Annotated in this window: 47 protein-coding genes (1 of these 47 cut by a window edge); 23 read left to right on the top strand and 24 right to left on the bottom strand. The window is 74.0% G+C overall.

The annotated features are described in order from the left end of the window. A protein-coding gene (glgB, locus tag ACF053_RS13590) for a 1,4-alpha-glucan branching enzyme (RefSeq protein WP_449336535.1) crosses the window boundary here: on the top strand, window positions 1-1,520 show its 3' portion. It extends 763 nt beyond the left edge of the window; only the last 1,520 of its 2,283 coding nucleotides appear in the window; its start codon lies off the left edge, out of view; its stop codon occupies window positions 1,518-1,520. Window positions 1,521-1,668: 148 nt separating this feature from the next. Here the strand turns inward: glgB and ACF053_RS13585 are convergent, their stop codons facing one another. The 3 genes from ACF053_RS13585 to ACF053_RS13575 form a co-directional block, all read right to left on the bottom strand. Continuing rightward, complete coding sequence (locus ACF053_RS13585; RefSeq protein WP_391954016.1) at window positions 1,669-3,972, bottom strand: HelD family protein; 2,304 nt, start codon at window positions 3,970-3,972, stop codon at window positions 1,669-1,671. Window positions 3,973-4,179: 207 nt separating this feature from the next. Further along, entirely contained in the window at window positions 4,180-5,421 is a 1,242-nt protein-coding gene (locus ACF053_RS13580; protein ID WP_391954015.1) for a YncE family protein, read from the bottom strand. 367 nt (window positions 5,422-5,788) lie between these two features. Continuing rightward, window positions 5,789-7,261, bottom strand: a complete 1,473-nt coding sequence (locus ACF053_RS13575) for a cation:dicarboxylate symporter family transporter (protein WP_391954014.1) — start codon at window positions 7,259-7,261, stop codon at window positions 5,789-5,791. 125 nt (window positions 7,262-7,386) lie between these two features. On the opposite strand from ACF053_RS13575, the gene ACF053_RS13570 reads away from it, so the two are divergent. From ACF053_RS13570 to ACF053_RS13560, 3 genes are all read left to right on the top strand, one after another. After that, window positions 7,387-9,075, top strand: coding sequence for a sensor histidine kinase (locus ACF053_RS13570; protein ID WP_391954013.1), 1,689 nt, complete (start codon window positions 7,387-7,389; stop codon window positions 9,073-9,075). Continuing rightward, window positions 9,072-9,770: a response regulator gene (locus ACF053_RS13565; protein WP_391954012.1), complete on the top strand. Its 699-nt coding sequence runs from the start codon at window positions 9,072-9,074 to the stop codon at window positions 9,768-9,770. Before ACF053_RS13570 ends, ACF053_RS13565 begins: the two co-directional genes overlap by 4 nt. 141 nt (window positions 9,771-9,911) lie before the next feature. Continuing rightward, entirely contained in the window at window positions 9,912-10,604 is a 693-nt protein-coding gene (locus ACF053_RS13560) for a helix-turn-helix domain-containing protein (protein WP_391954011.1), read from the top strand. Between the two features lie 147 nt (window positions 10,605-10,751). Here ACF053_RS13560 and ACF053_RS13555 read toward each other — a convergent pair whose 3' ends face one another. Together ACF053_RS13555 and ACF053_RS13550 are read right to left on the bottom strand one after the other, a co-directional pair. Further along, window positions 10,752-12,119 carry a helix-turn-helix domain-containing protein gene (locus tag ACF053_RS13555; protein WP_391954010.1) on the bottom strand — a complete coding sequence of 456 codons (1,368 nt, stop codon included), beginning with the start codon at window positions 12,117-12,119 and terminating at the stop codon, window positions 10,752-10,754. Window positions 12,120-12,332: 213 nt separating this feature from the next. Next, entirely contained in the window at window positions 12,333-13,358 is a 1,026-nt protein-coding gene (locus ACF053_RS13550) for an ATP-dependent 6-phosphofructokinase (RefSeq protein ID WP_391954009.1), read from the bottom strand. Between the two features lie 279 nt (window positions 13,359-13,637). Between ACF053_RS13550 and pta the strand changes: the two genes are divergently transcribed. The 3 genes from pta (at window position 13,638) to pyk (ending at window position 18,593) form a co-directional block, all read left to right on the top strand. Beyond that, on the top strand, window positions 13,638-15,716 hold the full coding sequence (pta, locus tag ACF053_RS13545) for a phosphate acetyltransferase (protein ID WP_391954008.1): 2,079 nt from the start codon (window positions 13,638-13,640) through the stop codon (window positions 15,714-15,716). A 125-nt stretch (window positions 15,717-15,841) separates the two neighbouring features. Continuing rightward, window positions 15,842-17,050: an acetate kinase gene (locus tag ACF053_RS13540; RefSeq protein WP_391954007.1), complete on the top strand. Its 1,209-nt coding sequence runs from the start codon at window positions 15,842-15,844 to the stop codon at window positions 17,048-17,050. 112 nt (window positions 17,051-17,162) lie between these two features. Beyond that, complete coding sequence (gene pyk, locus ACF053_RS13535) at window positions 17,163-18,593, top strand: pyruvate kinase (protein WP_391954006.1); 1,431 nt, start codon at window positions 17,163-17,165, stop codon at window positions 18,591-18,593. 238 nt (window positions 18,594-18,831) lie between these two features. On the opposite strand, the gene ACF053_RS13530 is transcribed toward pyk, so the two are convergent. The 4 genes from ACF053_RS13530 to ACF053_RS13515 all read right to left on the bottom strand — a co-directional run bounded on the left by ACF053_RS13530 (window position 18,832) and on the right by ACF053_RS13515 (window position 23,049). Next, window positions 18,832-20,211: a hypothetical protein gene (locus tag ACF053_RS13530; RefSeq protein WP_391954005.1), complete on the bottom strand. Its 1,380-nt coding sequence runs from the start codon at window positions 20,209-20,211 to the stop codon at window positions 18,832-18,834. Continuing rightward, window positions 20,201-20,722, bottom strand: a complete 522-nt coding sequence (locus ACF053_RS13525; protein WP_058943650.1) for a DUF6114 domain-containing protein — start codon at window positions 20,720-20,722, stop codon at window positions 20,201-20,203. Before ACF053_RS13525 ends, ACF053_RS13530 begins: the two co-directional genes overlap by 11 nt. A gap of 92 nt (window positions 20,723-20,814) precedes the next feature. After that, the gene (locus ACF053_RS13520; protein ID WP_391954004.1) at window positions 20,815-21,480 is read right to left on the bottom strand and encodes a DUF6230 family protein; all 666 of its coding nucleotides are present in this window, start codon (window positions 21,478-21,480) and stop codon (window positions 20,815-20,817) included. Window positions 21,481-22,077: 597 nt separating this feature from the next. Then, entirely contained in the window at window positions 22,078-23,049 is a 972-nt protein-coding gene (locus tag ACF053_RS13515) for a tetratricopeptide repeat protein (protein WP_391954003.1), read from the bottom strand. Between the two features lie 218 nt (window positions 23,050-23,267). Between ACF053_RS13515 and ACF053_RS13510 the strand changes: the two genes are divergently transcribed. After that, a complete protein-coding gene (locus ACF053_RS13510; RefSeq protein ID WP_391954002.1) occupies window positions 23,268-23,933 on the top strand; it encodes a TetR/AcrR family transcriptional regulator in 666 nt (221 codons plus the stop codon). Window positions 23,934-24,014: 81 nt separating this feature from the next. Here ACF053_RS13510 and ACF053_RS13505 read toward each other — a convergent pair whose 3' ends face one another. The 4 genes from ACF053_RS13505 to ACF053_RS13490 all read right to left on the bottom strand — a co-directional run bounded on the left by ACF053_RS13505 (window position 24,015) and on the right by ACF053_RS13490 (window position 27,450). Further along, on the bottom strand, window positions 24,015-24,509 hold the full coding sequence (locus ACF053_RS13505) for a GNAT family N-acetyltransferase (protein ID WP_391954001.1): 495 nt from the start codon (window positions 24,507-24,509) through the stop codon (window positions 24,015-24,017). A 157-nt stretch (window positions 24,510-24,666) separates the two neighbouring features. Continuing rightward, complete coding sequence (locus ACF053_RS13500; protein WP_391954000.1) at window positions 24,667-26,367, bottom strand: acyl-CoA mutase large subunit family protein; 1,701 nt, start codon at window positions 26,365-26,367, stop codon at window positions 24,667-24,669. Between the two features lie 84 nt (window positions 26,368-26,451). Then, entirely contained in the window at window positions 26,452-26,784 is a 333-nt protein-coding gene (locus ACF053_RS13495; RefSeq protein WP_391953999.1) for a DUF3817 domain-containing protein, read from the bottom strand. A 156-nt stretch (window positions 26,785-26,940) separates the two neighbouring features. Then, window positions 26,941-27,450 (bottom strand): MarR family winged helix-turn-helix transcriptional regulator, encoded by a 510-nt coding sequence (locus ACF053_RS13490; protein WP_391953998.1) that lies wholly within the window; start codon window positions 27,448-27,450, stop codon window positions 26,941-26,943. Window positions 27,451-27,604: 154 nt separating this feature from the next. Between ACF053_RS13490 and ACF053_RS13485 the strand changes: the two genes are divergently transcribed. Next, the gene (locus ACF053_RS13485) at window positions 27,605-28,696 is read left to right on the top strand and encodes a glycoside hydrolase family 6 protein (protein ID WP_391953997.1); all 1,092 of its coding nucleotides are present in this window, start codon (window positions 27,605-27,607) and stop codon (window positions 28,694-28,696) included. Window positions 28,697-28,915: 219 nt separating this feature from the next. Here ACF053_RS13485 and ACF053_RS13480 read toward each other — a convergent pair whose 3' ends face one another. The 4 genes from ACF053_RS13480 to ACF053_RS13465 form a co-directional block, all read right to left on the bottom strand. After that, window positions 28,916-30,883: a galactose oxidase-like domain-containing protein gene (locus tag ACF053_RS13480; RefSeq protein WP_391953996.1), complete on the bottom strand. Its 1,968-nt coding sequence runs from the start codon at window positions 30,881-30,883 to the stop codon at window positions 28,916-28,918. Between the two features lie 3 nt (window positions 30,884-30,886). Then, window positions 30,887-32,710 carry a glycosyltransferase family 2 protein gene (locus ACF053_RS13475; RefSeq protein ID WP_391953995.1) on the bottom strand — a complete coding sequence of 608 codons (1,824 nt, stop codon included), beginning with the start codon at window positions 32,708-32,710 and terminating at the stop codon, window positions 30,887-30,889. A 314-nt stretch (window positions 32,711-33,024) separates the two neighbouring features. Continuing rightward, complete coding sequence (locus ACF053_RS13470; RefSeq protein ID WP_058944557.1) at window positions 33,025-33,315, bottom strand: MTH1187 family thiamine-binding protein; 291 nt, start codon at window positions 33,313-33,315, stop codon at window positions 33,025-33,027. Then, window positions 33,312-33,656, bottom strand: a complete 345-nt coding sequence (locus tag ACF053_RS13465; RefSeq protein ID WP_391953994.1) for a DUF3817 domain-containing protein — start codon at window positions 33,654-33,656, stop codon at window positions 33,312-33,314. Before ACF053_RS13465 ends, ACF053_RS13470 begins: the two co-directional genes overlap by 4 nt. 151 nt (window positions 33,657-33,807) lie before the next feature. Here ACF053_RS13465 and ACF053_RS13460 point away from each other — a divergent pair, with 151 nt between their 5' ends. From ACF053_RS13460 to ACF053_RS13445, 4 genes are all read left to right on the top strand, one after another. Then, window positions 33,808-34,446: an AIM24 family protein gene (locus ACF053_RS13460; RefSeq protein ID WP_391953993.1), complete on the top strand. Its 639-nt coding sequence runs from the start codon at window positions 33,808-33,810 to the stop codon at window positions 34,444-34,446. Then, window positions 34,446-35,096 carry an AIM24 family protein gene (locus tag ACF053_RS13455; RefSeq protein ID WP_391953992.1) on the top strand — a complete coding sequence of 217 codons (651 nt, stop codon included), beginning with the start codon at window positions 34,446-34,448 and terminating at the stop codon, window positions 35,094-35,096. The genes ACF053_RS13460 and ACF053_RS13455 overlap by 1 nt, the downstream gene beginning before the upstream one ends. Next, window positions 35,093-35,887 (top strand): AIM24 family protein, encoded by a 795-nt coding sequence (locus tag ACF053_RS13450; protein WP_391953991.1) that lies wholly within the window; start codon window positions 35,093-35,095, stop codon window positions 35,885-35,887. The genes ACF053_RS13455 and ACF053_RS13450 overlap by 4 nt, the downstream gene beginning before the upstream one ends. Window positions 35,888-36,016: 129 nt before the next feature. Further along, window positions 36,017-36,493, top strand: coding sequence for a MarR family winged helix-turn-helix transcriptional regulator (locus ACF053_RS13445; RefSeq protein WP_391953990.1), 477 nt, complete (start codon window positions 36,017-36,019; stop codon window positions 36,491-36,493). Window positions 36,494-36,642: 149 nt separating this feature from the next. Here the strand turns inward: ACF053_RS13445 and meaB are convergent, their stop codons facing one another. Next, complete coding sequence (meaB, locus tag ACF053_RS13440; RefSeq protein ID WP_391953989.1) at window positions 36,643-37,599, bottom strand: methylmalonyl Co-A mutase-associated GTPase MeaB; 957 nt, start codon at window positions 37,597-37,599, stop codon at window positions 36,643-36,645. A 14-nt stretch (window positions 37,600-37,613) separates the two neighbouring features. Beyond that, window positions 37,614-38,825, bottom strand: a complete 1,212-nt coding sequence (locus ACF053_RS13435; RefSeq protein WP_391953988.1) for an acetyl-CoA C-acetyltransferase — start codon at window positions 38,823-38,825, stop codon at window positions 37,614-37,616. A gap of 149 nt (window positions 38,826-38,974) precedes the next feature. On the opposite strand from ACF053_RS13435, the gene mce reads away from it, so the two are divergent. The 7 genes from mce to ACF053_RS13400 all read left to right on the top strand — a co-directional run bounded on the left by mce (window position 38,975) and on the right by ACF053_RS13400 (window position 48,666). Next, the gene (gene mce, locus ACF053_RS13430) at window positions 38,975-39,415 is read left to right on the top strand and encodes a methylmalonyl-CoA epimerase (RefSeq protein ID WP_391953987.1); all 441 of its coding nucleotides are present in this window, start codon (window positions 38,975-38,977) and stop codon (window positions 39,413-39,415) included. A 177-nt stretch (window positions 39,416-39,592) separates the two neighbouring features. After that, window positions 39,593-43,648: a polarized growth protein Scy gene (gene scy / locus ACF053_RS13425; RefSeq protein WP_391953986.1), complete on the top strand. Its 4,056-nt coding sequence runs from the start codon at window positions 39,593-39,595 to the stop codon at window positions 43,646-43,648. Between the two features lie 115 nt (window positions 43,649-43,763). Then, on the top strand, window positions 43,764-44,702 hold the full coding sequence (locus ACF053_RS13420; protein ID WP_391953985.1) for a cellulose-binding protein: 939 nt from the start codon (window positions 43,764-43,766) through the stop codon (window positions 44,700-44,702). A gap of 147 nt (window positions 44,703-44,849) precedes the next feature. Next, window positions 44,850-45,794: an ABC transporter ATP-binding protein gene (locus ACF053_RS13415; protein ID WP_391953984.1), complete on the top strand. Its 945-nt coding sequence runs from the start codon at window positions 44,850-44,852 to the stop codon at window positions 45,792-45,794. Between the two features lie 3 nt (window positions 45,795-45,797). Further along, window positions 45,798-46,577, top strand: coding sequence for an ABC transporter permease (locus ACF053_RS13410; protein WP_391953983.1), 780 nt, complete (start codon window positions 45,798-45,800; stop codon window positions 46,575-46,577). Window positions 46,578-46,714: 137 nt separating this feature from the next. Beyond that, window positions 46,715-47,857, top strand: coding sequence for an ABC transporter ATP-binding protein (locus ACF053_RS13405; protein ID WP_391953982.1), 1,143 nt, complete (start codon window positions 46,715-46,717; stop codon window positions 47,855-47,857). Beyond that, window positions 47,854-48,666, top strand: a complete 813-nt coding sequence (locus ACF053_RS13400) for an ABC transporter permease subunit (protein WP_391953981.1) — start codon at window positions 47,854-47,856, stop codon at window positions 48,664-48,666. Before ACF053_RS13405 ends, ACF053_RS13400 begins: the two co-directional genes overlap by 4 nt. 16 nt (window positions 48,667-48,682) lie before the next feature. Here ACF053_RS13400 and ACF053_RS13395 read toward each other — a convergent pair whose 3' ends face one another. After that, window positions 48,683-49,021: an ATP/GTP-binding protein gene (locus ACF053_RS13395; protein WP_391954105.1), complete on the bottom strand. Its 339-nt coding sequence runs from the start codon at window positions 49,019-49,021 to the stop codon at window positions 48,683-48,685. Window positions 49,022-49,333: 312 nt separating this feature from the next. Between ACF053_RS13395 and ACF053_RS13390 the strand changes: the two genes are divergently transcribed. Beyond that, the gene (locus tag ACF053_RS13390) at window positions 49,334-50,368 is read left to right on the top strand and encodes an LLM class flavin-dependent oxidoreductase (protein WP_391953980.1); all 1,035 of its coding nucleotides are present in this window, start codon (window positions 49,334-49,336) and stop codon (window positions 50,366-50,368) included. A 106-nt stretch (window positions 50,369-50,474) separates the two neighbouring features. On the opposite strand, the gene ACF053_RS13385 is transcribed toward ACF053_RS13390, so the two are convergent. Continuing rightward, a complete protein-coding gene (locus ACF053_RS13385; protein WP_058944540.1) occupies window positions 50,475-50,867 on the bottom strand; it encodes an SCO5389 family protein in 393 nt (130 codons plus the stop codon). A 218-nt stretch (window positions 50,868-51,085) separates the two neighbouring features. Between ACF053_RS13385 and nucS the strand changes: the two genes are divergently transcribed. Next, a complete protein-coding gene (gene nucS, locus ACF053_RS13380; protein WP_391953979.1) occupies window positions 51,086-51,757 on the top strand; it encodes an endonuclease NucS in 672 nt (223 codons plus the stop codon). 175 nt (window positions 51,758-51,932) lie between these two features. Here nucS and ACF053_RS13375 read toward each other — a convergent pair whose 3' ends face one another. The 3 genes from ACF053_RS13375 to ACF053_RS13365 form a co-directional block, all read right to left on the bottom strand. Further along, on the bottom strand, window positions 51,933-54,899 hold the full coding sequence (locus tag ACF053_RS13375) for an ATP-binding protein (RefSeq protein WP_391953978.1): 2,967 nt from the start codon (window positions 54,897-54,899) through the stop codon (window positions 51,933-51,935). A 321-nt stretch (window positions 54,900-55,220) separates the two neighbouring features. Continuing rightward, a complete protein-coding gene (locus ACF053_RS13370) occupies window positions 55,221-55,544 on the bottom strand; it encodes an STAS domain-containing protein (RefSeq protein WP_028963801.1) in 324 nt (107 codons plus the stop codon). 143 nt (window positions 55,545-55,687) lie between these two features. Beyond that, on the bottom strand, window positions 55,688-56,536 hold the full coding sequence (locus ACF053_RS13365; RefSeq protein ID WP_058943733.1) for a 3-hydroxyacyl-CoA dehydrogenase family protein: 849 nt from the start codon (window positions 56,534-56,536) through the stop codon (window positions 55,688-55,690). A 260-nt stretch (window positions 56,537-56,796) separates the two neighbouring features. Here ACF053_RS13365 and ACF053_RS13360 point away from each other — a divergent pair, with 260 nt between their 5' ends. Continuing rightward, window positions 56,797-57,369, top strand: coding sequence for a cob(I)yrinic acid a,c-diamide adenosyltransferase (locus tag ACF053_RS13360; protein ID WP_391953977.1), 573 nt, complete (start codon window positions 56,797-56,799; stop codon window positions 57,367-57,369). Window positions 57,370-57,473: the final 104 nt, after the last annotated feature.

The following is a 57,473-nucleotide window of genomic DNA, read 5'->3' as shown; positions in this document are numbered from 1 at the left end:
AGACGGCGTCCGTCGTCACCGCCTCGCACCACGAGTGGGGCGACGCCGCGTGGATGGCCCGCCGCGGCGAGCGGCCCGTGCACGAGGCGCCGTTCTCCGTGTACGAGGTGCACCTGCCGTCCTGGCGTCCCGGCCTGACGTACCGTCAGCTGGCGGACGAGCTGACCGCGTACGTCACGGAGCTCGGCTTCACGCACGTGGAGCTGATGCCCGTCGCGGAGCACCCGTACAGCCCGTCGTGGGGGTACCAGGTCACCTCCTACTACGCGCCGACCGCCCGGCTCGGCTCGCCCGACGACTTCAAGTACCTGGTGGACCGGCTGCACCAGGCCGGGGTGGGCGTCCTCGTCGACTGGGTGCCGGCGCACTTCCCGAAGGACGACTGGGCGCTGGCCCGCTTCGACGGCACGCCGCTGTACGAGCACCCCGACCCGCGCCGGGCCGAGCACCCGGACTGGGGGACGCTGGAGTTCGACTACGGCCGGACGGAGGTGCGCAACTTCCTCGTCGCCAACGCCGTCTACTGGTGCCAGGAGTTCCACATCGACGGCCTGCGCGTCGACGCCGTCGCGTCCATGCTGTACCTCGACTACTCGCGCGAGTACGGCGAGTGGGCGCCCAACGAGCACGGCGGCCGGGAGAACTTCGACGCGGTCCGCTTCCTCCAGGAGATGAACGCGACCGTCTACCGCCGCTGCCCCGGCGTGGTCACCATCGCCGAGGAGTCCACCGCCTGGGAGGGCGTGACCCGCCCGACCGAGCACGGCGGCCTGGGCTTCGGGCTGAAGTGGAACATGGGCTGGATGCACGACTCGCTGGTGTACGTCTCCAAGGAGCCGGTGCACCGCAGGTACCACCACAACGAGATGACGTTCTCGATGGTGTACGCGTACAGCGAGAACTACGTCCTGCCGATCTCGCACGACGAGGTGGTCCACGGCAAGCAGTCCCTCGTCACGAAGATGCCCGGCGACTGGTGGCAGCGGCGGGCCAACCACCGCGCGTACCTGGGCTTCATGTGGGCCCACCCCGGCAAGCAACTACTGTTCATGGGACAGGAGTTCGCGCAGGGCGCCGAGTGGTCCGAGCAGCACGGCCCGGAGTGGTGGCTGCTGGCCGACGACTACCACTCGGCCGGCGACCACCGGGGCGTGCGCGACCTCGTCCGCGACCTGAACGCCGTGTACGCGGTGACACCCGCCCTGTGGGAGCGGGACACCTCCCCGGAGGGCTTCCGCTGGGCGCTGGGCGACGCCGCGGACGACAACGTCTTCGCCTTCGTCCGGTACGACGCGCAGGGCGACCCGCTGCTGGCGGTGAGCAACTTCTCGCCGGTCGTGCGCAACGACTACCGGCTGTGGGCGCCGGAGTCCGTCCCCGCCTGGGTCGAGGTCCTCAACACCGACGCGGTGGAGTACGGCGGCGGCGGCGTCCGCAACGCCGACCCGGCCAAGCGGGAGCCGGAGGGCGTGCGGATGACGCTGCCGCCGCTGGCGACCGTGTGGTTCCGGCCGGCCTGACGCGCGGCGCGGACCGGCCGGACCCGGGGTGCGGGCGGCCGGTCCGCCGTACGGCGCGGACCGGCCACTGCCTGGTGCGGGCCGGCCCGGCCACGGACGGGCCTGACCCGTGGTGCGGGCCGGCCGGACCCTGGGCCCGGCCCGTGGTTCAGACGGCCGGCCCGGCCGCCGCTCCGGCCGCCGGCCGCACCACCCCGAGCCGCTGGGTCGCGCGGGTCAGCGCCACGTACAGGTCGTTGGTCCCGTGCGGCCCGGCGGTGCGGATGGCCTCCGGATCCACCACGACGACCGTGTCGAACTCCAGGCCCTTCGCCTGCCGCGGGTCGAGCAGGACCACCGGCCGGGTCAGGTCCGGTTCGGCCCCCCAGGACGCCCCGGGCAGCGCTGCGGCGAGCGCGGGCAGCCGCGCGGCGGGCGCCACCACGGCGAGCCGCCCCTCGTCGCGGACCTCGCGGGCGACCGCGTCGGCGACGGCGGCGGGCACGTCGTCGGCGGTCGTCTCCCACGGCGGCACGCCCGTGGAGCGCACCGAGCGCGGCGGCCGGAAGTCCGGCTCGACGGCGCGGCGCACCTCGGCGGCGAGCTCCATGATCTCGGCGGGCGTGCGGTAGTTGACGCCGAGCGTGACCTGCTCGTAGCGGTCCCCGACGTACGGGGCGAGGATCTCCCGCCAGGAGCCGCAGCCCGCCGCGTCGCCGGTCTGGGCGGGGTCGCCGACGAGGGTCATCGAGCGGGTGGGCACGCGCCGCATCAGCAGGCGCCAGGCCATCGCGGACAACTCCTGCGCCTCGTCCACGATGACGTGCCCGAACGCCCAGGTGCGGTCGGCGGCGGCGCGCTCGGCGGCGCTGCGGTGGTCCGCCTCCTCGTGGCGCTCGGCGAACCGCTCCGCGTCGATCACGTCCTGGACGCCGAGGACCTCCGACTCCTCGTCCTCGAACTCGTAGGTCCGCGAGGCGTACGCCACGTCGAGGACGCCCTGCGCGTAGGCGATCCGCTCGGCGCGCTCCCGGGCGGCGGCGGCGCGGGCGGCGGAGTCGTCCTCGCCGAGCAGTTCGGCCGCCTCGTCGAGGAGCGGCACGTCGGCGGGGGTCCAGGCGTCGGGGCCGTCGGCGGGGGCCGGGACGTCGGCGCCGGTCCACGCGTCGACGGGGTCGCGCCGGACGAACTCGGCCTCACCGTCGGGGAGGTAGCCGAAGGGATCGGCGAGGAAGCTCGCGACCAGTTCCCGCGGGGTCAGCACGGGCCACAGCCCGTCGATCGCGGCGTGCACCGCGTCGCTCGCGGCGACCTCCTTGCCGAGCTGGGCCACGTCCGACGGGTCGAGGAGGTTGGGTCCGCCGTAGGGGTCGGCGCCGATGCGCTCCACGAGCTGCGCGGTGAGCGCGTCCACGATCCGGGTCGCGAAGCGGGGCCGGGCGAGGTTGTGGGGAAGCCCGGTGCCCCGGGCGTCCCAGCGGGCGTCCTCCGCCATGTCGCGCGTGAGGAACAGCGTGCCGTGGTCCTCGTGGTCGATCTCGACGGGCTCCTCGGTGGGCGGTACGGTCTGCCGGTCGCGCACGTACCGCGCGAGCACCTCGGCCATGGCGGCGCGGCCCTTGATCTCCGCGGCCTCGGGGGTGTCGGTGCCGGTGGCGCGGACCCCGGGGAAGAGCTCGCCCGGGGAGGCGAGGAGGACGCCCGTCTCGCCGAGGCTCGGCAGGACCTCCCCGATGTACCCGAGGAAGGCCGGGTTGGGGCCGACGACGAGGACCGCCCGGCGGGCGAGCAGCTCGCGGTGCGCGTACAGCAGGTAGGCGGCCCGGTGCAGGGCGACCGCGGTCTTGCCGGTGCCGGGGCCGCCCTCGACGACGAGGACGCCCTGGTGGGGCGCGCGGATGACCCGGTCCTGCTCGGCCTGGACGGTCTGCACGATGTCGCTCATCCGGCCGGTGCGGGCGGAGTCGAGCGCGGCGAGGAGGACGGCGTCCGCGTCGCGCCCCTCGTGGCCGCTGCGGGTGGCGTCGCGCAGGTCGAGGATCTCGTCGTGGAGGCCGGTGACCCGGCGGCCCTCCATGGTGATGTGGCGGCGCCGGGACAGGCCCATGGGGGTGTGGCCGGTGGCCAGGTAGAAGGGACGGGCGACGTCGGCCCGCCAGTCGACGACGAGCGGGGTGCGCTCGTCGTCGTCGTCGCGGATGCCGATCCGGCCGATGTGGTGGTCCCGGCCGTCGCGGAAGACGAGCCGGCCGAAGCACAGCCCGTGGTCGCCCGCGTCGTACGCGGCGAGGAGCCCGGACTGCTCGGCGATGAACACGTCGCGCTCCAGCCGCGCCTGGGCACTGGTGCCACCGGCCCGCAGGGCGTCCCGCACGGCCGCTTCGGCGCGCTCGCGCAGGACGTCCAGCCGGGCGTGGAGCCCACTCACGAAGCGCTGCTCCGTCCGCACTGCCTCGGACTCGTCGATTGACATTCCACTCCCGACGCGATACTGTGACTTCGTCAATTCACGTGCACGCTTTGTCGTGCCCGCACGCGAATCCACGAGTATACGCGTCACCCGCCCCCGACCGCCTCAGCGGTGCGGGGCTTTTTTCATGCCCGCCCTCCTCCGCGGCCTTCCGCCCCGACCCGCCGCCGGCCGGCGGTGGGCGACGGCGGGCGGCGGGCGACGGCCCGTTCAGCCTTGCGGGGTCAGGCCGGACAGGGCCTCGGGGGCGACCCGGCCGGTCCGCTCGCGCTGTGGGAAGTCGCCGACCTTGACGCGCGCGACCTCCTTCGCGGTCGCGTAGTCGACGACCGACACCTCGTCGCGCTCGGAGAGCGTCACCCAGCAGTGCCGCCCGTCCTGGCTCGTCACCGACCAGTACGGCAGGGAGCCCTGCGGGTAGTGGACGAAGCCGTCGGTGGTGAGGCCGGGGCGGGAGACGACGGCCGTGTAGTCGTCGATGGTGCCCGCGACGCACAGCTTGTCCTGCGCCCCGTTCATCGCCATGCCGTGGTGCGCGGAGTTCTGCGGGTAGTCGTCGGGCTTCAGCGCGGCGCCCGCCGCGCTGAACGGCATCTCGACGGTGCGCACGGTGCGGCCGGCCCGCAGGTCGTACTCGACGAAGCCGTTCAGGTACGACAGCTGGGCGTACATCGTCGAGCCGTCCGGCGTGACGACGGCCGGGCGGATGCCCTTGTCGAAGGTGTAGGTGCGCAGGACCTTCCACGTGCGGGCGTCGGCGACCGTCACCTGCTTGGCGCCCTTGAGGAAGTCGAGGGCCTTCGGCAGGGAGGTCACGCCGATGGACATGTTGTAGACGAGGGAGCCGTCGGCCGAGTAGATGTTCTCGTGCGGGTACGTCCCGGTGGCGAACTCGGCGGTGACGCGGCCGGTGGCGGTGTCGAGGGCCTGCGCCTTGGCGGCGGTGATCGCCGAGACGACGAACGTGCGGCCGTCGGGGGAGAGCGCCGCGTGGTCGGCCTTCAGCCCCGCGAGGTGCGTGCGCCACAGCTGCCTGCCGGTGGCCACGTCGAACGCGGCGGCGTCACCGAGGTTGCCGCGCGAGACGTACAGGGTGCGGCCGTCGGGCGAGAGGTGGGCGTCGTCCACGAACTTGTCACCGCCCGCCTGCTGGCGCACCACCTCGTAGGCGGCCCGCCGGATGACGTCCATGCCGGCGAGCACCTCCTCCAGGTCCGGCGCGACGTCGAGCGTGCCGAGGTTCCGGTAGGTGCGGGAGTCGAGGAAGCTCACCGTGCCGTCCGCGCTGTTGCCCACGAGGACGACGTCCCGCAGCGGTTCGGCGGGCGCCGGGGCGGCGCGGAGCGCGGCGGGGGCGGGCCCGGCGGCGGGGGCGGCCGAGGCGGCGGGGAGGGCGAGGGCGAGCGGGAGGAGGAGGGCGAGCGCGGCGGTCGAGCGGGCCAGACGTGACATGGGGGGACCATCCCTTCGCACCGGGTACCGGGTGGCGGTCGTCGTCAGCTCAAGGTCATGGGCATGTCATCCACTGCAGCTCGCCATGTTACCGGCGGTAGCGGCATCCGGACCCCGGACGGATCGGGGGAACCGCCCGTGCGGCACACCGTGACGCGCCGGGCGCGGGACCGGGCTCCTCTCCCGGTCCCGCGCCCGGCGCGGTGTGCCGCACGGCGGCGGGGCGTGCCCTGTGGGGCGAGGGGCTCGCCCCACAGGGGGCGGGGTCGCCCCCACGCGGCGGGGTTCGCGGCGGCGGGTTCGCCCCGCAGGGCGGGAGCGCCCTGGGCCGGGCTCCCTCCGTACGCCCCTGCGGGGCGCGCGGTCGTCAGACCTTGGCGGGCGGCGCCGCTCCGGCGGGCTGCTGCCGGTCGTCGGCCGGGGCGCCGCCGGAGCCGGTGCCGGCGGGCGGGGTGGCGCCGCCGGGCGCGCCGCCCCGCGCGCGGTCGGCGGCGTCGGCATCGGCATCGGCATCGGCATCGGCATCGGCATGGTCGTCGCCCGGGGCGCCGTGGCCGTCGTCCAGCAGCGTCGTCTCGTCGAACGGCAGCCGACCGGCGAGCACCTCGGACACCCGCTCCTTGTCGATCTCCTTGGTCCAGGTGCCGATCAGCACCGTCGCCACGGCGTTGCCCGCGAAGTTGGTCAGTGCCCGCGCCTCGCTCATGAACCGGTCGATGCCGACGATCAGGCCGACGCCGTCGACCAGGCCCGGCTTGTGGGACTGCAGACCGCCGGCGAGCGTGGCCAGGCCAGCGCCGGTGACGCCGGCGGCACCCTTGGAGGCGATGACCATGAAGACCAGCAGCGAGATCTGCTCGCCCACCGCCAACGGCTGGCCCATCGCCTCGGCGACGAAGAGGGAGGCCATCGTCAGGTAGATCGCGGTGCCGTCGAGGTTGAAGGAGTAGCCGGTCGGGACGGTGATCCCGACGACGGGCTTGCTGACGCCCAGGTGCTCCATCTTGGCGATCAGGCGCGGCAGCGCCGACTCGGAGGACGACGTGGACAGGATCAGCAGGAACTCGCGCCCCAGGTACTTGAGGAGGGGCACGATGTGCACGCCCGCGACCAGCCGCAGCAGGGTGCCGAGGACGAGGAAGACGAAGACGACGCAGGTCGCGTAGAAGCCCAGCATGATCACGGCCAGGGACTTCAGCGCGTCCACGCCGGTCGAGCCGACCACCGCGGCGATGGCGCCGAACGCGCCGACGGGCGCCACCCACATGATCATCGCCAGGATGCGGAAGACCAGCCGCTGGACGTGGCCGATGCCGCGCAGGACCGGCTCGCCCGCCCGGCCCATGGCCTGCAGCGCGAAGCCCGCGAGCAGCGCGACCAGCAGGGTCTGGAGGACCTCGCCCTCGGTGAACGCCGACACCAGCGTCTTGGGGATGATCCCGAGCAGGAAGTCGGCCGTGCCCTCGCTCGCGCCCGCGGCCTGCTTCTCGCCGGCGGCGCGGGTCTCGTCGGTGATGTGCAGGCCGGAGCCGGGCTCCAGCAGGTTGCCGACGACCAGGCCGATGGCGAGGGCGACGGTCGACATGACCATGAAGTACCCGAGGGCCAGACCGCCGACGGCGCCCACCTTCGCCGCCTTGCGCACCGAGCCGACCCCCAGCACGATCGTGCAGAAGATCACCGGCGAGATCATCATCTTGATGAGGTTGACGAAGCCGGTGCCCAGCGGCTTGAGCTCCTGCGCGACGCCCGGGGCGGCGAAGCCCACGACGATGCCGAGCACCACCGCCGCGATGACGGCCAGATACAGATAGTGGGTACGTTCCCGCCGTGCGGCCACGGGTCCTCCTCGTTGAGTGCGCTCCACGTCCCGGTGGATCCCCGCGACTATCCATCACGCCTGTGACCCCGGTCACCGTTGCGTACGTTTCGTTCACGCGTTTTCGGCCAGGCAGACTGGTCCGCATGCGCCTACCCCGCCCCCGCAGCCTCGCCGGGCAGCTCTTCGCGATGCAGGCCGTGCTGGTGGCGGTCATCGTGTCCGGGTGCGCCGTCTTCGCGTACCTCACCGACCACGCCCAGGCGGAGGAGACCGCCCGGCGGCAGGTGACCGCCACCGCCACGGCCGTGGCCCGCTCCCCCGCCGTCCTCACCGCGGTCCGCTCGGACCACCCGACCACGGCCCTCCAGCCCTACGCCGACGCGCTCACCGGCGAGGGCGGCGTGACCTTCGTGGTGATCATGGCGCCGGACGGCCGGCGGTGGACGCATCCGGAGCCGGACCGCATAGGCGGCAGGTACCTCGGCCACATCGACGGCGCGCAGCGGGGCGGCACGGTGACGGAGACGTACGAGGGCACGCTCGGCCCCTCCGTGCGCACGGTGACGCCCGTGTGGGACCGCGACCGGGTCGTCGCCCTGGTCAGCGCCGGCATCACCATCGACCGGATCAGCGAGCAGGTCCGGCGGCAGGTGACCGCGCTGCTCGGCTTCGCCGCCGGGGCGCTGGCGCTCGGCGCCGTCGGCACCTACGTCGTCAACGCCCGGCTGCGGCGGCACACCCACGGCATGAACGCCGCCGAGCTGAGCCGCATGCACGACTACCACCAGGCCGCCCTGCACGCGGTGCGTGAGGGGCTGCTGATGCTGGACGGCCACCGGCGGATCGCGCTCGTCAACGACGGCGCCCGGGAGCTGCTGGGACTGCCGCCGGACGTCGTCGGCACCCCCGTCGCCGAGCTGGGGCTGCCCCCGTCGCTGACGGACGCGCTGCTGGCCACGGAGCCGCGCGAGGACGAGCTGCACCTGACCGCCGACCGCGTGCTGGTGGTCTCCACCCGGCCGGTGGTCGGCGGCGAGCGGCGCGGCGCCGTCGTGACGCTGCGGGACCACACCGAGCTCCAGGCGCTCTCCGGCGAGCTGGACTCCGAACGCGGCTTCACACAGGCGCTGCGCGCCCAGGCGCACGAGGCGGCCAACCGGCTGCACACCGTCGTGTCGCTGATCGAGCTGGGCCGGGTGGAGGAGGCCGTCGAGTTCGCGACGGCCGAGCTGGAGCTCGCCCAGGCGCTGACGGACCGGGTGGTCGACGCGGTCGGCGAGCCGGTGCTCGCGGCGCTGCTGCTGGGCAAGTCGGCGCAGGCGAGCGAGCGCGGTGTCGAACTCGTCCTCACCGGGGACAGCCGCGTCGACGACGGCGTCCTGCCGCCCGGCCTGCCCGCGCGCGACCTGGTCACCGTCCTCGGCAACCTCGTCGACAACGCCGTCGACGCGGCGCAGGGCTCGGCCGGGTCCCGCGTCACCGTGGCGCTCGGCACGGCCGGCGGCGAACTGCTGCTGCGCGTGGCGGACTCGGGGCCCGGGGTGCCGCCCGGCGACGCGGAGTCGGTGTTCGAGCGCGGCTGGTCGACGCATGGCCCCGGGCGCGGCATCGGCCTGGCCCTGGTCCGCCAGGCCGTGCACCGCGCGGGCGGGCGCATCGACCTGGGCCCGGGCCCGGACGGCGGCGCGCAGTTCACGGTACGGCTGCCCCTGGGTCCGGCGGCGGCCCCGCCGCCGGCACCGGCGGGAGCGGCGCGCGGGGCGGGAGCGGCGGGCACGGCGGGCACGGCGGGAGCGGCGCTTCCGACGGTCGGCGGGGAGGCGGCCTCGTGACCGGGGACGCCATCAGAGTGCTGGTCGTCGAGGACGATCCCGTGGCCGCGGACGCGCACGCCCTGTACGCCGGGCGCGTGCCCGGCTTCACCGTCGTCGGCGTCGCCCACTCCCGCACCGCCGCCGTCCGGCTGCTGGAGCGCACGCCCGTCGACCTGATCCTCCTGGACCTGTACCTGCCCGACGGCCACGGGCTCCAGCTGCTGCGGTCGCTGCGCGCCGCGGGGCACGCGGCCGACGTGATCGCGGTGACCTCCGCGCGCGACCTCGCGGTCGTCCGCGAGGGCGTGTCGCTCGGCGTCGTGCAGTACGTGCTGAAGCCGTTCACCTTCGCGACCCTGCGGGACCGGCTCGCCCGGTACGCCGAGTTCCGCGCGGCCGTCGGCGAGGCGTCGGGCCAGGACGAGGTCGACCGCGCCCTCGCGGCGCTCCGCACGCCGCAGCCCGCCGCCCTGCCCAAGGGGCTCAGCGGCCCCACGCTCTCCGCCGTCACCCGCACCCTGCGCGAGGCCCCCGCCGGGCTCACCGCCGCCGAGGCGGGCACCGCCGTGGGCATCTCCCGGATCACCGCCCGCCGCTACCTGGAGCACCTCGTGACCACCGGACGGGCCGAACGCACCCCGCAGTACGGGCAGGTCGGGCGCCCGGAGTTCCAGTACCGGTGGCTCTCCGGGCCGGCGCCGGGCGGTCGCTGACGGCGCCGTGGACGGCACCGTTGACCGGGTCCCTTCACAGGGTCTTTAATTACCTAGGAGTAGGTACGTTCTGGACGTTCCTCCAACATTCGGTCTTGGTCGAACACACCGTAGCCAGGCGTGACGCCGCGCACCTAGCTTGTGCGCGTGCACCCGTCTCCCCCCTCCTCCCCTCCCCCGTTCAACGCCCTGGCCGCGCGCCGGCTGCGCGAGGGCCTCGGCATGGCGCCCGGCCACGTCGCCTACGGCCTGCGCGCGCAGTACGGGCTGGACGTCCCGCCCGAGACCGTCGTCGCCTGGGAACGCGGCGCGGCCCGGCCCGGCAACCGCGAGCTCACCGCCCTGGCGGGCGTGCTGTGGTGCTCCCCCGGTGACCTGCTGGCCGCCGCCACCACCCTGCGCGAGCACCGGCTGGCGCGCGCCATGGCGCCGGAGGACCTGGCCCGCCGGGTCGGCGTCGACACCCGGTCGTACCTGAGGATGGAGGAGTCCGGCCGCTGGCGCGGCAACGAGCGCCAGACCGCCGCGCTCGCCGAGGCCCTGGGCCTCGGCCCCCGGGAACTGCTCAACGCCACCGGCAGGGACGAGGAGCTGGCGGCGGTCCTGCGCGACGCGGCGACCACGCGCTGGCAGGCGTACGTCCGGCCCGCCGCGAAGCTGCTGCCCCTGCGCCGCGACCACTTGGAGGAGGTGCTCCAGCGGCTGCACGCCGACTACCAGTCGCGGATGGTCGCCACGTACAGCTGGGGCGACTCCGGGGGGAGCGGCGGGGAGGCCGGGCGGGAGTACCTGGACCGCATCGTGGACCACTTCTGGGCGCTGGCCCGGCTGTAGCGGCCCCCGTCCGCGCGGGCGCGGGAGTCCCGCGCGCCGGGGCGGCGGGGTGTCACGGCCTCGGCGGCGTGACCGTCCCGTGCGGCGTCGCGGTCTCGCGCGGCGTCACCGTTTCGCGGGCGTCACGGTCTCGCGGGGCGGGCGGGGTCACCGCTCGTGGGGGCGCGGGTCGAAGCTGAAGAGCTGGCCCGCCGCGTCCGGGGCGCAGGGCCGGTGGACCACCGCCGTCCACGCCCGGCGTTCCCCGTCCGGCACGGTCACGCACAGGCCGGTGGCGGCGTTGCGGACGCGGTGGCCCCGGTGGGCCCCGCCCTCGGCGGGCTCGATGCCGTACGCCTCCCTGGCGCCCCGCTTGCCGCACTCCTGGTCGGCGAGGGGCGCCTCGACGTCGGCGGGGGCGTCGGCCGGGGCGCCGGAGCAGCCGCGCCCGAAGTCCGGGTGGTCGGTGACGAGGCGCCACAGCCCGCCGTCGAGGCGGTCGAGGGAGTACCGCGGCACGTCCGCGCCCGCGCACTCCACCTGGTACACCTGACCGCTGTCCTGGCCGGGCCGCTCGTTGAGGCAGAGCCCGGAGTGCACGGCCCGGACGTGGACGGGGCCGGGCGCGGGCGCCGTGACCCGGGGCCGGTCGTCGTCGTGGCCCCGCTCGTCGGTGCCGCGCAGCAGGGTGGTGACGGTGGTGAGCGCCACGACCAGGGTGAGACCGCCGAGGACGGGCACCACGAGCCGCGCCGTCCACCACCGCCGCACGCCGGCACCGGCCGTCCCCCGTCCGGGCCCGCGCGCGGCCGGTCCTCCGGCCGCGGAGCCGTTGCCGCAGTTGCCGCCGTTGCCGCCGTTGCCATCGCTGCCGCCGACGCCTCCGGGGCCTGTGGGGCGGCCCGTTCCCCCGGTACCGCCCCGGCCGCCGGGCGCGGAGCCGTTCCCGTCGCCCGCCGCGTGGCCGGGCCCCGTGGCACCGCCGCCCCCGCGGCCCGGCCACGCGGCGAACCCGCCGGGCGTCCGGCGCGTCCCGTCCGGCGTGCCTCCGTAGCCGTTGCGGCCCGCGCCCCCGACCCCGTCCGGCCCGGTCCCGTCCGCCCGGATCCCACCCGCCCGGGTCCCGTCCGCCCCGGAGCCGCCCCAGGGGCCCGCCGCCCCGTCACCCGCGGCGCCCCGGGCCGGCGGAGTCCCCTCACCCGACGCCCCTCCGGCCGCCGCGGCCCCGTGGCCCGTCGCGGCGCGGGCCTCGCGGGTGGCGATCTCCTCGCGGACCGCGATCCACCGCTCCGTCTCCGCCGGGCCCGCCCCGCAGGCGCGGACGAAGACGGCGAGCAGCTCCTCGCGCGGCAGCGTCGCCCGCGCCAGCATGTTCGCCACCGTGGAGCGCGGCAGGCTGTCGCCGACCGCCTCGGCACGGGCGGACAACTCGCGGTAGGTGAGGCCGGACCAGTCCTTGAGCGCCTGCAACCGGGCGACGAACGCCACGGGGTCCCGTGCCTCCGCCGGGCCGGGCGCCCTCTCCCGGTCGGACATGCGCCATCCCCTCCCTGGCCCGCCCCGGACAGGGGGTGGGACATGTCCGGGACAAGGCTCCAGCCTTGTTGATCCGGCGGAGAGGCTCAAGAGTGGGTTTCGGCCGCACCACGCACGAGCGGCCTTGATCCTCCACGGGGGGACGATCAAGGCCGCTCGGACGCCCGCGCGGGTCACGGGTCGCGCGGGTCACGGGCCGCGGATCGGCGCCGGTCAGAAGACCGACTCGGCCTCCAGCACGCGGTCCTCGGGCACGGTCTTCAGCCGGGTCGTCGCGTCCGCGAGCGGCGCCATCGCGATGGCGGTGCCGCGCAGCGCCGTCATCCGGCCGAAGTCGCCGCGGTGGGCGGCCTCCACCGCGTGCCAGCCGAAGCGGGTCGCGAGGACGCGGTCGTACGCGGTCGGCGTGCCGCCCCGCTGGACGTGGCCGAGGATCACCGGGCGGGCCTCCTTGCCGAGCCGCTTCTCCAGCTCCTTGGCGAGCCGGGTGCCGATGCCCTGGAAGCGCTCGTGGCCGAACTGGTCGATCTCGCCCTTGCGGTACTCCATCGTGCCGTCGGCCGGGTGCGCGCCCTCCGCGACGCAGACCACCGCGAACTTCTTGCCCCGCGCGAACCGCTCCTCGACCATCTTGACCAGGTCGTCGATCTGGAAGGGCCGCTCCGGCAGGCAGATGCCGTGGGCGCCGCCCGCCATCCCGGACTCCAGGGCGATCCACCCGGCGTGACGCCCCATCACCTCGACGACCATCACGCGCTGGTGGGACTCGGCGGTGGTCTTCAGCCGGTCTATGGCCTCGGTGGCGACCATCACGGCCGTGTCGAAGCCGAAGGTCCGGTCGGTCGAGGAGATGTCGTTGTCGATGGTCTTCGGGACGCCGACGACCGGCATGCCCGCGTCCGACAGCATGCGCGCCGCCGTCAGGGTGCCCTCGCCGCCGATGGGGATGAGGACGTCGATCCCGTACCGGCGCTGCAACTCGCCGCAGTTCTCGGCGGCCTCCTGCAGTCGGGCGCGCTCCAGGCGGGCCGAGCCGAGGATCGTGCCGCCGCGGGCGAGGATGCCACTCACCGCGTTGAGGTCGAGGGGCCGGTAGTGGCCGTCGAGGAGGCCCTTGAACCCGTCCTCGAAGCCGATCACCTCGTCCCCGTAGCCGGTGAGCGCGCGGTGCACGACCGACCGGATCACGGCGTTCAGGCCGGGGCAGTCGCCGCCTGCGGTGAGAACTCCGATGCGCATCGTGCTGTGTCTCCTGCTCGGTAGTCGTGTCGTCGGGCCGGTGTCGCGGACGCCGGAGGGTCGGTACACGTCGGGGCGCGCCTTTCCGAATTGTCCCACGGCCGGGTGCACCGAGCGCCCTGCCGGCCGCCCGGGAGGGGGTTCCGGGCCCCGACACCCGGCAAGCGCTCTACCCACTCACGGAGGTATTGTCAAGAGGGTATGGCCATCTCCCGTGGGATGTTTTGGGCCAGTACGGGTACTAGACGCACACTCGCTTGACGGACAGGAGACCACGGCGTGGCGCGCAGCGTGTACGTGACCGGGATCGAGCGCGGGGACGGCCGCCAGGTCGTGGAGCTGGGAGTCATGGAACTCCTGACCCGCCAGGTGGACCGGGTGGGGGTGTTCCGCCCGCTGGTGCACGACGGGCCGGACCGCCTCTTCGAGCTGCTGCGCGCCCGCTACCGCCTCCCGCAGGACCCCGCGACCGTGTACGGCATGGACTACCAGGAGGCGTCCGCGCTCCAGGCCGAACAGGGCACCGACGAGCTGGTGTCCCAGCTGGTCGAGCGGTTCCACGCGGTCGCGCGCGAGTACGAGGTGGTGCTCGTGCTCGGTACGGACTTCGCCGCCACCCAGCTGCCCGACGAGCTCGCCCTCAACGCGCGCCTCGCCAACGAGTTCGGCGCCTCCGTCATCCCGGTCGTCGGGGGCAAGGGCCGGCCGGCCGACGCGGTGCGGGCCGAGGCGCGCAACGCGTTCCGGGCGTACGAGGGGCTGGGCTGCGACGTCCTCGCGATGGTGGTGAACCGGGTCGCCGCCGACGACCGGGAGGCCATAGCCGACCGGCTCTCCGCCCGCCTCCCCGTCCCCTGCTACGTCCTGCCCGACCAGCCGTCGCTGTCCGCGCCGACGGTCGCGCAGATCACCCACGCGCTGGGCGCCCGGGTGGTCCTCGGTGACGACGCGGGCCTGGCGCGCGACGCCCTCGACTTCGTCTTCGGCGGCGCGATGCTGCCGAACTTCCTCAACGCGCTGACCCCGGGCTGCCTGGTGGTGACCCCCGGCGACCGCGCCGACCTGGTGGTGGGCGCGCTGGCCGCGCACTCGGCCGGCACGCCGCCGATCGCGGGCGTGCTGCTGACGCTCAACGAGCAGCCCAGCGAGGAGATCCTCACCCTGGCCGCCCGCCTCGCCCCCGGCACCCCGGTCATCGCCGTCAGCGGCAACAGCTTCCCCACCGCCACGGAGCTCTTCGCCCTGGAGGGCAAGATGAACGCGGCGACCCCGCGCAAGGCGGAGACCGCGCTCGGCCTCTTCGAGCGGCACGTGGACACCGCCGACCTGCTGAAGCGGATCTCGGTGGCCCGCAGCGGCCGCGTCACGCCGATGATGTTCGAGCACGAGCTGCTGGAGCAGGCCCGGACGGACCGCCGCCGGGTGGTCCTGCCGGAGGGTACGGAGGAGCGGGTCCTGCGCGCCGCCGACGTGCTGGTCCGCCGCGACGTGTGCGACCTGACGCTGCTCGGCGACCCGGAGGCGATCCGCCGCAAGGCGGCCGACCTGAGCATCGACCTGTCGGGCGCCCAGCTGATCGACCCGGTCACCTCGGAGCTGCGGCAGCGGTTCGCGGAGCGGTACGCAGAGCTGCGCGCCCACAAGGGCGTCTCGGTGGAGCTCGCCTACGACGTCGTGTCGGACGTGAACTACTTCGGCACGCTGATGGTGCAGGAGGGGCTCGCCGACGGCATGGTCTCCGGGTCGGTGCACTCGACGGCGGCGACGATCCGGCCCGCCTTCGAGATCATCAAGACGAAGCCGGACGCGTCGATCGTGTCGTCGGTCTTCTTCATGTGCCTGGCGGACAAGGTGCTCGTCTACGGCGACTGCGCGGTCAACCCCGACCCGGACGCCGACCAGCTCGCCGACATCGCCGTGCAGTCGGCGGCCACGGCGGCCCGGTTCGGCGTCGAGCCGCGGATCGCGATGCTGTCGTACTCGACGGGCACCTCCGGCACCGGCGCGGACGTGGACAAGGTCCGCGAGGCGACGAAGCTGGTGCGCGCGGCGCACCCGGAGCTGAGGATCGAGGGTCCCATCCAGTACGACGCGGCCGTGGAGCCGACCGTCGCCGCGACCAAGCTGCCCGAGTCGGAGGTCGCGGGCCGGGCGACCGTGCTGGTCTTCCCCGACCTGAACACGGGCAACAACACCTACAAGGCCGTGCAGCGCTCGGCGGGCGCGGTGGCCGTGGGCCCCGTCCTCCAGGGCCTGCGCAAGCCGGTGAACGACCTGTCGCGCGGTGCCCTCGTCAGCGACATCGTCAACACCGTGGCCATCACCGCCATCCAGGCGCAGGCCACCCGGCCCGCGTGACCCCGCCGCGCGGGCGGGACCGGCCGCCCCTCCCGCCTCCGGGGCCCGCCGCCCCGGCCCCGCCGGCCCGCCCCGCCCCCGCCCCCGCCCCCGCCCCTCCCGTGACGACAGAAAGCACCGCCACCGTGACCAGCCCGACCCGCGTCCTCGTCCTCAACTCCGGCTCCTCCTCGGTGAAGTACCAGCTCCTCGACATGCGTGACGGCTCCCGTCTCGCGGCCGGCCTCGTGGAGCGGATCGGCGAGTCCGGTTCGCGGCTGGTGCACACGCCGCTCGCGCGGGGCGGGGAGCGGCGCGAGCGGACCGCGCCGATGGCCGACCACGCGGCCGCGCTGGGGGCGGTCGCCGAGGAGCTGGCCGCCGACGGCCTGGGCCTGGACTCCCCCGACCTGGCGGCCGTCGGCCACCGGGTCGTCCACGGCGGGCTGCGGTTCTCCGCGCCGACCGTCGTCACGGACGAGGTGCTGGCGGAGGTCGAGCGGCTGGTCCCCGTCGCCCCGCTGCACAACCCGGCGAACATCACCGGCATCCGCACGGCGATGGCGCTGCGGCCCGACCTGCCGCAGGTGGCGGTCTTCGACACGGCGTTCCACACGACGATGCCGGAGTACGCGGCCCGGTACGCGATCGACGTGGAGACCGCCGACGCCCACCGCATCCGGCGCTACGGCTTCCACGGCACCTCGCACGCGTACGTCTCGCGGGAGACGGCCCGGCTGCTGGGCAAGGACCCGTCCGAGGTCAATGTGATCGTGCTGCACCTCGGCAACGGCGCGTCCGCATCGGCGGTGGCGGGCGGGCGGTGCGTGGACACGTCCATGGGCCTGACGCCGCTGGAGGGCCTGGTGATGGGGACGCGTTCCGGTGACGTCGACCCGGCCGTGACCTTCCACCTCCGGCGGGTGGCGGGGATGTCGGTGGACGAGGTCGACACGCTGCTGAACAAGAAGAGTGGCCTGGTCGGCCTGTGCGGCGACAACGACATGCGGGAGATCCGCCGCCGGATCGACGAGGGCGACGAACGGGCGGAGCTCGCCTTCGACATTTACGTCCACCGGCTGAAGAAGTACATCGGGGCGTACTGCGCGGTGCTCGGCCGGGTGGACGCGGTGGCGTTCACGGCCGGTGTCGGCGAGAACGCGGCGCCGGTGCGGGAAGCTGCGATGGCGGGCCTGGAGCAGCTGGGCCTCGCGGTGGACCCCGAGCGCAACGCCGTACGGTCCGGCGAGCCGCGGCTGATCTCGCCGGAGGGCGCACGGGTGGCCGTGGCGGTCGTCCCGACGGACGAGGAACTGGAGATCGCACGAGAGACGTACTCGCTGGTAAGCAACTGAAAACGGGAAACTCCACGCACTTCGCAGAACTCGGCTGAGCGGTCACCCGCCCATTTGTACATTCCGCCAGACGGAATATTCCGCACAGAAACAAACCGATAGGATCCGCCTTATGCGCCGTTCCAAAATCGTCTGCACACTGGGCCCCGCCGTCGACTCCTACGAGCAGCTGAAAGCGCTCATCGAGGCCGGCATGAACGTGGCCCGTTTCAACATGAGCCACGGAACCCACGCTGAGCACGAGGAGCGGTACCACCGCCTCCGCGAAGCGGTCGAGGACACGGGCCGCGCCGTCGGCGTGCTGGCCGACCTCCAGGGCCCGAAGATCCGGCTGGAGACCTTCGCCGAGGGCCCGGTCGAGCTGGTGCGGGGTGACGAGTTCACCATCACCACCGAGGACGTCCCCGGCGACAAGTCCATCTGCGGCACCACGTACAAGGGACTGCCCGGCGACGTCGCCAAGGGCGACCAGATCCTGATCAACGACGGCAACGTCGAGCTGAAGGTCCTGGAGGTGGACGGCGCCCGCGTCCGGACCATCGTCATCGAGGGCGGTGTCGTCTCCGACCACAAGGGCATCAACCTGCCGGGCGCGGCGGTGAACGTCCCGGCGCTCTCCGAGAAGGACGTCGAGGACCTGCGGTTCGCGCTGCGCATGGGCTGCGACATGGTCGCGCTCTCCTTCGTGCGCAACGCCGCCGACGTCAAGGACGTCCACCGGGTGATGGACGAGGTGGGCCGCCGCGTCCCGGTCATCGCCAAGGTCGAGAAGCCGCAGGCCGTCGCCAACATGCAGGACGTGGTCATGGCGTTCGACGGCGTGATGGTGGCGCGCGGCGACCTGGCCGTCGAGTACCCCCTCGAAAAGGTCCCGCTGGTGCAGAAGCGGCTCATCGAGCTGTGCCGCCGCAACGCCAAGCCGGTGATCGTGGCGACCCAGATGATGGAGTCGATGATCACCAACTCGCGCCCGACCCGCGCCGAGGCGTCCGACGTCGCGAACGCGATCCTGGACGGCGCCGACGCCGTGATGCTGTCGGCCGAGTCGTCCGTGGGCGCCTACCCCATCGAGACGGTCCGGACGATGTCGAAGATCGTCGTGGCGGCGGAGGAGGAGCTGCTCTCCAAGGGCCTCCAGCCGCTGGTGCCCGGCAAGAAGCCCCGTACGCAGGGTGGTTCGGTGGCCCGCGCGGCCGCCGAGATCGCCGACTTCCTGCACGGCAAGGCCCTGATCGCCTTCACCCAGTCCGGTGACACCGCCCGCCGGCTGTCCCGCTACCGCGCGACGCAGCCCATCCTGGCCTTCACCACGGACGCCGCCACCCGCAACCAGCTCACCCTGAGCTGGGGCGTCGAGTCCTTCGTCGTCCCGCACGTCGACAACACCGACGCGATGGTCGACCTGGTCGACGCGGAGCTGCTGAAGCTCCAGCGGTACAACCCCGGCGACGCCATGGTCATCACCGCCGGCTCGCCCCCCGGCGTCCCCGGCACCACGAACATGGTCCGCGTCCACCACCTGGGCGGTCCGGAGACCGACTGACCCGCGGACGCCGGTCCACCCGGCGGGGGGGCCGGGGGGGGGGGCCCCCGGGGGGGGGGGGGGCCGGCCGGGGGGGGGGGGGGGGGCCCGGGGGCCCCGGGGGGGCCCCCCCGCCCGGGGGGGGGGGCCCCCCCCCGGGGGGCCCGGGCCCCCCCCCCGGGGGCCCCCCCCCCCGCGGGGGGCCGGCGGGGGGGCCCCCCCCGGGGGGGGGGCCCCCCGCCGTCGTGCCGGGGCGGTGTCAGCCCTCGATGAAGTTCTTCAGGCCGGGCACCTTGAGGGTGCCGCCGAACTGGGCCGCCTGGACGACCTCGACGTCGGTGAAGAAGGCGTAGGGGACGTCCAGCGGGGGCGGGGTCTCCGGGCTGAAGGTGATCGGTATGAGGCCGAAGAGGTTGCCCTTCAGCTTCTCGGTGTACATGGTCACCGTGCCGCCGGTGATCGTCGAGGTGGAGCCCGGACGGGACGTGACGTGCCCGGTGCGGCCCTCGCCGTGCACGGTGAGCTGGTGCAGGTCCTTGATGTCCACCTCGGACGCGGTGAACTTCAGGGCCTTCTTCAGCGTGCCGCTGCCCGTGCGGACCTCGACGATGCCGTGGTACTTCAGCCCGCGCAGCGTGAGCCGCGTGCTCTCCAGCCGCCACGGGTGGTCCGCCACGTGCGGCACGCCGGGCTCGGGCTCCGCGTCGGCGAGGGCCCGCGGGTCCGGGGTGGGGCAGGGGAACGGGGGCTTGGCGCCGTCGGGGACGTCCTCGTCCTTCTTCGGCTCGCGTCCCTTGACGTCCTCGGGCAGCTCCTCGACCTCGGCGCCGACCTCGTCGGCGGCGTCCTTGATCGCGTCCTTGGTCGCGTCCCCGGTCCCGGTCCCGTCGACGGTCCCGGTCCCCGGCTTCGTCCCCGGGGCGGTGTCGCCGTCCGTGTCGGGGCGCTCCGGCCGGTCCGGCCCGTCGAGCACCGGCGGTTTCGCCGTGGCCGTGGCCGAGGGGAGGGGCGCCGGTGCGGCCGTGGGCGCGGAGGGCGTGGGCGCCGGGACCTCCTGCTCGCCGGCCAGTCCGCCGAGCAGGTCCTTGACGGCCCCACCGACCCCCAGCGGGTCCAGCGGGTGACGGGACGCGGACGGCGTGGGCGCGGGCGTGGCGGCCGGGGACGGGGTGGCGGCCGGGGCCGTGGTACCGGCCTGCGGCTCCTTCCCGGGCGTCGGCTCCGCCGGCTTCGTCGCCGCGTCCGCGGACGGGGTCCTCGTCGGTACGGGCGGCTTCGGGCCCGTACCCGTACCGCCGCCGTCCGGAGAGGCGGTCGCGGAGGGCGACGGGGACGGGGAGGGGGAGGCCGTCGTGGACGCGCTCGGCTTCGGCTCCTGCGACTCGGCCGGCTCGTCCGACTGCGTGACGCACGGACCGGGGGCGAAGGGGATGTCCTTCTCGTCGGCGAGCGCCGGCCTCGGCGTCAGGCTGATGCCGACCAGGACGGCCGTGGGCATCGCGGCCAGGGCCAGCGCCTTGCCCGCCGGGGCCTGCAACTTCGTCAGCAGCGACTTGCGCGGGGCCGCGTGGCGCGGCCCCCTCCTGGTGCGTGCGGCCTCGCCGTCGGCCACCGCCGGCTGCCTTTCGTCACCCCGCACTGTTCCTCCCGCCGTTGGCGTCGACAGTCGTCTCGGTGTCGTACGTGCGTGCGTGGAACGGCTCCAGCGGGTCGTCCGCGCGGGGCCGCAGGTCGTGCTCCGGCTCGTCCTCCGGCCTGCCGGGCGCCCAGGCGATGGAGAGCGCTCCACCGACGAGGGCCATGAGGAAACCGATGACGAAACCGCCCAGGTTCGCCACCGGGATGGAGACCAGGGCGAGGAGGATGGCGGCGACGCCGGCGAAGATGCGGACGGCCTGCTGGTACCACATGGTCAGGCCGAGGGTGACCAGCAGCCCTCCGATGATCAGTGCTCCGGCGCCCGTGGTCGTCGCCATCGAGAGGGTCATCTGCCCGAGTTGGAGACTCGCGTACGGAAAGTAGGCGATGGGGATTCCACCCAGCAGGGTGAAGAGGCCCGCCCAGAACGGCCGGCTGCCCCGCCAGTCACGGAACCGCCTCCTGAGGACGCGGACGTAGTGCTCGTTCTGCTCCGGCGACTCGGCGCTCATGGAAGCTCCCTGGTACTGGTGTTGCTTGTCGAGGTGGGAGTCGGGCGGGTGGGGACGCTGCGAGCGCCCCACCCGCCCTCACGGTTCACCGGTCAGTAGCACTCGACGCCCGGGCCGTCGCCCTTGAGCAGCTTCATGCTGAGACCGCTCAGCTTGAACGACGCGGCCGTGGTCGCCCACGCCCTCTGCTCGACGTTGCGCAGCTGGGCACGGGTCGCCTGCTGGGCGAAGCCGTTCTGGTTGATGTTGTGGTCCTTGACGACCGGACCCTTGGCGAACTTGCCCTCGCCGGTGTCCTTGGCCGCCATGCCGATGTCGATGTTGTCGAACTCGGCGTCGGCCTTCAGATCCGTGACGTCGAGGTACAGGTTCTCCGCGACGACCGGGTTCTTCGGGTCCTCGCCGGCCTTCAGCTTCAGCGTGATCTTGCCGAAGACCGGGACGTCCGGCGTGACCACCGACTGGCACATGTTGGTGATCCTGGCGTTCTTGAACGTCGAGATCGCGACCGGCCGCGGGACGACCTGGTCACCTTCCTTGACGTTCGCGTACCCCATGTCGACGCCGCCGTACTGGGCGAACCCGCGGCCGTCGAGGTACTCCGCCGTGACCTTGAACTCCTGGCCGGAGACGGCGAACGACGCGGCGAGCGCGCCCTGGGCGAGCCCGACGCCTATCGCGGCCGTCGCGGCCACACCGGGGACCATGACGACGGCGAACCGCTTCCATCTGGTCCCACCGCGCATCTGGGACTGCATAGATTCCTCCTTCTCGGACGTACATCTCCGGGCCGGACCCGGAAGGTCCGTCCTGGGATGGGAGAAGTGCTACGTCCTCGGGAAGGGGAACGCCCGCGGTTCGGGCGCGAACAGCGTCCGGATCACCGGCGATCACCCCCGAGCGACAACCACCGTGCCGCTCGGCGCAGGCGTCCGCGCGGCCCGTTCGGACAGGCCCCGCCGGTCGGCGGGAACCCCCCTGTCCACGGCCGGCGCAGCAGGTGCCCCGGCCCACTCGGTGGGGACCCAACCACGCGCGGCGCGGCTGATGGCCGGGCTGGTACGGGGTTGGACCGAGCGTGGCCGATCGTGGTCCATTCGGGCCCGGGGCACAAGGGGGTTCGTTACCCGCTAGTAACGACTCGATAAACCGGGTGCGACGGCGTGCCGTCGCCCAGGCACTCACGGTGCTACCCGCCGGTTCGACGAAAGGTGATTTCGGAGGCGATGGCCGGACATAAGGGCGGCGTCGACTTACTGGAAGTAACAGCGGCCGCGATTGCCAAGATTTGGCAAAGCGCGGCCGCCGTCCTTCGTTCTCCGCCGGTCCGACGGACCGTCAGGCCGGTGCGCGGCTCAGAACAGCACGCGCGCCAGGTCGCCGCGGGCCTTGATCACGCGCGGGTCGTCGGACCCGATGACCTCGAACAGCTCCAGCAGCCGCACCCGCGCCGCGTCGCGGTCGTCGCCGGCCGTGCGCCGCACGGTGTCGACGAGCCGCCCGAAGGCGTCCTCGACGTGTCCGCCCACCAGGTCCAGGTCGGCGGCGGCGAGCTGCGCCGGCACGTCGGCGGGGTCGTCGGCGGCGTTCTTGCGGACCTGCTGCGGGTCCGCGCCCTGCACGCGGCCGAGGAGTTCGGCCTGGGCGAGGCCCAGCTTGGCCTCGGTGTTGCCGGGGTCGTCGACCAGGACGTTCTTGTACGCCTGGACGGCGCCCGGGATGTCGTTCGCGTCCAGCGCGCGGACCGCCGCCTCCAGCAGGGCGTCGTACGGCCCGGCCGGCACGGCGGCGGCGCCGGCCCCGGGGCCCTCGCCCTCCGCGTCGACGACCAGACCGGTGAGGCCGAAGCGCTGCTCGGCGACCTGGACCAGCTGGTCGAGGGTCTGACGGATCTGGGCCTCGGGCGCCGCCCCCTGGAAGAGCGGCAGCGCCTGACCGGCGACGACCGCGAAGACCGCCGGGATCCCCTGGATCCCGAACTGCTGCATGAGCATCTGGTTGGCGTCGACGTCGACCTTCGCCAGGAGGACGCGGCCGCCGTACTCGACGGTCAGGCGCTCCAGCAGCGGCCCGAGCTGCTTGCAGGGCTCGCACCACTCGGCCCAGAAGTCGATGACGACCGGCACCTCGGCCGACCGCTGGATGACGTCGCGCTCGAAGCCGGCCTCGTCGACGTCGATCACCAGGGCGGACGGGGGCACGGCGCCGGAGCCGCCCTCCCGGGCCGCCTGCGCGCGGGACTGCTCCGCCTTCGCCTTGGCCTCTGTGGCCGCCTTCACCGCGGCGAGGTCGACGACGCCGCTCATGGACATGTTCCTAGGCTGCATGGGTACATCCTCCCCCTTCCGCGCGCGTAACCGGTACGTCATGGCTCGAGCCGTGGTGGCACCGGGTCCCCACCGGGTGCCGTGGTCGTCGCTGCGGGCTGGTCCCAGCCTTTCGCTACGCGTCGTAGCGTAACTGGGCCGCGGGGGGCGCGGGCCGGGCGGGCGGAGTGAAGTGGCTCACACGCGCGGCACCGGGGGCAGCCGAGCTACCCGCCGGTATGGTCGCCGTCATGTGCAGCCGCCCCGCCGCCACTCCCCCCGCCGGCCCCGGCCGCCCCGGGCGTCCGCGCAGCGCCGCCGCGGACACCGCGATCCTGGAGGCGACCCGCGCGGCCCTGGTCGAGCTGGGCTGGTCCAAGCTGTCGATGAGCGACGTCGCCACCCGCGCGGGCGTCGCCAAGACCACCCTGTACCGGCGCTGGGCGGGCAAGAACGAGCTCGTCGTGGACGCCGTCGCCGTCCTCTTCGACGAGCTGGAACTCCCCGACCGGGGCAGTCTCGCGGCGGACGTCGAGGGCGTGGTGCGCCAGTTCGCCGCGCTGCTGGAGCGGCCGGAGGCGAAGACGGCGCTGATGGCCGTCGTCGCCGAGTCGACCCGCGACGAGCCGCTGCGCGAGCGGATCCGCACCTCGATCGTCGAACGGCAGAAGCGCCTCGTCCTCCAGGGCCGGGCCCGCGCACAGGCCCGGGGGGAGCTGCCCCCGCCCGCCGGGGGCGAGGAGGTCGGCGGCGCGGCGGACGGCACGGACGACCTGATCTTCGACGTCATCGCGGGCGCGGTGGTCCACCGGGCGCTGGTGAGCGGGGAGCCCGTCGACCGGGAGTGGGCCCGGCGGTTCACGGCGCTGCTCCTCGGCGGGCTCGCCGCCGTCGCCCCCGACTGAGCAGCCGCGGGGCGTCCCGGCGGCATCACCGCCCGGGGGCCGCCGCCCGCGGGTGGCGGCCCCCGGGTGGCGGCCCGCGGGTCACAGCTCCCGGTACATCACGTGCAGGCCGGTGTAGCCGCGCACCGGGTGGCGGAAGGCCCCCGGGACGGTGCCGACGACCCGGAACCCCAGGTCCTCGTAGAGCCGTACCGCGTGCTCGTTGGTCTCCACGACGGCGTTGAACTGCATGCCCCGGTACCCCGCGGCCCGGGCCCAGTCGAGGCTGTACCGGACGAGGGCCCGTCCGATGCCGCGCCCGCCGTGGGCCGGGTCGACCATGTAGCTGGCGCTGGCGACGTGCGCGCCGTTGCCGGCCTGGTTGCGGTTCATCTTCGCCGTCCCCACGACCGTGCCGGCCGGGTCGACCGCGACGACCGTGCGGTGCGGCGGCTCCAGGAGCCACCAGCCGCCCGCCTCGTCCTCGGTGAGGTCCACCGGGTAGGTGAAGGTCTCGCCGGCGGCGACGATCTGCCGGAAGAAGGGCCAGATGGCGGCCCAGTCGCGGGCGGTGGCCTCACGGATCTCGACGTGCATGGGCCCAGCATGCCCGCCGGGCTCCGCCGGGGGCGAACGGTTTCCGCCCGAGCCGCGTCGCCCCGCCGGATCCAGCGCCCAGCCGGGACCGAGCGCCCCGCCGGAGCCGCGCCCCCGCCGGGACCGAGCGGCCCGGGGCGGCGGGGGCGCGGGGCGGTCAGAAGCCCGCCGGTTCGGTGTACGTCCCCCACTCGTCGCGCAGGACGTCGCAGATCTCGCCGAGGGTCGCCTCGGCGCGTACCGCGTCGAGCATGGGCCCGATCATGTTGGAGCCGTCCCGGGCGGCGGCGAGCATCGCGTCGAGCGCGGAGCGCACGCGGGCGTCGTCGCGCCGGGCCTTGCGGTCGGCGAGGACGCGGACCTGCTCGCGCTCCACCTCGTGGCTGACGCGCAGGATCTCCAGGTCGCCGGTGACGGAGCCGGTGTGGCAGTTGACGCCGACGACCTTCTTGTCGCCCTTCTCCAGGGACTGCTGGTAGCGGAAGGCGGCCTCGGCGATCTCGCCGGTGAACCAGCCGTCCTCGATGCCGCGCAGGATGCCGGAGGTGATGGGCCCGATGGGGTGCCGGCCGTCGGGGTGCGCCCGCAGGCCGCGCTCCTTGATCTGGTCGAAGATCTTCTCGGCGTCCGCCTCGATGCGGTCCGTGAGCTGCTCGACGTACCAGGAGCCGCCCAGCGGGTCGGCGACGTTGGCGACGCCGGTCTCCTCCATGAGGACCTGCTGGGTGCGCAGGGCGATCTCGGCGGCCTGCTCGGACGGGAGGGCGAGCGTCTCGTCGAGGGCGTTGGTGTGCAGGGAGTTGGTGCCGCCGAGTACCGCGGCGAGGGCCTCGACCGCCGTGCGCACGACGTTGTTGTAGGGCTGCTGGGCGGTGAGGGAGACACCCGCGGTCTGCGTGTGGAAGCGCATCCACTGCGCCTTGTCCGTCTTGGCGCCGTAGACCTCCTTCATCCAGCGCGCCCAGATGCGGCGGGCCGCGCGGAACTTGGCGATCTCCTCGAAGAAGTCGAGGTGCGCGTCGAAGAAGAAGGACAGACCGGGGCCGAAGACGTCGACGTCCAGGCCGCGCGAGAGGCCGAGCTCCACGTAGCCGAAGCCGTCGGCGAGGGTGTACGCGAGCTCCTGCGCGGCCGTCGAGCCGGCCTCGCGGATGTGGTAGCCGGAGACCGACAGGGGCTTGTACGCGGGGATGTGCGCCGCGCAGTGCTCCATCAGGTCGCCGATGAGCCGCAGGTGGGGCTCCGGCTGGAAGAGCCACTCCTTCTGGGCGATGTACTCCTTGAAGATGTCCGTCTGGAGCGTGCCGTTGAGGACGGACGGGTCGACGCCCTGTCGTTCGGCGGCGACGAGGTACATGCAGAAGACGGGCACGGCGGGGCCGCTGATCGTCATCGACGTGGTGACGTCCCCGAGCGGGATGCCCTGGAAGAGGACCTCCATGTCGGCCGCGGTGTCGATGGCGACGCCGCAGTGGCCGACCTCGCCGAGGGAGCGGGGGTCGTCGGAGTCGCGGCCCATGAGCGTCGGCATGTCGAAGGCGACGGAGAGGCCGCCGCCGCCCGCCGCGAGGATCATCTTGTACCGCTCGTTGGTCTGCTCGGCGTTGCCGAAGCCGGCGAACTGGCGGATGGTCCAGGTGCGGCCCCGGTAGCCGGTCGCGTACAGGCCGCGGGTGAAGGGGTACTCACCGGGCCAGCCGATCCGCTCGAAGCCGTCGTAGGTGTCGCCGGGCCGGGGCCCGTACGCGGGCTCCACGGGGTCGCCGGAGAGCGTGGTGAAGTCGGCGTCGCGCTTGCGGGCGGCGTCGTAGCGGGCCTGCCAGCGTCGGCGGCCTTCCTCGATGGCGTCAGCGTCCATACCTCGAATTTACTAGGACGTCCTAGTAAATGTCGATGGCCGACCGCCGGGCGCGCCCCGCGCCCGGCGGTCGGGAGGGTGCGGTTACGCCTTGGCCGTGACCGGCGAGGCGTCGACGACCAGCGGCCGGACCTCGCGCGCGACCTTGCGCTCGACGAAGAAGGCCGCGGTGGGGATCGTGCCGCTCAGCAGGATCCACAGCAGCTTGCCGAACGGCCAGCGGGCCTTGGAGCCCAGGTCGAAGGCGAAGACGAGGTAGATGATGTACAGCACGCCATGGGTCTGCGAGACCACGAAGGTGACGTCCTCACCCACGCCGAAGCCGTACTTGGCGACCATGCACGTACAGAGCACGAGGAGCATGACGGCCGTGACGTAGGCCATCACCCGGTAACGGGTCAGCACGCTGGATTTCATGGCATCGAGCGTAACCACCCGATCCGGGCGATCTTCGCGCGCCCCCTCGCCTCCGCCACCCCCGCCGGCAGGGCCCCGCCCCGGTCGCCGCCCCCGACGGCCGCCCCGACGGCCGCCCCGGCCGCCCGCCGCCCGGCGGCGCCGCCGGGACCCCGCTCAGCCCTCGTCGAAGTCGCCCGCCGCCACCCGCAGGGGCCGCAGCATCGCGAAGATCTCGGCGCACTCCTCCGCGTCGTACGCGCGCAGGCCGAAGTCCATGGCCATCAGGTCGGCCGTGGCGGCCTCGACCACCTCGCGGCCCTTCTCCGTGATGGCGGCGAGGGTGCCGCGGCCGTCGTTCGGATTGGGGCGCTTGCCGACGAGACCGGAGCGGACCAGCCGGTCGACGGTGTTGGTCACGGAGGTGGGGTGGACCATGAGCCGCTCGCCGATCTTCGACATGGGCAGCTCGCCCGCCTTGGAGAAGGTGAGCAGCACCAGCGCCTCGTACCGCGCGAAGGTCAGCCCGTACGGCTTGACCACGGCGTCGACCTCGGCCAGCAGGATCTGGTGGGCGCGCATGATCGAGGTGATCGCACCCATCGAGGGCACCGGGCCCCAGCGCTGCCGCCAGAGTTCGTCGGCGCGGGCGATGGGGTCGAAGGGGAGACTGAGCGGCTTCGGCACGCGGTCGACCTTACCGAGTGGCCACATGGCGGTCAGCCCGGTCTCACGCTTCGGTCGACCCCGGCGCACCCGGGGCCACGGTGTCGCACCGCGCCACCCTCTGTCCGTTATGCCACGATTGCCCGAACTGCCCGCAGCCAGCGAAGGGATCGTGATGTCCGGTCACCGTTCGTCGTCCCGCGCGCCGCTCCGCCTGACGCTCACCGCCGCACTGGCCGCCGCGCTCCCCGTCGCCGGCTGCTCGCCCGGCGGCGCGGGGGCCGGCGACAGGGCCGGGGAGCGGCCGTCCGTCGCCTCCGCCGGGCGGGGCGAGGCCGCGGCGCCCCACGCCGACTCCCCCTTCTGGGTCGACCCGCGGAGCGACGCCGCCCGCCAGGCCGCGGTGTACGAGGCGGCGGGCCGGACCGGGGACGCGCGCCTCATGCGGCGCATCGCCGACCGCCCGGCCGCCGTCTGGCCGGCCGGCGACGACCCCGTGCCGGACATCACCGGGGCGGTGCGCGGCGCCGCCCGCGACGGGCGCACGGTCGTCCTCGTCGCGTACGACATCCCGCAGCGCGACTGCGGCCGGTACTCCGCCGGCGGAGCGCCGGACGCGGACGCCTACCGGGCGTGGATCGACGCCTTCGCCGGGGCCGTCGGCGACGCGCCCGCCGTCGTCGTGCTGGAGCCGGACGCCGTGCCGCACCTGGTGGACGGCTGCGCGGGCGGTTCCGCCGAGGAGCGGTACCGGCTGCTGTCGGAGGCGGTGGACCGGCTGAAGCGGCAACCGCGCACGAAGGTGTACCTGGACGCCGGCAACCCCGCGTGGATCAAGGACCCGGGCAAGCTCGTCGAACCGCTGCGGCGGGCCGGTGTCGAGCGGGCGGACGGCTTCGCGCTGAACGTCTCGAACTTCCGGACCGACGAGGCCGTGGTGGCCTACGGGACGCGGCTGTCCGGCCTCCTCGGCGGTCTCCACTTCACCGTCGACAGCAGCCGCAACGGCCTCGGCCCGCTCCCCGGCGCGGAGGGCGGCGAGGAGTCCTGGTGCAACCCGCCCGGCCGGGCCCTGGGCAGACCGCCCACCGTCCGCACCGGCCACCGGCTGGTGGACGCGTACCTGTGGATCAAGCGGCCCGGCGAGTCCGACGGCACCTGCCGGGGCGGCCCCGCGGCGGGCACCTGGTGGCCGGAGTACGCCCTCGGCCTGGCCCGCCGCGCCGCCGACCCGCCCGCCCGCGGCGGGCCGGGCGCCGCCGGCTGACCCGCGCCCGGGCGGACCCCCGGCGCGGCGGACCCCGCGCCCGGCCCGGCCCCGGGAGGCGGGCCTCCACGACCGGCTCGGCCCGCCGCCGGCCCGGCCTGACCCCGCCCGGGAAGCCGGCCGGCATCCCGGGAAGCGGCCCGGCCCCGGGAGGCCGGCGCGGGGCCCGTAGGTCGGCCCCGGGAGGCGGGCCGGGGCCGTCGGTCGGTCCGCCACCGGTCAGCCCCGGGCGGGGACCTGGATCCAGCGGGCCACCGACGGGCGGCCTTCGGCGTCCAGGGCGAACAGCATGTACCAGCCGGGCGGCACCAGGCTCGGGTCGAGGGGCGCCTCGACGGTGACCGAGTCCGCGGTGCGCGTCAGGCCCAGCTCGACGGACCGCTGCTCGACGTCCGTGGTGTGGGTGACGGCGCTGGGGCGCAGCAGCCGGGCCTTGGTGATGCGGGCGGCGTCCCGGGTGCGGAAGGTGGCCCGGCCGTCGCGGTCCAGCTCCCGCGGCCCCGCGCCGAGCGCCGGGCGCCGGCGCGCGGCGTCGCCCTGGAGGTAGGGCGGGGTGTAGACCTCGACGCGCTGCTCGAAGGTGCCGAGCTTGGTGCCGTCCTTGTTCCCGAAGAGCGGGTCGGAGCCGAAGGTGGCGACGCGCCCGTCCGGCAGCAGCAGCGCCTCGGAGTGGTAGTTGCGGCCGACGGTGGGATCGGCGGCCTGGCGGAAGGTGCCCGCCGCGGGGTCGTAGAACTGCGCCTTGAGGACGTCGCTGGCCCCGCGCCCGCGGTAGTCGGACGAACCGCCGGTGGTGAAGACCGTGTCGTCCGGCAGCAGGACGCTGCTCAGGTAGCGGGTGCCCTGCGGGAGGGAGGGGCCGGCGCGGAAGACGGGGCTCTCCTCCTTGAGGTCGATGATCGCCGTGCGCGGGGTGGACAGCGGGGACTCGCCGACCCCGCCCCCGCCGAGGACCATCAGCTTCTGGTCCTGGACCGGCGGCAGCAGCAGGGAGGCGGAGGTCTCCAGCTGGTCCGGGTCGTCGATGCCGCGGATCTCCTGGAAGACGTTCCTGCGCAGGTCCCACAGGCCGGGGACGCGCCCCTCGTCGGCGGGGCCGTAGCCGGCGTTGGAGCCGGTGTAGAAGAGCTTGCCGCCCTTCGTGAGGAAGAGGGCCGGATAGGTCGGGAAGTAGCGGGTGGGGCCCTTCGTCCACTTCCTGGTCCTCGGGTCGTAGACCTCGTTGTCGCCGGGGACGACGTCGCCCACGTCGTTGAGCCCGGACACGGCGAGGACGCGGCCGTCCTGGAGGGTGACGAGCGTGGGGTACCAGCGGGCGTCCTTCATGGGCGCGACGGGCACGTACCGCTCGGCGACCGGGTCGAACTCGTACGCCGACCTGATGCCCTGGAAGTCCTGCTTCCCGGTGGTGAGCTTCTGCGCGAGGCCGTAGACGTTCCGGGCGTCCCGGCCGGTCAGCCCGACGACCCGGTACTGCGCCGCCTGCGTCGTCAGCCCCTCCGGACCCTCCTTCCTGGCCTCGACGAAGACCCGGGCCTCCGCGGCGGTGACCTTGGTCTCCCAGGGCTTCATCCGGCCGCCGCGGTCGTAGGAGACGGCGAACTCGCGCTTCGCCCGGGGCACGGTGACGTCGAAGCGGGAGACGTACTCGACGCCGGAGGGCGAGCGGAAGACGGTCCCCTCGGGGAGGGTGACCGCCTTGTCGGGGCTCTCGTTCCTGACGCGCATGGCGCCGCCCGCCCGCTTCACCTCGCCGTCCAGGACCTCGTAGCGGGCCGTGCCGCCGGCCACCAGCAGGCGGCCGTCCGGGAGCTGGCTGTGGCCGGCGCAGAAGAAGTCCTCCGGGGTGTCGACGTCCTCGAAGGTGCCTGCGGCGGGGTCCCACAGGACGGTCCTGAACGACCCGGCGTCGAAGTTCTTCTGGTTGTTGCCCGAGCCGGCGATCAGCAGGACCTTGCCGGTGCGCAGGAGCGCCGCGTGGATGGCGTTGACGCGGTACTCACCGGGGACCTCCACCGGCGCCCAAGAGCCGTACCGCGCCTTGTAGCCGGGCTGGGCGATCTTGTAGGCGTGGTACTTCTCCTCGGCGAAGGTGAGGGCCGCCGGCGCGTTGAGGCCGGCGAGGACGACGAGGGCGCCGCCGCCGAGCAGCGTCTTCCTGAACTTCCCGGACGGCCGGTGGGCCATGGGTCAGCTCCCTCCTGAGGTGGCGGCGAGGGCGGCCCCGGACTCGTCCCCGCGCGCGGCCGTCCGCCCGGTGACGCGGCGGCGCTCCCGGGCGGTGGTCCACCCCCAGACGGCGACGGGGGCGAGGCAGACGGCGAGGGCCAGGACGGCCCAGGTGCGCATGGCCGCGTGCGTGTGGTCGAGGTGCGCGGAGACGGCGAGGCCGGCGGCCAGCACGGCCGCCCAGCCCAGGTGGATCCGGAAGGTGCCCAGCCGGTCGGGGCTGGCCGCGCCGCCCTTGGGCGTGACGACGAACCGGCCGTCGGTGCGCCGGACCGCGGCGGTCAGCGACAGGAGGTAGACGGGCGCGCAGAGCGCCGACATCACCATGCCGGCGAGGCCGCCGGAGCCCTCCGGTTCGTGCGGGGAGACGTTGTGGCGCCGGTTCCACAGGTACAGGCCGATCTGGAGGGCCGCGGCGTCGCTGTAGAGCATCAGCCACACGGCGGACGAGACCTGCGTGCCGGAGGCGCCGAGCCAGAGGTAGAGGGTGCAGCTGAGGACGCCGAGGAACCAGTTGACGGCGGTCATCGGGTAGTAGGCGAGCAGGAGGGTGTAGTTCAGGAGCCGTCCGGGCGGGAGCCGGAAGGACGCCTTCCAGTACTGCTTGACGAGCGTCTCGTACGTCCCCCGCGACCAGCGGATCTGCTGGGTGAAGAAGTCCGTCCAGGAGACCGGGCCCTCGCCCACGGCGAGGACGTCGGGCGTGTAGACGGACCGCCAGTGCCGGCCGGTCCGGGGGTTCCTGCGGCGGTGGATCTCGAAGCCGGTCGCCATGTCCTCGGTGACGGAGTCCTGGAGCCCGCCGACCTGGAAGACGGCGCTCAGCCGGACGACGTTGTTGGTCCCGACGAACATCGGGGCGCGGTAGCGGTTGCCGGCGCGCTGGATCAGGGCGTGGAAGAGGAACTGCTGGGACTCGGCGGCCTTGGTGACGAAGGCGTCGTAGTTGCCGTAGACCTGCGGGCCGACGACGAAGGCGACGTCGGGGTCGCGGAAGTAGCCGAGCATCCGCTCCAGGAAACCGGGCAGCGGGACGTGGTCGGTGTCGACGGACGCGAGGAACTCGTAGTCGTGGCCGTGCATGGCGATCCACGCGTTGTAGTTGCCGTGCTTGGTGCGCGTCCTGTGCACGCCGGCCGGCCGGTTCCACTCGGGTACGCCCTTGCGGGTGAAGTGGCGGACGCCGAGCTCCCCGCACAGGGCCCGTGCCCGGTCGTCGTCGCCCTCGTCGAGCAGCCACACGTCCACCACGCCCGCGTGGCGTACCCGCACGGCGCCCTCCAGGGTGGCGCGGACCATGGCGAGCGGTTCCTTGCCGGGCACGTACGTGGTGAGGAAGGCGACGCGGGTGCCCTCCACGGGGCGCACGGGCACCGGGTCGCGCGCGACGAGCGTGGCGTGCGCGATCGACACCACGTTGACCAGCGTGAACAGGCAGATCAACGCGATCGAGACGAGCATGACCGCGTCGAACGCCACGAGCCACCGGTCGCCGCCCTCCCGGCGGGTCCAGTGGCCGGGCCGGACCAGGTAGGCGAGGAGGACGGCGGAGAGCACGGGGGCGAGCGTCATGAGGAGGACGGCGCGTATTCGGTGCGGCTGCCGGGCCAGCAGGGAGCGGTACCGGACGGTGTACGCCGACGGGCCCGGCTCCGTCAGGGGCCCGGCGAGGCGGCTGTGGGCGTCGTAGTCGTAGCCGCCGGGACCGCCCGCGGCGCCGGCCCGGTCCCCGCCGGGGCGCGGGCTCCTGCTGTCGCTGTCGCCGATGCTCTCCGACCGCAGCACGGGTGCCTCCAGCCTGTCGAGCGGGATCGCTTGTCCCCACGGAAATCGACGGACCGGCACATGTCGAACGGAGGGCAGCCGAGTGGGCGTATCGACCGCGTACGGGTTTGCCCCCTGCCCCTGACGCCATGTCAGCCCGTCGGGCGCGCCGCCCCGCCTGGGCACGACGGAGCCCGGCCGGCGGACCGCCGGCCGGGCTCACGGGCGCTCGGGCGGGGCGGCGCGCCTCGACGCGGCGCGCACGACGCCTCGCACGGTGCGGCCGCGGGCACGGGTGCGGCCGTCCCGCACGGCGCGTGCACCGCGCGCGGCGCTCAGGCCAGGTGGCGCTCCACGGTGGCGACCTTCGAGGTGAGGCCGTCCGTCACCCCCGGCCGGATGTCGGCCTTGAGGACCAGGGAGACGCGCGGGGCGCGCGCCTCGACGGCCGCGACCGCGCGCCGGACGACGTCCATGACCTCGTCCCACTCGCCCTCGACGGAGGTGAACATGGCGTCCGTGCGGTTCGGCAGGCCGGACTCGCGGACGACGCGGACGGCGTCGGCGACGTACTCCCCGACGTCCTCGCCGACCCCGAGCGGGGTGACGGAGAAGGCGACGATCACGCGCCCACCGTGCCCTCGGTGCGGGCGCGGGAGGCGATCACCGCGTCGTCGGCGGCGCGCTTGAGCTTCCGGTCGCCGTAGAAGCCGCCGAAGGGGACGACGGAGAGCACGAAGAACAGCACGCCCGTCTTCACGTCCCACTTCGCGTTCTTCCACGCGTCCAGCCAGAAGACCACGTACAGCAGGAAGAGGAAGCCGTGGACGGCGCCCATGAACGGGACGGCGTTGAACTCCGTCGTGCGCTTGAGGACCGAGCAGACGAGCAGCACGAGGAAGGAGGTGGCCTCGGGGCCGGAGACGAGCCGGAGGCGGTGGAGGGCGGATGCGGTCTTGATGTCCACGGACGAGCACCTTCTGCGCGGGGATCGATCTTGTGAATGGATGCACAAGCGTGCGCCCATTCTGTCAGGTGCGCCCCCCGGGACTCCATCAGGGGCGGCGACCCGCCCGGGGCGCTGTCCCCGGCCCGCCCGCGCCCGTTACGGTCTGTGCGTGGCAACCTTCCGACTCCAGGGCAGCAAAGCGCTCGCCGTCGACCTGGCCGGCGACGCCGTCAAGGCGAAGAACGGCGCGATGGTGGCGTACGAGGGCCAGATGGCCTTCAAGAAGATGAGCGGCGGCGGCGAGGGCCTCCGCGGCATGGTCACCCGGCGGCTGACCGGGGAGCAGATGGAGGTCATGGAGGTGAGGGGGCAGGGCACCTGCTACTTCGCCGACCGGGCCTCGGACGTGACCGTGCTGGGGCTCCAGGGCGACCGGCTGTGGGTCGAGGCGAGCAACCTGCTGTGCGCCGACGCCGGGCTGCGGACCGGTACGACCTTCACGGGGCTGCGCGGCGGCGCGAGCGGCAACGGCCTGTTCACGACGACCGTCGAGGGCTCGGGCCAGGTCGCGATCACCTCCGACGGCCCGGCCGTCGTGCTGCGCGTGACGCCGCAGCACCCGCTCGCGGTGGACCCGGGCGCGTACGTGGCGCACCAGGGCGACCTTCGGCAGACCTTCCAGTCCGGCGTCACCTTCCGCACCCTCGTGGGCGAGGGCGGTGGCGAGGCGTTCCAGATCCGGTTCGAGGGCGATGGGATCGTGTACGTGCAGCCGAGCGAGCGCAACACCGTGGGGGGCGACGTCTGATGCCGTTCCGGGAGATCAACTCCAAGATGGTCGAGGCCACCGTCGCCCCGGGGCAGCGGCTGTTCAGCCAGCGGGGCGCGATGCTGGCGTACCGCGGGGAGGTCACTTTCACGCCGAACACCGCCGGTGGCCAGGGCGGCGTCATGGCGATGATCGGCCGGCGCGTCGCCGGGGAGGCCGCGCCGCTGATGACGGTGGAGGGCGACGGCAAGGTCATGTTCGGGCACGGCGGCCACCACGTGCAGGTGATCCGGTTGACCGGGGACACCCTGTACGTCGAGGCGGACCGGCTGCTTGCCTTCGACGGGACCCTGGAGCAGGGCACGATGTTCATGGGCTCCCAGGGGGGCGTCATGGGCATGGTGCGCGGCCAGGTGACGGGGCAGGGCCTGTTCACCACGACCCTCAAGGGTCACGGCGCCGTCGCGGTCATGGCGCACGGCGGGGTGATCGAGCTGCCGATCACCCCCGGGCGGTCGGTCCACGTGGACCCCCAGGCGTACGTGGCCCACCACGGCGACGTGCGGAACAAGCTCTCCACGGCGCTCGGGTGGCGCGACATGGTGGGGCGCGGCTCGGGCGAGGCGTTCCAGCTGGAGCTGAGCGGCAGTGGCGCGGTCTACGTCCAGGCGTCGGAGGAGAAGCTGTGAGCCCGTCCGCGGTGTTCGACCCGTCGAACCTCCCGAGTGACGACAACGTCAACCCGTACACCTTCTGCGTGGAGCTCAAGGGCTCCCGGTGGTTCCTGCAGAAGGGCAAGATGATCGCCTACTACGGCGACATCGCCTTCAACGGCGTCGGGCACGGCGCCCTGGAGCGGCTGGTGCGCACGAGCTTCCACTCGCCGATGCACGCCGGCGACTGGGTCGTGGCCGAGGGCAGCGGCCGGATGCTCCTGGCGGACCGGGCCTTCGACGTGAACTCCTTCGACCTGGAGGACGGCAACCTCACGATCCGGGCCGGCAACCTCCTGGCCTTCGAGCCGTCGCTGTCGCTGAAGCAGTCGATCGTGCCGGGCTTCCTCACGCTGATCGGCACGGGCAAGTTCGTCGCCGCGTCCAACGGCGAGGTGGTCTTCATGGAGCCGCCGATCCGCGTCGACCCGCAGGCGCTCGTCGGGTGGGCGGACTGCCCCTCGCCCTGCCACCACTACGACCACGGCTACCTGCGGGGCGTCCTCGGCGGGGTGCGGGCGCTCACCGGGCTCGGTGGGGCGTCCGGCGAGGAGCACCAGTTCGAGTTCGTCGGCGCGGGCACGGTGCTGCTCCAGTCGACGGAGACGCTGCTGCCGGAGCAGGGCACCGGAACCGTCCCGCACGAGCCGGGCGTCCCGGGGGGCGGGGCGCCGCACACCGGACAGGGTTCCGGCCAGGGGTCGCACGGTGCGTCACCGCGCCTTCCCGGCCAGCTGGGGGACCTCCAGCGTCGCTTCGGGCTGTGAGCGGTAGTCTGCGGAGTGTGACGCGCTCGAACGCCTGCGCACGTGCGTGGTCGGACGAGGACGGGGGACGGGGAGCGAAGCGGCGTCACTACTTCGTCCAATATTCAACATTTTAGGTAGAATCCACATATGGAGACCGAGACGGCCACCCCGTGGCTGAGCGATGGCGAGCAGTGCGCCTGGCGCACCTATCTCGACGTCAACCGACTACTCACCTACCAGCTGGAGAAGGACCTCCAGCCGTTCGGCCTGACCTACAACGACTACGAGATCCTGGTGAACCTCTCGGAGTCGCCCGAGCGGCGCATGCGCATGAGCGACCTCGCCGCGGCGACCCTCCAGTCCAAGAGCCGGCTCTCCCACCAGATCACCCGGATGGAGAACGCCGGCCTGGTCCGACGCGAGAACTGCGAGTCGGACCGGCGCGGACTGTACGCGGTCCTCACCGACCAGGGCATGGAGACCATGCACAAGGTGGCGCCGCACCACGTCGAGTCGGTGCGCAGGCACTTCATCGACCGGCTGGCCCCCGAGGCGCTGACCGACCTCCACGCCTCGCTGCGGCCGATCGCGGAACACCTCCGCGGCCTGCGCGGCAAGCCCTAGCGGCCCCGCGCACCCGCGCACGACCCCGCGCTGCCCCGCGGGGCGCCTCTCCTCCCGGTGGGGGCCACGCCGACCGACCCTCCACGGGACCGTGACACGCGAAGGGCCCCGCCCCCCGATCGGGGGCGGGGCCCTTCGCGTACGCCCGCTCAGCGGCCCGTCAGGCCCGCCACGAGCTCGTCGGCGGCCGCGTACGGGTCGAGCTCGCCCGACACGATCCGCTCCGCCAGCGCGCCCAGGCGCCGGTCGCCCCGCAGGTCGCCGATGCGCTCGCGCAGCGCGGTGACCGCGATGGTCTCCACCTCGTGCGAGGCGCGGGCCCTGCGGCGCTCCGCCAGGACGCCGTGCTCCTCCATCCAGGCGCGGTGCTTCTCCAGCGCCTCCACGACCTCGTCGACGCCCTCGCCGCGCGCGGCGACCGTCTTCACGATCGGCGGCCGCCAGTCGCCCGGCGCCCGCGCCTCCCCGAGGCCGAGCATGTGGTTGAGCTCGCGCGCCGTGGCGTCCGCGCCGTCCCGGTCGGCCTTGTTCACCACGTACACGTCGCCGATCTCCAGGATGCCGGCCTTCGCCGCCTGGATGCCGTCGCCCATGCCGGGCGCCAGCAGCACCACCGACGTGTCCGCCTGCGAGGCGATCTCCACCTCGGACTGGCCCACGCCGACCGTCTCGACGAGCACCACGTCGCAGCCGGCCGCGTCCAGGACGCGGATCGCCTGCGGGGCCGACCACGCCAGACCGCCCAGGTGCCCGCGGGTGGCCATGGAGCGGATGTAGACGCCCGGGTCCGAGGCGTGCTCGGACATCCGGACGCGGTCGCCCAGCAGCGCGCCGCCGGAGAACGGCGACGACGGGTCCACGGCGAGGACGCCGACCCGCTTGCCCGCCCTGCGGTACGCGGAGACCAGCGCCGACGTCGACGTGGACTTGCCGACCCCGGGCGAACCCGTCAGACCGACCACGTACGCGCCGCCCGTCAGCGGGGCGAGGGCCGCCATCACCTCACGGAGCTGCGGGGACGCCCCCTCCACGAGCGAGATCAACCGGGCCACGGCCCGCGGCCTGCCCTCCCGTGCCTGGGCGACCAGTGCGGGGACGTCCACCATCTCGTACAGACTCCTTACTTCGCCGAAGCGCTCGGAACGCGGAGGATCAGCGCGTCGCCCTGGCCGCCGCCGCCGCACAGCGCCGCCGCGCCGGTCCCGCCGCCGCGCCGCCGGAGCTCCAGCGCCAGGTGGAGCACGATACGGGCACCGGACATGCCGATCGGGTGGCCCAGGGCGATCGCGCCACCGTTGACGTTCACCTTTTCAGGGGATACGCCCAGATCCTTCATCGACTGGACGGACACGGCGGCGAACGCCTCGTTGATCTCGATCAGGTCGAGGTCCGCCACGTCCATGCCCTCCTTCTTCAGGGCGTGCTGGATGGCGTTGGACGGCTGGGACTGGAGCGCGTTGTCCGGGCCCGCGACGTTGCCGTGCGCGCCGATCTCCGCGATCCACTCCAGGCCCAGCTCCTCGGCCTTGGCCTTGCTCATCACGACGACCGCGGCGGCGCCGTCGGAGATCTGCGACGAGGAGCCGGCCGTGATCGTGCCCTCCTTGGAGAACGCCGGGCGCAGCTTGGCCAGCGTCTCGGCCGTGGTCTCCGGCCGGATGCCCTCGTCCTTGGCGAAGAGGATGGGCTCGCCCTTGCGCTGCGGGATCTCCACGGGCGTGATCTCCGCCTCGAACAGCCCGTTCTTCTGGGCGGCCGCCGCGCGCTGGTGCGACAGGGCGGAGATCTCGTCCTGCTCGGGGCGGCGGATGCCGAGGCGGGTGTTGTGCCGCTCGGTGGACGCGCCCATGGCGATGTTGTCGAAGGGGTCGGTGAGGCCGTCGTACGCCATGGCGTCGACCATCTCGATGGCGCCGTACTTGTAGCCCTCACGGGACTTCGGGAGCAGGTGCGGCGCGTTGGTCATGGACTCCTGGCCGCCGGCGACGATCACGTCGAACTCGCCCGCGCGGATCAGCTGGTCGGCGAGGGCGATGGCGTCGAGGCCGGAGAGGCAGACCTTGTTGATCGTGAGCGCCGGGACGTTCATCGGGATGCCGGCCTTGACGGCGGCCTGACGGGCGGGGATCTGCCCGGCGCCCGCCTGGAGCACCTGCCCCATGATCACGTACTGCACCTGGTCGCCGCCGATGCCCGCCCGGTCGAGGGCGGCCTTGATGGCGAAGCCACCGAGGTCGACACCGGAGAAGGACTTCAGCGAGCCGAGCAGTCGACCCATGGGCGTGCGTGCGCCCGCGACGATGACGGAGGTGGTACCGGTCGTTCCAGACATGAGGACGATCCCCTTCCAGCCTGGGGGGGCTGCGGAGTGAACGAGGGTTTACCGCCAATGTACTGAGCGGTACTGCCCCCGGTCACCGGGCGGTCGGTGTGACGGCGCGCACGTTGCGTAACCACCCCGTGGAGCGCTGCACTGGTCGCATGCTCACCAGAATCGACCACATCGGGATCGCCTGTCACGACCTCGACGCGACCGTGGAGTTCTACCGCTCCACCTACGGCTTCGAGGTCTTCCACACCGAGGTCAACGAGGAGCAGGGCGTCCGCGAGGCCATGCTGAGGATCAACGGCACCTCGGACGGCGGCGCCTCCTACCTCCAGCTCCTGGAACCCACCCGCGAGGACTCGACCGTCGCGAAGTGGCTGGCCAAGAACGGCGAGGGCGTCCACCACATCGCCTTCGGCACCGCGGACGTCGACGGCGACGCGGCGGACATCCGCGACAAGGGCGTGCGGGTCCTCTACGACGAGCCGCGCCGCGGCTCCATGGGGTCCCGGATCACGTTCCTGCACCCCAAGGACTGCCACGGCGTCCTCACCGAACTGGTCACGTCGGCTGAGCCCGCCTCAGTGGAGCACTGACCTGACGGATTCCCGGCCCGGTAGAGTGGGCGGCTCCGGGCCGGGGCCGGGTCGGTGCCGCGCCACGGCGTCGTCGTCGGAAGCGTCGATCTGAGACCATTCCCCGGGGGTCCGTTCGCCGGCGAACGGTGCCCGTACGAAGAGAGTTCGCGACCAGGGGACGGATGGGACCGCGCAGTGCGGGGCTACGAACGCCAGGAGAGCCACCGGGCTGACGACGACCACCTTTCGCGGTTCGAAGCCGAGATGGACCGGCTGAAGACCGAGCGGGAGAAGGCCGTCCAGCACGCCGAGGACCTCGGCTACCAGGTCGAGGTGTTGCGCGCCAAGCTCCACGAGGCCCGGCGTGCCATCGCCTCCCGGCCTGCCTACGACAGCGCGGACATCGGCTACCAGGCCGAACAGCTGCTGCGCAACGCCCAGATGCAGGCCGAGCAGATGCGCACCGACGCGGAGCGCGAGCTGCGCGAGGCCCGCGCCCAGACCCAGCGCATCCTGCAGGAGCACGCCGAGCACCAGGCCCGCCTCCAGGCCGAGTTGCACCACGAGGCGGTGCAGCGGCGCCAGCAGCTCGACCAGGAGCTGGCCGAGCGCCGCCGGACCGTCGAGGCGCACGTCAACGAGAACGTGGCCTGGGCCGAGCAGCTGCGGGCCCGTACCGAGTCCCAGGCGCGGCGCCTGATGGAGGAGTCGCGCGCCGAGGCGGAGCAGGCGCTCGCCGCCGCCCGCGCCGAGGCCGCGCGGGTCGCCGAGGAGGCCCGCCAGCGGCTGGCCGCCGAGTCCGAGGCCGCGCGCGCCGAGGCGGAGGCGACGCTGCTGCGCGCCCGCCGGGACGCCGAGCGGCTGCTCAACGCCGCCTCCGCCCAGGCCCAGGAGGCCACCAGCCACGCCGAGCAGCTGCGCACGGCCACCGCCACCGAGGCCGAGCAGGCCCGGCAGCAGGCCACCGAGCTCAGCCGGGGCGCCGAGCAGCGCATGCAGGAGGCCGAGGAGCGGCTGCGGCTCGCCCGCGCCGAGGCCGACAAGGTCGTCGCCGCCGCCACCGAGGACGCCGCGAAGCGGCTCGCCGCCGCCGAGTCGGCCAACGAACAGCGCAGCCGTACCGCGAAGACGGAGATCGCGCGTCTCGTCGGCGAGGCCACCAAGGAGGCCGAGGCCCTCAAGGCGGAGGCCGAGCAGGCGCTCGCCGACGCCCGCGCCGAGGCGGAGAAGCTCGTCGCCGAGGCCGCCGAGAAGTCCCGCACCAAGGCGGCCGAGGACTCCGCCGCCCAGCTGGCGAAGGCCGCCCGCGCCGCCGAGGAGATGCTCGGCAAGGCGTCCGAGGACGCCCAGGCCACCACGCGCAAGGCGAGCGAGGAGGCCGAGCGGATCCGTCGCGAGGCCGAGGCCGAGGCCGACCGCCTGGTCGGGGCGGCCGCGGACACCGCCGACCAGCTGCGCGGCGCCGCGAAGGACGACACCAAGGAGTACCGCGCCAAGACGGTCGAGCTCCAGGAGGAGGCCCGCCGGCTGCGCGGGGAGGCCGAGCAGCTGCGGTCGGAGGCCGTCGCCGAGGGCGAGCGGATCCGCGCCGAGGCCCGGCGCGAGGCGCTCCAGCAGATCGAGGAGGCGGCCGGGACCGCCGAGGAGCTGCTGACCAAGGCGAAGTCCGACGCCGACGAGCTGCGCACCGCGGCCGCCACCGACAGCGAGCGGGTCCGCGCCGAGGCCATCGAGCGCGCGACCACCCTGCGCGCCCAGGCCGAGGAGGCCCTGGAGCGCACCCGCGCCGAGGCCGACCGGCTGCGCGCCGAAGCCGAGGAGCAGGCCGAGTCGGTACGGGCGGCCGCCGAGACCGCCGCGACCGCGCTGCGCGAGGAGGCCGAGCGCGGGGTCGCGGCGCGGAGCGCGGAGGCCGCCGAGGAGCTGGCCCGGCTCCACGAGGAGGCCGAGGCCCGCCTCACGTCGGCGGAGCAGACCCTCGCCGACGCCCGCGCGCAGGCCGAGGGCCTGCGCCGGGAGGCGGCCGAGGAGACCGAGCGGCTGCGCACCGAGGCGGCCGAGCGCCGGCGCACCCTCCAGGAGCAGGCCGAGCAGGAGGCCGAGCGGCTGCGCACCGAGGCGGCCGCGGACGCGTCGAACGCCCGCGCCGAGGCGGAGAACGCCGCCGTACGGCTGCGCGCCGAGGCGGCCGCGGAGGCCGAGCGGCTGCGCACGGAGGCGCAGGAGACCGCCGACCGGGTACGCGCCGAGGCCCAGGCCGCGGCCGAACGGCTCAAGACCGAGGCCGCCGAGGAGCTGGCGGCCGCGCAGGAGGAGGCCAACCGGCGCCGCCGCGAGGCCGAGGAGACCCTCGGCACCGCCCGCGCCGAGGCCGACCAGGAGCGCGACCGGGCCCGGCGGCAGAGCGAGGAGCTGCTGGCGTCGGCCCGCACCCGGGTCGAGGAGGCCCAGGCGGAGGCGCAGCGCCTCGTCGAGGAGGCGGACCAGCGCGCCACGGAGCTGGTCTCCGGGGCCGAGCAGACCGCGCAGCAGGTGCGCGACTCGGTGGCCGGGCTCCAGGAGGCCGCCGAGGAGGAGATCGCCGGGCTGCGGTCGGCCGCCGAGCACGCCGCCGAGCGGACCAGGACCGAGGCGCAGGAGGAGGCGGACCGCGTCCGCGCCGACGCCTACCAGGAGCGGGAGCGCGCGGCCGAGGACGCCGCGCGGGTCCGCGAGCGGGCGCAGGAGGAGACCGAGGCGGCGAAGGCGCTCGCCGACCGGACGGTCCGGGACGCCCTCGCGGAGGCCGAGCGCCTCAAGTCCGACAGTTCCGAGTACGCCCAGCGGGTGCGCACCGAGGCGTCGGACTCGCTCGCCGCGGCCGAGCAGGACGCGGCGCGGACGCGGGCCGAGGCCCGGGGCGACGCCAACCGCATCCGCTCCGAGGCGGCCACCCAGGCCGACCGGCTCGTCACCGAGGCGTCGAACGAGGCCGACAAGCTCGTCGGCGACGCCACGGCCCGTGCCGAGGCGATCGTCGGCGACGCGACGGGCGAGGCGGAGCGCGTCACCGCCCTGGCCTCCGAGGAGGCCGGCCGGCTGGCGGCCGAGGCGACCGCGGCGCTCGACGGGGCGCGCGCGGAGGCGGCCCGCCTGCGCGCGGAGGCCGAGCGGGTGAAGGCCGACGGCGAGACGGAGGCCGAGCGGCTGCGCGCCGCGGCGCGCGCGGACGCCCAGCAGCTGCGGGACGAGGCCCGCAAGGCCGCCGACCAGCGGCGCGCCGACGCCGCCGAGCAGGCGGACCAGCTGGTCGCGGAGGCGAGCGGCGAGGCCGAGCGGCTGCGGGCGGAGGCCGCCGAGACGGTCGGTTCCGCGCAGCGGGCCGCCGAGCGGCTCCGCGAGGAGGCCGAGCAGCACCTCCGGGAGGCCGAGGAGGTGGCCGAGCAGCTGCGCGCGGAGGCCCGCACGGAGGCGGACCGGCTGCTGGACGAGGCACGGGAGGCCGCCGACAAGCGGCGCGCCGACGCCGCCGAGCAGGCGGACCAGCTGGTGGCGAAGGCGCAGGAGGAGGCGCTGCGCGCCACGACGGACGCCGAGTCGCAGGCCGACACCATGGTCGGGGCCGCCCGCAAGGAGGCCGAGCGCATCGTGTCCGAGGCGACCATCGAGGGCAACGCCCTGGTGGAGAAGGCCCGTACGGACGCCGACGAGCTGCTGGTCGGCGCGCGCAGCGACGCCAACGCCATAAGGGAGCGCATGGAGGAGCTCCGGACGCGGACCGAGTCGGAGATCGAGGAGCTGCACGAGCGCGCCCGCCGGGAGGGCGCCGAGCAGGTGCGCGTCGCGGGCGAGCGGGCGGACAAGCTGGTGAAGGCCGCCGAGCAGCAGCTGGCCGAGGCGGAGGCGAAGGCCGAGGAGCTGCTCTCCGGCGCCAACTCGGAGGCGAGCAAGGTCCGTATCGCCGCGGTGAAGAAGGCCGAGGGCCTGCTCAAGGAGGCCAACCAGAAGAAGGCCGACATGGACCGCGAGGCGCAGCGCATCCGCGAGGAGGCGGAGGCGGAGGCCGCCCGTGTGGTGGCGGACGGACGGCAGGAGTTGGAGGTGCTCGTGCGCCGGCAGGGGGACATCCAGACGGAGATCTCCCGTGTCCAGGCGGTACTGGAGGCGTTGGAGTCCTTCGAGGCACCGACAGGCGGCGGCAAGGACGGCGGCGTGAAGGCCGGAGCGGCAGCCGGGAGTACCCGTTCGAGTGGCAAGTCAAACACCGACTAGGCCACTCAAAAGGCTGGACATTCTCCCAATCAAACGGTCATCCGCTCGATGACACGCCGCCTCGGCCCCTAGGATTCCCTCTAACACCTCACCGGTCTCATTCGACAGGAACCCCATGAGCGACACATCCTCCCCCTTCGGCTTCGAGCTCGTGCGGCGTGGTTACGACCGCGGTCAGGTGGACGACCGCATTACCAAGCTCGTCGCCGACCGTGACAGTGCTCTGGCCCGAATCACCGCTCTGGAAAAGCGCATCGAGGAGCTGCACCTCGAGACGCAGAACGCCCAGGCGCAGGTCAGCGACGCCGAGCCGTCGTACGCCGGCCTCGGCGCCCGCGTCGAGAAGATCCTCCGCCTCGCCGAGGAGGAGGCCAAGGACCTGCGCGAGGAGGCCCGTCGCGCCGCCGAGCAGCACCGCGAGCTCGCCGAGTCGGCGGCCCAGCAGGTGCGCAACGACGCCGAGTCGTTCGCCGCGGACCGCAAGGCGAAGGCGGAGGACGAGGGCGTCCGCATCATCGAGAAGGCCCAGTCCGAGGCGAACTCGCTGCGGTCCGAGGCGCAGAAGGACGCCCAGTCCAAGCGCGAGGAGGCGGAGGCGCTCTTCGAGGAGACCCGCGCCAAGGCCGCGCAGGCCGCCGCCGACTTCGAGACGAACCTCGCCAAGCGGCGCGAGCAGTCGGAGCGGGACCTGGCCTCGCGTCAGGCGAAGGCGGAGAAGCGGCTCGCGGAGATCGAGCACCGCGCCGAGCAGCTGCGCCTGGAGGCGGAGAAGCTGCGGACGGACGCGGAGCGCCGCGCCCGCCAGACGGTGGAGACCGCGCAGCGCCAGGCCGAGGACATCGTGGCCGACGCGAACGCCAAGGCGGACCGGATCCGCAGCGAATCGGAGCGCGAGCTGGCGGCGCTGACGAACCGCCGCGACTCCATCAACGCCCAGCTGACCAACGTCCGCGAGATGCTGGCGACGCTGACCGGCGCGGCGGTCGCCGCGGCCAACGTGCCGAGCGACGACGAGTCGACGACCCGCGGCGTCCCGGCGCAGCAGTCCCGCTGACACCCCGGCGCACGAGCCGCCGCGCCCCGGCGCGCGGCCGCCGCGCGACACGGTCCTGTTCCCCCGTGAGGACCGCCGCGCGCGTACTCCCGATGGCCCTCCGTCATTCAGGTGGCGGGGGGCCATCCGCTTCCGTAGCGTGGGCGCATGATCGAAGTAGAGGGCCTGACGAAGCGTTTCGGCACGAAGACGGCCGTCGATCGACTCTCCTTCACCGTCCGTCCCGGAATGGTCACGGGCTTCCTCGGACCCAACGGCGCGGGCAAGTCGACGACGATGCGCATGATGCTCGGCCTGGACGCCCCGACGAGCGGGACGGTGCGGATCGACGGGATGCGGTACCAGCAGCTCCAGGAGCCGCTGAAGTACATCGGCGCCCTGCTGGACGCCAAGGCGATGCACGGCGGGCGCAGCGCGTACCACAACCTGCTCTGCCTGGCGCAGGCGAACCGCATCCCCGAGCGACGGGTCGGGGAGGTGCTCGACATCGTCGGGCTGACGGCGGTGGCGCGCAAGAAGTCCAAGAACTTCTCGATGGGCATGGGGCAGCGGCTGGGAATCGCCGCCGCACTGCTGGGTGATCCACGGATTCTCATGTTCGACGAACCGGTCAACGGACTGGACCCCGAGGGAATTCACTGGATCCGCAATCTGATGAAACAGCTCGCGGCCGAAGGAAGGACGATCTTCGTTTCGAGCCATCTCATGAGCGAAATGGCGCTGACGGCGGATCACTTGATCGTCATCGGGCAGGGCAGGCTGATGGCCGACACGACGATGGCGGATTTCATCCAGCGGAATTCGCGCGCCTTCGTACGCCTGCGCACGCCGGAGCCGGAACGGGCCCGGGACCTCCTCCGGCGGGAGGGGATGACGCCGGTGGACGGCGCCGACGGGGCGCTGGAGATCGACGGGGCGTCGACGGAGCGGGTCGGCGAGCTGGCCGCGCAGCACGGCCTCGTCCTCCACGAACTGAGCGCCCAGCGGGCCTCGCTGGAGGAGGCCTTCATGCGCATGACCGCCGGAGCGGTCGAGTACCACGCACACACTGCCGCCCAGCCCCAGTGGGGCGCGGGCGTGAAGGGGGCCTGAACGATGGCATCGGTACCGGCGGTACTCCAGTCGGAGTGGACCAAGATCCGCACGGTCGCCTCGACGGTCTGGACGCTGGCGAGCGCCCTGGTCGTGACGGTCGCGGTCGGCGCGGGGCTGAGCGCGCTGACCCGGTCGCTCTTCGACGACCTGCCGGAGGCGGAGCGGCTGACCTTCGACCCCACGGTGGTCAGCTTCTCCGGGATGATGCTCGGCCAGCTGGCCATGGTCGTCTTCGGCGTCCTGGTCGTCGGCACGGAGTACAGCTCCGGCATGATCCGCACGTCGCTGGCGGCGGTGCCGCAGCGGGCGGCGTTCCTCTTCTGCAAGATCGCGGTGGCGGGGCTGCTCGCCCTGGCCGTGGGGCTGGTCACCAGCTTCCTGTCGTTCTTCGTCGGGCAGGCCCTCCTCGGTGAGCACAGCACGACGATCACCGAGGACAACGTGGCGCGCGCGGTGGTCGGCGGCGGCCTCTACATGGGGCTCATCGCGGTCTTCTCGATGGGTGTCGCGGCGATGCTGCGCTCCCCGCTGCTGTCGCTGGGCATCCTCGTGCCGTTCTTCTTCCTGGTGTCCCAGATCCTGGCGGCGGTGCCGAAGGCGAGGGAGGTCGCCCAGTACTTCCCCGACCAGGCGGGTTCCAAGATCATGCAGGTGGTCCCGGACGCCATGGGCCAGGACCCCGCCCCGTACGGGCCGTGGGGCGGGCTGGGGATCATGCTGCTGTGGGTGGTGGCGGCCCTGGTGGGCGGCTACGTGGTGCTGAAACGGCGCGACGCGTAGGTTGTGGACACGTAGGTTGTGGGGGGAGGCGGGAACCGCTGCGGCCGGATCCCCCTCTTACCTCCTACGGGTGCCCCCCGCGTCCCGTCCGCGGCGGCGGCGCCCCTTGACGAACCGACCTGTGCTGGGGCTGGAGAATGATCGAGGCTGTCCGCCTGACCAAGCGCTACGGCGCCAAGACCGCCGTCGACGACCTCTCGTTCCAGGTCCGCCCCGGCGTCGTCACCGGCTTCCTCGGGCCGAACGGCTCCGGCAAGTCGACGACGATGCGCATGGTCCTCGGTCTGGACCGGCCCACCTCCGGGCGGGTCACCATCGGCGGCCACCCGTTCCGGGAGCTGCCGAACGCCCCGCGCCAGGTCGGCGCCCTGCTCGACGCCCGCGCCGTGCACGGCGGCCGCACCGCCCGCAACCACCTCCTCGCCCTCGCCCAGCTCGCCGGGATCCCCGCGGGCCGGGTGGACGAGGTCCTGGGCGTCGTCGGCCTGCAGGACGTGGCCCGCAAGCGGTCCAACGGCTTCTCGCTCGGCATGGGCCAGCGGCTGGGGATCGCCGCGGCGCTCCTGGGCGACCCGCAGGTGCTGCTCTTCGACGAGCCGGTCAACGGCCTGGACCCCGAGGGCATCCTGTGGGTGCGCAACCTCATGAAGGCGCTGGCCGCCGAGGGCCGCACGGTCTTCGTCTCCTCGCACCTGATGAGCGAGATGGCCCTCACCGCCGACCACCTCATCGTCATCGGCCGCGGCCGGCTGCTCGCCGACATGAGCGTCCGTGAGTTCATCGCCGCCAACTCCGCCGGCTTCGCCCGCGTCCGGGTCCCCTCGGACGAGCCGGAGCAGCGCGAGAAGCTGACGGCCGCCCTCACCGGCGCCGGCGGCTTCGTCCTGCCCGAGCGCGACGGGGCGCTGCGCGTGACCGGGCTGGCCCTGTCCCGCGTCAGCGACCTGGCGCACGGCGCCGGGGTGCGGCTGTGGGAGCTCTCGCCGCACCAGGCGTCGCTGGAGGAGGCGTACATGCGGCTGACGCAGTCGGCCGTGGACTACCGCTCCACCGACGACCGGCTGGCCGAGCTCGGCCCGCTGCCGGAGCAGCAGCCGGTCGTCCCGGACGTCCCGCTGGAGGGCTGGTACGCGCCCCCGCCGCCCGACACGGGACCGTCCGGTCCCGCTGGCCCGTCCGGCGCACCCGGTCCCCCCGGTGCGCCCGGCCCGGGCGCCGGGCCCGGGAGCGGCGCCCGAGAGAGCCGTACGCACGAGAGCAGCACCGAGGACACCCGATGACCACCACCCCGTACACCTCCCCCATCCCCGTGCGCCGCGCCCACCTCGGGGACGCCATCGCCTCCGAGTGGACCAAGATCAGGTCGCTGCGGTCGACGGTCTGGACGCTCGGCGTCATGGTCGTGGTCGTCGCCGGGGCCGGGATCCTGCTGGCCGTGGCGATCGGCCGGATCCCGGAGGGCAGCGAGGTCGGCGGCAGCGCGCTGGACCTCGGCATGGTCGGGATGCTGCTCGGTACCGTCTGCGTGATCACCCTCGGCGTGCTGACGATCACCTCCGAGTTCGGCACCGGGATGATCCGCACGTCGCTGACGGCCTGCCCCAGCCGCGGCCGGGTGCTCGCGGCCAAGTGCATCGTCTTCTTCGGGCTCGTCTTCACCATCACCACGCTCGTCTCGGCGTTCACCGCCGCCGCGCAGTCGGCGGTCCTCGGCACGACCGGTGGCGCCACCACCGCGCAGTGGGTGCGCGCTACCGTCGGCGTGGGCCTCTTCATGGCCACCCTCGGCCTGCTGTCGCTCGCCGTGGGTGCCCTGCTGCGCCACTCGGCCGGGGCGATCACGACCGTGATCGGTCTCGTGCTGATGCCGTTCGTCCTGGCGATCGGCCTCTACGCCGAGTCCCTGGAAGGCCTGCGCACCGCGCTCCTCGAGTACTCCATCCCGAGCATGCTGGCGGTCATGTACAGCAGCGGCGCGATGGCCGGGGGCCCGGGGCCGACGGGCTGGCAGTCGCTGGGCATCATGATCGTGGTGACCGCCGTGGCGCTCGGCGGGGCGTACGCCGCCCTCGACCGCCGGGACGTGTAGCCGCCGGAGGCGTCCCCTAGTACCGGGGTGCGTTGCGGGACCGCTGCACCCGGGAGGTGCGGCGGTCCTTCGCGTTCCAGCACGCCTTGTGCCAGTGCCGGCGGTCGTCCACGCCGCCGTACTGCGGCCAGGCGACGACGTGGGCGACGCCCGAGGGGATCTCCTGGTCGCAGCCGGGGCAGCGGTAGCGCTTGCCCATCGCGCTCGACCCGGCGACGTGCCGCACCGACCACTCCTCGCCCTGCCAGGTCTCGGTCCGCTGGAAGCCGCCGTACCGGTCGCCGTCACCCGCGCCCGGGGGGTCGGGGTACTTCCCTCCGCCCCGCTTCGGGGGCTGGTTGCGGCGCGGGGACACGGAACACCTCACGGGGGCGCGGGTACGGGCTGCGGTCTCCGGTCCAGCCTAAGGGCCGCCCGGGGGGCGCCCGGCACGGCCCGGCGGGCGCCCCCGGTGCCGCACCGGGCGGAAGGCGCACGTCACGGCCGGGGGCCCGGGGCGCCGGCGGGGAGGGGCGGGCGGGGGCGCTCCCGGTGAACGAGTGCCCCCCACACAGAGGCGGTTAGCGGAAAATCGCAAGAACTCTCCGCGTGGCCGTTGCCTTTGGCACGTGTCAGGCGTTGTTGCCCGTGAGGGGAGCCGCGTCGGCCGGCAAGGAGGCATCAGGCGATGCGCGTGGGAACTTTCGTACTGGCGGCCCAGTTTCCCGGTCAGGGACACAGCGAGGCCCTGCACCGGGCCGTGCGGTCCGCCGAGGTCGCCGAGGAGGCCGGGCTGGACTCGGTGTGGCTGGCCGAGCACCACTTCGTGCCGTACGGCGTGTGCCCGTCGGCGATCACCCTGGCGGCGCTGCTGCTCGGCCGCACCCGCCGTATCCGGGTGGGCACGGCGGTCAGCGTGCTGCCGACGGCACATCCGGTGGCGCTGGGCGAGCAGGCCGCGCTGCTGCACATCACCTCCGGCGGGCGCTTCACCCTCGGGGTGGGGCGCGGCGGCCCGTGGGTCGACCTGGAGGTGTTCGCCGCGGGCCTGGAGGCCTACGAGCGGGACTTCCCCGACTCGCTCGACGTGCTGCTGCGCTGGCTGCGCCGCGACCGCGTCGGGGCGGACGGCCCGCGCCACCGCTTCCGGGAGGTGGCGGTCGTACCGCGGCCCGACGAGCTGATCGACGGGGCGGCGGCCCCGGAGACGGTCCTCGCCTGCACGTCGCCGAGGAGCGTGCGGCTCGCCGCCGAGCGCGGGCTGCCGATGCTGCTCGGCATGCACTGCGGGGACGACGACAAGGCGGAGATGACCGCCCTGTGGCGCCGTGAGGCGCTGGCCGCCGGGCACACGCCGGACGAGGTGGCGCGGATCGCCGATTGCCACGTCTCGGCGGGCGTGGCGCAGCTCGCGGACCACACGCCGGACGCGGCGGAGGCGCTGCTGAAGGCGATGCCGGGGTGGCTGAAGCAGGGGCTGGACGCCCACGTGACGGTGGACGGCCGGCGCCGTTCGATGCGCGACCCCGTCGCCTACACGGAGCTGCTCTGCCGACTGCACCCGGTGGGGACGCCCCGGCTGGCCGCGGACCGGCTGGCCGCCACGGCGGAGCGGACGGGCATCCGGCGGTTCGCACTGCTGGTGGAGGGCTCGGGTCAGGTCGCGGCGACGGAGGAGAACGTACGCCGCCTCGGCGCCGAGGTCCTGCCGCTGCTGGTGTGAGCGGCCCGCCGGCCCCGGCGGTGGACCTGCCCGATCGCCGACCTGCTGCCGCCCCTGCACCGATCACACCTCCCGGGTGATGCGGAGCGGCAACACGCGTGCGGCGTCAGCAGTCGCGCAGCTCGGCCGACTGGTTCAGCAGCTGGGCCCGGGCCGAGGTGAACCGGGCCAACCGCTCGTCGACCGACGGGTCGAGCGGGAACACCGCGACGCGGTGGCAGTTCTGGAAGGCCAGACGGACACCGAAGTGGCGCTCCAGCGCCCCCCGGATCGCGTCACTCGCGAGCGCACGCAGCAGCTGCCCACGCGCCTGCTCGTCCGGTGGGGGCGTCTGGTTGTCGGCGAACGCACCCCCGTCCACCTTCAGCCGCACCACCAGAGAGCTGATCATCTCCCATGCGAAGGGCAGGGAGGTCCGGACGCAGTCGACGAAGGCCGCTTCGTCGACCTCGCCTCGCTCGGCCTGCTCCAACAGCGCCGGTGAGACGTCGAGCGACATGGGTTCTCCTCTCGCGACCCCGCGGGGAGCGGGGTCTTACGGGCAGGGAAGGAGGAGCCCCCGTAGACACGCAGAGTGCACGAGTGACGACCTCCCGCTTCCACGGTATGCGCGCCGCCTTGACCGCACCAGGAGATTGGGACACAACAGGCCAGGGAATCACGGGCGTTTGGCACCGAATCGCGCGGAAGCGCATGCGTCGAGTAGCGTTGCCGACCATGCGTCTCGTCATCGCCCGCTGCTCCGTGGACTACGCGGGCCGGCTCACCGCCCACCTGCCCTCCGCTCCCCGTCTGATCCTGGTCAAGGCGGACGGCAGCGTCTCGATCCACGCCGACGACAGGGCCTACAAGCCCCTCAACTGGATGTCCCCGCCGTGCACCCTCAAGGAGGGTGACGGCGACTCCGCGGGCGTCTGGACGGTCGTCAACAAGGCGGGCGAGAAACTGATCATCACGATGGAGGAGATCCTCCACGACTCGTCCCACGAGCTCGGCGTGGACCCCGGTCTGATCAAGGACGGCGTGGAGGCGCACCTCCAGGAGCTGCTCGCCGACCGCATCGAGACACTGGGCGCGGGGTACACGCTGATCCGCCGGGAGTACCCGACGGCGATCGGCCCGGTCGACATCCTGTGCCGGAACGCCGACGGCGCCACCGTCGCCGTGGAGATCAAGCGCCGCGGCGAGATCGACGGCGTCGAACAGCTCACCCGCTACCTGGAGCTGCTGAACAGGGACCCGCACCTGGCCCCGGTGCGCGGGGTGTTCGCCGCGCAGGAGATCAAGCCGCAGGCCCGCGTCCTGGCGACGGACCGGGGCATCGACTGCGTGGTGCTCGACTACGACGCGCTGCGCGGCATCGAGGACGACAAGCTGCGGCTGTTCTGACGGCCCCGCCCGCGACGGGCGCGTGACGGCCCCCGGGCGGCTCCCGCCACCCGGGGGCCGTCGTGTCACGTTACGGGCCCCTCCCCCGCCCCGGACGCCCCCACCGCACGGACCGCCGCGTGCGGCGGTGCGGCCGCCGCACGAACGGCGGGTCCGGAGGCGCGGCGGCGGAAGGTCAGGCCGCGGTGCCCGCCGTGCCCGTCGCCGTGCCGGTGTCCGTGGGCGTGCCGGGTCCGGTGGCCGTGGACGACGCTCCGCCGCCGCTGTCGCCGCCGGAGCTGTCGCCCCCGCCGTCGCCGCCCGTGGTGCCGCCCGCGGCGCCGCCGGTGGTGGCCGGGTCGGTGGCCGTCTCCGTCGGGCCCGGGTCCGTGGCGGTGTCCGTCGGCTCCGGCGTGGTCGTCGTCGACCCGGACGGACCGGGGCTGGTCGTCGTCGGGCCGCCCGTGGTCGGGGAGCCCGACGTACCGGGCGAGGAGGAGGTGCCGCCGGTCGAGGGGCCGGTGCCGCCACCGGTGGGGCCGCCGCCGGGCTCCGACGGGTCGGTGCCCGGGGTGGACGGGTCGCCGGTCGAGCCGGTGGGGCCGGTGGCGCCGGGGCGGGCGGAGGAGCTCGGCTCGCCGCCGCCGGGCACGGCGGTGGAGCCGCCGCCCGTACCGCCGCCGGAGCCGCCCGTGGTGCCGTCGTCGGGCGTCTGCCCGTCCGAGTCGTCGACGCCGGTGCCGCCGGTGGCGCCGTCGCCCGCCGACTGCTCGGTGGTGACCTTGCCGCCCGGCGAGCCGCCCCCGCCGGTGCCGTCGCCGGAGGTGGCGCCGAGGGTGACGACGGTACCGAGGACGGCCGCGAGGAGGGCGCCCGAGGCGGCCGCGACGAGGTTGCGCCGGGCGCCGCTGAGCAAGGTGCCCCGCAGCCCCTTGCGGACGGGGCGGGCCTGCCGGGGGTCGTACGCGTACGTGCCGGCCGTCCCGGAGCCGGCGACGGCGCCGTGGGCCGACCCCGCGGCTGCCGTACGGCCGGTGCCGGTGCCGAAAGCGGTGCCTGAGCCGGGGCCTTCGCCGAACGCGGCGTCGAAGTCGGCCGCCGCGCTGGTCGCACCGCCGCCCGTGCCCGTACCGGAGGCGCCCGAAGCCACACCCGCGGCGCCGAGGCTGCCCGCGCCCGTACCGAAGGGGCGTCCCGCCGCCCCGGCCGCACCGAGACCGGCGGCGCCCGCCGCGCCCGCCGTGCCCGTGCCGCCGTCGCCGGTGGAGTCGCCCGCCGCGCCGGCCACGGCTCCCGCGCCGGGGGCCGGGCCGGGCCGGCCGGAGCCGGTACCGCCGTCGGCCGCACCCGTGGCGGGGGCGGCGCGGCCGGGGCCGGGGCCGAAGGCGCCGGCGAACGGCGCGGGCGGCTCGCCCTGGCGCGCCGCGGGCGGCTCACCGGCCGCCGTACGGCTTTCGCCGCCGCGCTCCCGGTCGGCGACCAGGGCGAGGGCCCGCCGCCCGGCGACCGTGCCGCGCTTGTCGGCGAGGGCGCCGCGCAGGCCGATGGAGGCCTCCAGCGCGGCGCGCGCCCGGTCGAGGTTGCCCTGGCACAGGGCGAGGACGCCCAGCTCGTGGTGGAAGTACGCCTCTTCGGCGACCTCGCCCGCGAGGCGGGCCGCGGCCTGGCCGGAGCGCAGCGCCCGTTCCCAGGCGCCCCAGTGGAGCGCGGCGGCGAGGGCGGGCGCCGCGCTGCGGGCGAGGAGCACGGCGGCGCTCGCGTGGCCGGCCTCCTGGCTGGAGGAGAGCACCTGCAGCGCGGCCAGTACGGCGTCGGCCTCGGCCGCCACCCGCTCGGGGGCGACCGACGGGTGGCCCGCCCACCAGGCGTAGTGCTGCGCGGCGGTGTGGGCCCGGGTCAGGGCACCCTCGCCGTAGCCGTGTTCGACGAGCTGCTCGGTGATGCCGGCGGCCAGCCGGTGGCGCGGGCCCACCGGGGTGAGCAGCCCGCAGCGGACGAGCTCCCCCAGCGCGGCGTCGGCGTGGGTGTCGCCGACGAGGGCCGGCAGGTGCGCCTGGTGGGGCAGCTCGCCGCCCAGGGCGACGGCGAACCGCAGGGTGTCGCGGGCGGCCTCGGAGAGCCGGGAGGCGAGCAGCGCGGCGGGAGCGGCCGCTTCGGCGAGGCTGGGCAGGGGGTGGTCGTGCAGGTCGGTGAAGACGCTGTCGCCGGCGTCGTCCGCGTCCCCGGACGGCGGGGTGCGCAGGGTGTCGCGCTGCCGCAGCAGGGCGGCGGCCTGGACGAAGCGCAGCGGCAGCCCCTCGGACTCGAACCAGAGGTCGCCGGCCCAGTTCGCCTCGTCGTCGGTGAGGGGCCGGTCCACGACGTGTTCGAGGAGTTCGAGGGTGGTGCTCCGGTCGAGGCCGGTGAGGAAGACCTCCTCGACGGCCGCGTCGGGGGACGGGGCGGGCGTGTCGGGCGTCGCGGCGAGGAGGAAGGCGCACTCGGGCGCGGCGTCGAGGAGGTCGTCGAGCGCGGCACCGCCGAACTCCAGGTCGTCGACGAGGACGACGGCGCCGATCTCGCGGACGAGGGCGAGCAGCCCGGCGCGGTCGGGCCGGTGGCCGGGCGTGTGGTGGACGGCCGCGAAGAGGTCGTACAGCACGTCGGCGGAGGTGCGGCGGTGGCCGGACAGCCGTATGACCCCGTCGGGGGCGAGGTCGGCGCAGTCGGCGGCGACCGCGTCGAGGAGGCGGCTGCGGCCGGAGCCGGCCGGGCCGGTGAGGCGTACGGAGCGGCCGCGGGAGAGCAGCCGGACGAGCCGCTCGCGCTGCTCGTCGCGTTCCAGCAGGGGCGGGAGGGGGTCGGCGGGGCCCGCCGGTACGGGCGGGGCGGCGGCGCGGTCGCGTTCGGCGCGCTCTTCGGGGGTGCGCCGGGCGGGCGGCTCCGGCCGACGGCCGGGCGGGCAGCGCTCGATCTCGCTGCCGTCGACGGGGTTGACGGTGAGCAGCAGGTCGCCGGTGACGAGCTGGGCGGTGCGGGCGGGGGCGGGTCCCTTCCCGGCGGCGAGCGGGGCGGGGAGGTCGTCGCGGGAGGCGCGCGGGCGTGCGGCGTCGCCGCCCTTGCGGGCGCCGTCGTCGGCGGGATCGTGGTCGCGGTCGTCCGGCAGCGGGTTCATCGGGTCCATGGTGAAGCCCCCAAAAGCGTGGTGCGGCGAAGCCCCTCCCGGCCGGTGTGCACGCGCGGCGTCGCTTCTGGTCCGGTGCCCGCCGTGTGGGTCCGTCGATGGGCAGACGTCCGAAACCCTAGACGCTGGCCCGGCCGCCCGGAACAGCCGGGGTGCCGGCCGCCCAAGACATCACGGTCTCATGAGGATTGGGCAGCTGGATCCGGGTGGGGTGGTTTGCTCCGGCATGTACCTGTACGTGTAGGCGTACGGGCCGGACGGCGGGTGGTGGGCCCGTACGGCGGGCCCGGCGGGCGGTCCGCGCGGCGGTCCGGGCGGACGTCAGACGCGGGGCAACGATTCGGCGGCGAGCCCGCCTTCGATGGCGAGGATGCGGTGCAGCCGGGTCGCGACGAGGAGGCGCTGCATCTGGGGCGGTACGCCCCGCAGGACCAGGCGGCGGCCGCAGCGGCCCGCCCTGCGGTGCGCGCCCATGATGACCCCGAGTCCCGTGGCGTCCCAGGAGTCGAGGCCGGTCAGGTCGAGCACCAGGTCACCGGCCCCGTCGTCGACGGCCGAGTGCAGGATCGTACGGGCGTCCGCCGCGCTGCGGACATCGAGGCGGCCCCCGACGACCAGCTCGGTGTGGTCGCCCCTGATGTGCATATGCGCTCCCCGAGAGTGCTGTGCTTGTCCGTCACGTCTTTCTGTTGCAAGAACTGACTCCGACGTCAGCCGAGCAGTTGCGCCTTGTAAGCGAACCGAGACCGAATTCACCCCGAGGGGTGAGGGCGGGTGGTGCGGCGCGGTCAGTACTTGTAGAAGCCCTGCCCGCTCTTGCGGCCGATGTCACCGGCGTCCACCATCCGGCGCATCAGCTCCGGCGGGGCGAACTTCTCGTCCTGGGACTCCGTGTAGATGTTGCCGGTGGCGTGCAGCAGGATGTCGACGCCGGTGAGGTCCGCGGTGGCGAGCGGTCCCATGGCGTGGCCGAAGCCCAGCTTGCACGCGATGTCGATGTCCTCGGCGGAGGCCACGCCGGACTCGTGCAGCTTCGCCGCCTCGACGACGAGCGCGGAGATGAGCCGCGTGGTGACGAAGCCGGCGACGTCGCGGTTGACGACGATGCAGGTCTTGCCGACGGACTCGGCGAACGCGCGGGCCGTGGCGAGGGTTTCGTCGCTCGTCTTGTAGCCGCGGACCAGCTCGCAGAGCTGCATCATCGGGACGGGCGAGAAGAAGTGGGCGCCGACGACCCGCTCGGGGCGCTCGGTGACCGCCGCGATCTTCGTGATCGGGATGGCGGAGGTGTTGGACGCGAGGACCGCGTCGTCCCGGACGAGCTTGTCCAGGGCGCGGAAGATCTCGTGCTTGACCTCGAGCTTCTCGAAGACGGCCTCGACCACGATGTCGGCGTCGGCGACGGCGTCGAGGTCGGTGGTCGTGGTGATGCGCGCCAGGGCGGCCTCGGCGTCGGCGGCGTCCAGCCGGCCCTTGGCGACGAACTTGTCGTACGACGCCTTGATGCCGTCCGTGCCGCGGGTGAGGGCGGCGTCCGTGACGTCGCGCAGCACGACGTCCCAGCCCGCCTGGGCGGAGACCTGAGCGATGCCGGACCCCATGAGTCCGGCGCCGATGACGGCGAGCTTCCTGGCCACGATTCGTCCCCTTAACACGCGTTCACTTTTCGTTTCTCCGGCGGGAGATTACTGCCCGGGAGGGGTGCTGTGGGCGGTGAAGAGATGCGCGTCACGTCTCGGATGACGGACATCACACCGGAACGGGCCGTCGCGTGAGCGTATCGCGCGCAGACCCAACCTACCGGGCGGTAGCCCCCTGTCGTACACGGACCGGTACCGGTCGTGACGCACGGCACACACGTCTGCCGCGGTGGGCGCCACGTCACTAGGCTTAACGCATGGTCAACCTGACGCGCATCTACACCCGCACCGGCGACAAGGGCACGACGGCGCTGGGCGACATGAGCCGCACCGCCAAGACGGACCTGCGGATCGCCGCGTACGCCGACGCCAACGAGGCCAACGCCGTCATCGGCACGGCCATCGCCCTCGGCGAGCTGCCCGAGGAGGTCGTCAAGGTCCTCGTCCGGGTGCAGAACGACCTGTTCGACGTGGGCGCGGACCTGGCGACCCCCGTGGTCGAGGAGCCGGAGTACCCGCCGCTGCGGGTGGAGCAGTCGTACGTCGACAAGCTGGAGGCGGACTGCGACCGGTTCCTGGAGGACCTGGAGAAGCTGCGCTCCTTCATCCTCCCGGGCGGCACTCCGGGCGCGGCGCTCCTGCACCAGGCGTGCACGGTCGTCCGGCGCGCCGAGCGCTCGACGTGGGCGGCGCTGGAGGTGCACGGCGGGACGATGAACGCCCTGACGGCGACGTACCTCAACCGCCTGTCGGACCTGCTGTTCATTCTCGCGCGGACGGCCAACAAGGAGCTGGGCGACGTCCTGTGGGTCCCCGGCGGAGAACGCTGACCCCCGAACCCGACCCCGCCCCCGACGCCGACCACCGCGGCGCCCCGCCCGGCCGGGGGTCCGGGGGTCGCCCCCGGAAAGACACAGCATTCTCGCGCGGACGG

The organism is Streptomyces kanasensis, assembly GCF_043077165.1.
Lineage (GTDB): Bacteria > Actinomycetota > Actinomycetes > Streptomycetales > Streptomycetaceae > Streptomyces > Streptomyces changanensis.
The sequence above is the reverse complement of the archived record's forward strand: the minus strand, read 5'-3'. Positions and strand labels throughout refer to the sequence as shown.

Coding starts and splice junctions, on each gene's coding strand:
- ACF053_RS13585 (WP_391954016.1), bottom strand. CDS start 3,972: ATGTCAATCGACGAGTCCGAGGCAGTGCGGACGGAGCAGCGCTTCGTG.
- ACF053_RS13580 (WP_391954015.1), bottom strand. CDS start 5,421: ATGTCACGTCTGGCCCGCTCGACCGCCGCGCTCGCCCTCCTCCTCCCG.
- ACF053_RS13570 (WP_391954013.1), top strand. CDS start 7,387: ATGCGCCTACCCCGCCCCCGCAGCCTCGCCGGGCAGCTCTTCGCGATG.
- ACF053_RS13555 (WP_391954010.1), bottom strand. CDS start 12,119: ATGTCCGACCGGGAGAGGGCGCCCGGCCCGGCGGAGGCACGGGACCCC.
- ACF053_RS13550 (WP_391954009.1), bottom strand. CDS start 13,358: ATGCGCATCGGAGTTCTCACCGCAGGCGGCGACTGCCCCGGCCTGAAC.
- pyk (WP_391954006.1), top strand. CDS start 17,163: ATGCGCCGTTCCAAAATCGTCTGCACACTGGGCCCCGCCGTCGACTCC.
- ACF053_RS13525 (WP_058943650.1), bottom strand. CDS start 20,722: ATGAGCGCCGAGTCGCCGGAGCAGAACGAGCACTACGTCCGCGTCCTC.
- ACF053_RS13520 (WP_391954004.1), bottom strand. CDS start 21,480: ATGCAGTCCCAGATGCGCGGTGGGACCAGATGGAAGCGGTTCGCCGTC.
- ACF053_RS13515 (WP_391954003.1), bottom strand. CDS start 23,049: ATGCAGCCTAGGAACATGTCCATGAGCGGCGTCGTCGACCTCGCCGCG.
- ACF053_RS13510 (WP_391954002.1), top strand. CDS start 23,268: ATGGTCGCCGTCATGTGCAGCCGCCCCGCCGCCACTCCCCCCGCCGGC.
- ACF053_RS13505 (WP_391954001.1), bottom strand. CDS start 24,509: ATGCACGTCGAGATCCGTGAGGCCACCGCCCGCGACTGGGCCGCCATC.
- ACF053_RS13500 (WP_391954000.1), bottom strand. CDS start 26,367: ATGGACGCTGACGCCATCGAGGAAGGCCGCCGACGCTGGCAGGCCCGC.
- ACF053_RS13495 (WP_391953999.1), bottom strand. CDS start 26,784: ATGAAATCCAGCGTGCTGACCCGTTACCGGGTGATGGCCTACGTCACG.
- ACF053_RS13485 (WP_391953997.1), top strand. CDS start 27,605: ATGTCCGGTCACCGTTCGTCGTCCCGCGCGCCGCTCCGCCTGACGCTC.
- ACF053_RS13480 (WP_391953996.1), bottom strand. CDS start 30,883: ATGGCCCACCGGCCGTCCGGGAAGTTCAGGAAGACGCTGCTCGGCGGC.
- ACF053_RS13455 (WP_391953992.1), top strand. CDS start 34,446: ATGCCGTTCCGGGAGATCAACTCCAAGATGGTCGAGGCCACCGTCGCC.
- ACF053_RS13445 (WP_391953990.1), top strand. CDS start 36,017: ATGGAGACCGAGACGGCCACCCCGTGGCTGAGCGATGGCGAGCAGTGC.
- meaB (WP_391953989.1), bottom strand. CDS start 37,599: ATGGTGGACGTCCCCGCACTGGTCGCCCAGGCACGGGAGGGCAGGCCG.
- ACF053_RS13435 (WP_391953988.1), bottom strand. CDS start 38,825: ATGTCTGGAACGACCGGTACCACCTCCGTCATCGTCGCGGGCGCACGC.
- mce (WP_391953987.1), top strand. CDS start 38,975: ATGCTCACCAGAATCGACCACATCGGGATCGCCTGTCACGACCTCGAC.
- ACF053_RS13420 (WP_391953985.1), top strand. CDS start 43,764: ATGAGCGACACATCCTCCCCCTTCGGCTTCGAGCTCGTGCGGCGTGGT.
- ACF053_RS13415 (WP_391953984.1), top strand. CDS start 44,850: ATGATCGAAGTAGAGGGCCTGACGAAGCGTTTCGGCACGAAGACGGCC.
- ACF053_RS13410 (WP_391953983.1), top strand. CDS start 45,798: ATGGCATCGGTACCGGCGGTACTCCAGTCGGAGTGGACCAAGATCCGC.
- ACF053_RS13405 (WP_391953982.1), top strand. CDS start 46,715: ATGATCGAGGCTGTCCGCCTGACCAAGCGCTACGGCGCCAAGACCGCC.
- ACF053_RS13400 (WP_391953981.1), top strand. CDS start 47,854: ATGACCACCACCCCGTACACCTCCCCCATCCCCGTGCGCCGCGCCCAC.
- ACF053_RS13390 (WP_391953980.1), top strand. CDS start 49,334: ATGCGCGTGGGAACTTTCGTACTGGCGGCCCAGTTTCCCGGTCAGGGA.
- ACF053_RS13385 (WP_058944540.1), bottom strand. CDS start 50,867: ATGTCGCTCGACGTCTCACCGGCGCTGTTGGAGCAGGCCGAGCGAGGC.
- nucS (WP_391953979.1), top strand. CDS start 51,086: ATGCGTCTCGTCATCGCCCGCTGCTCCGTGGACTACGCGGGCCGGCTC.
- ACF053_RS13375 (WP_391953978.1), bottom strand. CDS start 54,899: ATGGACCCGATGAACCCGCTGCCGGACGACCGCGACCACGATCCCGCC.
- ACF053_RS13370 (WP_028963801.1), bottom strand. CDS start 55,544: ATGCACATCAGGGGCGACCACACCGAGCTGGTCGTCGGGGGCCGCCTC.
- ACF053_RS13360 (WP_391953977.1), top strand. CDS start 56,797: ATGGTCAACCTGACGCGCATCTACACCCGCACCGGCGACAAGGGCACG.